This window comes from Clostridium magnum DSM 2767 (genome assembly GCF_001623875.1).
Taxonomy (GTDB): domain Bacteria; phylum Bacillota; class Clostridia; order Clostridiales; family Clostridiaceae; genus Clostridium_AM; species Clostridium_AM magnum.
The window spans coordinates 1-57,671 of sequence record NZ_LWAE01000014.1 but is presented as its reverse complement, the minus strand read 5'-3'; the positions used below and the strand labels follow the sequence as shown (position 1 = coordinate 57,671).

The following is a 57,671-nucleotide window of genomic DNA, read 5'->3' as shown; positions in this document are numbered from 1 at the left end:
GGAATTCTTACTAAGGAGGAAAAGGAAAGATTAGATAATGCAATATTTGAGAAGATAATAAATAGCAAAGAATATAAAGAATCAAAAAATATATTTATATTTGTAAGCTATGACACTGAACTTGACACACATAGAATTATAAAACAAGCACTGAAAGATGAAAAGGTTCTCTGTGTACCAAGAGTTATATCTAAGGATGAGGGAATGATTATAGCTCAAATTAAAAATTTTGAAGAGCTAGAACCAGGAGCATATGGTATTTTGGAACCAAGGGATAATGCATTTAAAGTAGATGAAACTCTAATAGATGTAGCTTATCTTCCAGGGCTCGCTTTTGATAAAATGGGAGGAAGAGTTGGTTATGGCGGTGGATTTTACGACAGATTTTTGAGAAAATCAAGAAAAGATTGTAAAAAAATTGGATTAGCATATAGTTTTCAAGTATTAGAAAAAGTACCTATGGAAAAAGATGATGAATATATAGATGGAATAATTACTGATTAAACCTCACACACTATGAATACTTAAATTTTTCAAAAGTTAAGTAGGAAGCCTCACTTCACAGTATTGTATTTATAGTGGTGGTGTTTTTATGAGAATATTTGATTTAACAAAGGACCTCCAGGATGTTACTGAAAATTTTAAATTTGAAAAAAGTCACTATTGGATATTGATTCATGCAAGTGAACTTGAAAAAATTAATAAGTTTATTTTGTTAGATAAAGATAGTGAAGATGAGTGTAAGAATTTTGCGCAACCATCAAAAATAAGCTTTTTCGATGGATATATATTTATTATTTTCAATACATTAGATTATTGTAATGAAATAGTTATTTCAAGAGAGTTAGGTGTGTTTTTAGGTAAAGACTATATAATAACAGTTTATAAGGATAAAATTAATATTATAGAAGAACTGATAAAGGATATTAGGGAGTCTAAAAATTGTTTTATGCTGAAAGAAAAGCCAAGAGTTTGTGTATTACTATACTATATTTTAGATAGAATAATTGTAAAGAACTATAATGTAATAGCAGCCCTTGAAGCTCAAGCGGATAAAATAGAGATAAGTATTTTGAAAAATCCTAGGCATGAGCAAATAGATAACTTGATAACTCTTAGAAGACAAGTATATAAGATAAGAAAATACTTGAACCCATTAAGGTATATAGGTGATAGTCTAGTAAGTAATGATAATTTGATAATAGAAAAAGAAAAGATAGAATATTTTATGAGTTTAAATAAAAAAATAGAAAAGTTGATGCTTGCTTTAGAAAATTTGGTTCAGGATTTAGCTTTAGTTAGAGAGGCTTTTGAATCAGAAATTGCTAATAAAACAAATGAACTTATGAAGGTATTCACAGTTATAGCTACTATATTTTTGCCTTTAAATTTAATAACTAGTATGTACGGCATGAATTTACGAGGAATACCATTAATGGGAATGAACAACGGGTGCTATTATGTGCTCTTTATAATGCTTTGTATAGTTTTTGTGCTAATATATATTTTTAAGAAGAAGAAATGGTTGTAATAATTAATATGAGGAAATAAAATATCTATAATTATTGTAATTCTATAGTATTTAAGTTTAGAATTTGCTATATGCATTATGATAACGTTATAGTAAGGTATAGATGGGAGAAAAATGAGTATGGATTTAACTAAAAAATATGAGTATGCTTGGAATAAGTATTCAAAAGATGATTTAAAAGGTTTATTTGATCTATCAGAAAGATATAAGGACTTTATGTCAAAGTGTAAAACTGAAAGAGAATGTGTGCTTGAGCTTATAACTAGAGCTGAAAAAGCAGGATATAAAAATATAGATCAGATTATAAAGGAAAAAGGTAATTTAAAATCTGGTGATAAGGTTTATGCTAATAACATGGATAAGAACTTAGCATTATTTATAATTGGCAGCAAAGATTTTGAAGAAGGATTAAGAATACTAGGAGCTCATGTAGATTCTCCTAGGCTTGATTTAAAACAAAATCCATTATACGAGGACACCGATTTAGCTTTGTTTGAAACTCATTATTATGGTGGAATAAAGAAATATCAATGGGTAACACTTCCACTAGCAATACATGGAGTTATAGTGAAAAAAGATGGAAAAAAGGTAAATGTAGTAATAGGAGAAGATGACAGTGATCCAGTAGTGGGAGTTTCAGATCTCTTGATACACTTATCTGGAGAACAGATGGATAAAAAAGCAAATAAAGTTATTGAAGGTGAAAACTTAAATGTATTAATAGGAAGTATGCCTATTGAAGACAAGGATGCAAAAGATAGAGTTAGGCAGAACATATTGAGATTACTAAATGATAAATATGGAATTATTGAAGAAGATTTCATATCTGCAGAGTTACAAGTAGTTCCAGCTGGTAAAGCTAGAGACTTTGGGTTAGATAGAAGTATGATTATGGCATATGGTCATGATGATAGAATATGCTCATATACATCCTTTGAAGCTATGATGAATATAGAAAATCCAGATAAAACCTGTGTAACTTTGCTAGTAGACAAGGAAGAGATAGGAAGTGTAGGAGCTACTGGAATGCACTCAAAATTCTTCGAAAATGTATTAGCTGAACTTATGAATTTATGTGGAAATTATAGTGAGCTAAAGCTAAGAAGAACATTAAAGAATTCAAAAATGCTATCTTCCGATGTAACAGCGGCTTTTGATCCAAATTTCCCATCGGTTATGGAAAAGAAAAATTCTGCTTATTTTGGCAAAGGTGTAGTATTTAACAAATATACTGGGGCAAGAGGAAAATCAGGCTCTAACGATGCCAATCCAGAATATATAGCTGAGTTAAGAAGAATTATGGACAAAAATAATGTTACTTGGCAAACTTCAGAACTTGGAAAAGTTGACCAGGGAGGCGGCGGAACTATAGCTTATATTCTTGCTGAATATGGAATGCAGGTTATAGACTTTGGAATAGCTCTCCATAATATGCACGCTCCATGGGAGGTTGCAAGTAAGGCTGATATATATGAGGCGGTTAAGGGGTATAATGCATTTTTGTCAGAAGCATAGATCAAGAAAAATTGATATTATGGAAAATTATTATAGGAGAAAGTTATATAGGAAAACTAGAGATTTATTTTATAAGTCTCTAGTTTTTGTTTCAAATAATAGTAACAAATAAACCCTATACTTAATAAAACAATAGTAAGGGGGGAGAATTATGGATAGATTTAAAAACTATGGATTATGGCTTTCTATAGCTGCATTTATACCCATCTTTTTGAAGGGTATTGGACTTGATATTATCCCTGATAACTATAATGAATTAGTAACTTCTTTTTTAGGCATTCTTGTGTTAGCAGGAATTATAAATAACCCACAAACTGAAAATAAGGGATATTCTGATGATAAAGTTGAAAGCAAATCAGATGAAACAAAAGAAGAGGATAAATAATTAAAGAATAGAAAAAGACTATGTTAGGATAGAATTATAATAAAGCATATTTACATTTCTTATTTAAAAACTCAATATGTTTTATGTAAAATCTATTTTAATATAGTCTTTCTGATTAAATTTCATTAAGCTTATGTAAAAATATTTCTATACCTTTTTCATCTAAAAATACTTCTCCTACTGTAGATGCATGTTTTGAATCATCTTTTGTAACACCATGGAAATCGGAGCCTGCACTAATAATTTTATTATATTTTTTAGCATAGGCTATAAATTTTTCTGTTTCCTCAGCGGTATTGGCAGGATAAATAGCTTCTATACCATGAAAAGGAAACTTCAATAATTTATCTAGGTTTATATTCCGTGCAAAAACTGGATGAGCTAATATAGTTAGAGCACCTACAGATTGCAAAAGTTGTATCCCATCTTCTGTTGCTAATTTCTTATTTGGAACATAAGCAGGACTATTGTCACCTATAAGATTTTCAAATATATAGTTCCAAGAATAATCATATCCAGCATCAACTATAGCTTTAGCTATATGAGGACGTGCTATAATTCCCTGAGCCTTTTCTAGTATTAATTTGTAATCCAACTTTATATTATAAAGGCTATCCAAGTTTTTTATAATTTTTTCTCCTCTATAAATTCTATATTCATTTAATTCCTTTAAATATTTTTTAAAATTAAAATCAATTTGTTCTATATTTTTAAAATATCCTAGAATGTGAACACTCTTATCTTCGTATAAAGTTGATAGTTCAATTCCTGGTATAACTTTAACACCAATATCCTCGCCTTCCACAATAGCTTCATCTAGGCCGCCTATGGTATCATGATCTGTAACTGCTATAATATCTGTTCCCTCTTTTTGGGCTAATTTGACAAGCTCCTTAGGAGATAACTTTCCATCAGAAACTTTTGTGTGTAAATGGAAATCGCCTTTTCTATACAATTAAATCACCTACTTGTTTAAATCTCATTTCATATTATAACCCTTCAATAATATGTTTTGCAAAGAATTCTGCTTTTTTTTCTATCTGTTCTACTTTAAATATAGACTTGGGATCATTAGCAGTTTCAGTGATTAATGCATGAGGTGGAAGTGCAAAGCCTTTATTTATATTTAAAGCACCTATAAGCTGTTTTGCCACAGAGTCACTACCAGAATTTCCAGATACAATTACGCCAAACATAGATTTATTATAGAAACTAATTTTATGATATAAAACAGTAAGTCTATTTATTGTAGCCGTTAAGTTGGCAGCTATAGCATCATTATAGTTAGGACATAACCATACAATTGAGTCAGATTTTTCAATAGATGGCAGAACATCATCTACCATAACGCCACCGTAGAAACAACTATTATGATTACCATAGTGCAAGCATAGCTTAAATGAACATCCCTTACAATCCAATACTTTTCCGTTATCAATCTGTATTTCTTTTATGCTAAAGCCCTTTAAATGTTTTGATATCATATGCCATAATTCTAAAGTATTTGAAAACTTATGTGGAGCAGAATATAATACTGTAATCTTTTTACTACCTATATTTGGAGAAGTTTTATATTCTAACAGTCTCTTGCTAAGCTTACGACATAAATCAAAGCATATGTCTTCTAAAGGTATTTGGAGAGCCTTTTGCCAAGTCAAAAAGTTTTTCATATTTGAAGTAGCTTCTACTAAAGGTTTACCCAGAAAAGCACATCCTAAATTATTCGCTAGGAAAATAATATCTTGGGCCGCTCCTTTAGTACCTAGTTCGGAATTACTATGAACAAGAAGTGCTGCTATAGAACCATAAAAAAATTCTTCATTTTTCGAGCCATGTTCTTCGAAAAAACTGAGCATTGGTAAATCAAAACCTGTAAATCCAAGCTCCATAGCAAATAATATCTTTTTATTTTTTAAATTATAAACCTCATTAGTGTTTTTTACGTATACAACGGAAGGAAAGTTGCTTATAAAGCTTTCAATCATCTTCTGAAGTTGAATTGAGATATATTTATTAGGAACTATAATGTACAAAGTATCCGTAGACTCACCCCCAATTATAATCTACTTAAATTATTTCTCTAAAAAATATAAGCTAAAGCAAGTTGTTATAAGTTTTTTGAAGATTGTTAAAAAGACTATCAGGAATAAAATTATGTGTTTCAAGTTCTATACCTGAAGAAGTTAATCTGTTTCTACATCCCATAAAAGCACCGCCTAAAAAAGTAGCACTATAATGCCAGTCACCTTTAATTGTAGATATTAAAGATAATGATCCAGAAGATAAGGCTGGAGCTACATAAGGTTTGAAACCAATAGATCTAACTTCTAAATTTGCTTTTTTAGTTTTATCTGTTAGATAATTTGAAATCTCGTCATTATAGTTCTCTATACTATCAGCAACTATTAGTCCTTCACCATGTGGACCAAATACCCGACCATTTTTTAAAAAATGAATATGTTCCTTATTTTGAGAGGCATAATAACTAGCTCTTGCATTCATAACTCCTAATCCATATCCTCTAATTTGCTCTGGTGAAAGGCCATTGAAATCATAAGTATCACTGGAATCTTTGTTACTCTCATCAAAAACAGTTTTGCAAAGTAAATCTACAGGATCGGAAACTACCGCAAATATACCTTTAAAATTATTTATTCTAGAAAGTTTAGAATAATAACTGATTATCTTTGAATTTCCTTGAAACTGAGCAAGTCTTACATCCACATCTTCTTTTCCGACTTCAGGTACACCTACAGAAACACAAAATACAAACATATCGCAGTTAAATAAATCATCTTCTTTTATAGGTACCACTACAGGATAACTCTGTTCAAAGGAAGGAGAAAGAATTTGATTACACTCATACTCCCATCTTTTCATTTTATTTTCATCCTTGTCAAAGATATTAATTCTAGATATACAATCTCCACCTAAAAGTCGAAGTCCGGTTATCAAAGTTCCACCCACATCGCCAAGACCTACTACAGTTATATGCCACTTATTGGAATTCTCATTTCCTTTCGTAACTATAGGAAAACCACTAGACAAAACCTCCTTCCAACTAGGATAAGAAGTATTTACAGAAGTTATATTTCTATTATTAATATGTTCCATAACCCAATCAGGTAAATTTATATTTTCAGTACTATTGTCTTTTAATAAATCTAGGTTTTCTTCCTTAATAAATAAGTTCTGAGGATTAGTAACACAGAAACTTCTTCTGGATTTTTTAGGATCTAAACTATTTAGAGCAAATAAACTACCTTCGTAGCTAGAGGCAAAATCTTCTGAAACATCCTCAAAAGGATATTTTTTATTAGCTATTAAAATTTTATTTTGTAATTCATAGTAAAACAACTTTTTATTCATAAAATAGTACTCCTCTCTTAACAATTATTATAACAGGTATTTTGGTGATGATATGTAATCTAGAAACTTAACTTATGTGTAGAAGTATATTTCCGATGTTGAGATTAGATTTAAATATTTTTTTATTAATCTTAGCGAGAATTCTAGAAAAATCTTAGAAGCTTAGCTATGTTTGAGGTACGAGTTTAGCTATGCTTCTTAGATTTTTCCAGAATTAGAGCTTTAGATTAATTAAAAATATTTAACGTGGCGAAACATGGAAATATATTTCGGAACATAAGTTAAGTTTCGGGTTTGCATGTCTATTCAAAAGCATGATTTAGCCTTGTCAAAAGCTCAAGGTCATTTTTTAGATAGCTAGATGCACTTAAATTTAAATTGTACTCAACGTTCTTACCTATATCTGGACATCTAGGTATAGTAAATACTTGACCTAGAGATCGTAAATTCAAATTCTTCTCATGAACAATATGATACTCATTTTCTAGAACTTCTAATATGTTAATTGAATTTTGTATACATGTTTTTGAAAACTCATATATTGCGGATTTTGAAGCATTCCTTATAAATGTTGGAAAAGTATAAGGTAAAATTAAGTTAATAGATGGAAGAAGATTTCTCTCAGGATAAGAACCACGCCAAATAGCATCTCCACCTATAAAGGGATAAAGAGCATTTTCATTAAACCATAACTTAAGTCTTGGTATGAAATGTATACTATCTACATTTCTATTTTGCATATCCATTATATCTTTTCCTTTTCCTGAAAGAACACCAACAATTATTTTTTGTACCGTTACATCTTCATTTTTCAAAATAGGATCTAAAGCCCTTATTCTGTGTCCTTTGTGTAGTAAATTATCTACTAAAATTACAGGTCTATTAAAGGAATCAATCATTTTAACTTGAGTTTTTAAGTCTAAATAGTGAGGGAATTCACCTATTCTAAAATTTTTCATATCTGGGTTAAAAAGTTTTTCTGTATGCAGAGCTTTAGTAACAGTATTGGGAATTATATATCTGTCTAATATATCTCCATAAGGTACACACATTGATGGACCCAAGGTTCTTGGCACTAAAGTTTCTGTTGGTACATTATTTTCATTACAAATCTTTCTTATCATGGATTGATGTACAAAGTTTGCATCATAAGATAAAATTAGTTCTCCAGGGTAAAGTTTAGTTATCGCTTCTTGAAGCTTTTTACGGGAAACAGATATTATGTGTTTTACCTTTGGATCACTTATAAAAGGTTCCTTAAGTATGTTTTGTATATCTAGATTTAATACGCAAGGAGCGCTCATGTTAACAGCATAAACAGGATTAGTATTATCACTAAAGGGAACTTTGACGAAACCATGCAGTCTTAATGGAGTATAAATTTCTTGGGAAACGGTATTGTTACTAAAAAAGTTTTTATATATAGCATATTCATAATCCTTTGATACACATAGAGATAGAGTTTCAGTGAGAAGTATATGTTCAAATTCCTTATATCTATATGTATTTTTCATAAAAATTCCATCAAGTAGTATTATTCTTCCTACGCTATTTTCCCGAATGTATTGAGATACTTCGGAATTCTTAAATTCATTATATAATGTAGATGAAGGAATCCAATGAAAGATAGAAAAACCTAAAATCTGATTGTTATTAGTGTTTTTTAGCATAACTATTGTTGCAGATGGTTTCAAGGCTATTTCTTTTAATTTACTTTTAAAGAAATCATTAACCTTTGAGGTGCATGAGCACAGTTTATCAAATATATCATCATTAAAATCTTCTAACACTTCTATATCAAGCCATGGCGATGTAATTAAAGACTTATCCTGAGACTCTCTTTGGTAAAAACCATTTTCATATATATATTGCTGAGACATAGGATCTACCATACTAGATATATCCCTGTCTTCATCTATATAGTTTCTAATTTGGGTAGAGCTAATATCAGAGTATTTGGAGGATAGAGTTAATATTAGGACATCTCCATCAATACTTTTCACTGAAGCATCAAAGTTTTTATCATTACCTCTCTCAAAAATTATATGAGAAAAGGTATGTATAGAATTTTTAGTTTTAGGAAGCTTATAGCTTGAGGCATTAATAACAACATCGCTTCCTACAGCTATGTAAACTTCAGAGTTTGGAAAGTTCTGTCTTAAAATACTCAAGTCTTCTTCATTTGCAATATTTACAGGTAATATACCTGGGTATATATATATGTTTAATTCATCAGATATAGATATATTAACTAAATTTGCTCTTAAAAGACCTGGAAGAGTTTTTTTGGACCAAGAGAATTCATCAATTGCTAAATATACTTCAAAGCCCAAGTTACGTATATGCTTTGCTATTTCTTTGTGGCTTAAAGAAAAAGGGTCAAAGGTTCCTGGAAAAAAAGCCACCTTATCCGGTATAGGTATATTTATCTCCCCGTAAGAAAAGGTAAAATCTGATATAAACCTATATATATGATTCAAACTAGCAGATCTTGTTAGAAATAAAAGTTCTTGACTGTCATTAGTAGTTATAAGAGTAAGGACTTTTTTAGCTATAAGCTTAAAAATGACTTCTTTTTTCTCTAAAGAAAGAGAAGTTGTACCAAAAATATCTTTACCGATAACACTAAAGGCAGATTGTTTAACTTGTGGCTCATAATTTCCAAGTCCATTTAATAGTATCCCAAGCATTTTATTTAATCTATTATAATATGATTGCTTACCTTCCTCAAAGCGAGTTTTATATAAATCATAGGTTGATATAGTTATACCAATAGTTTTTAGAGTTAATGATTTTAAGTTTATATTGGAGCTCTTAATTTTTACTATGCAATCCTCTATAAGCTCATCTAATTCTCTTGGCTTCAGCCACAAAATAGCTTGGCCGGCATATCTAGGGATATACTCTGTGAATTTATTTCCCTCGATTTCCAGTGCTCTAAGTAACTCAACGGCCACTTCGTTTCTTTCTGCAAATGTAAGCTTAGGCATAATTTTTAAAACCGCTTTCCCTGCAAGGTTCCGTATACTTTCTATGGCACTTACCTTCAATAAGTTACAAAAATGTATAGCAGTATGAAGTCCATTTGAATGAGGGTCTTCCAGGGCATGACTTAAAAGAAGTTCTATCTGGTTTCTTTTTATTATCCAATCAGTAGCCGCTTTTAGATTACTTAGAAAAATATCAGTAACAGCTCTTTTACTCAATTCACAATAGTATTTGAAAATATTTATATTTTCAGTTAAGCCTAATGCAGTATTAATTTTAAATAGCAAAAGATTTTCCGCAGAAATTTTACTCTTAGTAGTTATAGAGATAAAATGTAGTTTTAATTTTTCTGTAAAGCTATGGTAAAATGGCAGCTTATTTATTAAGACTAAAGATGCTTCTATAGCTTCAAGTCTAAGGATAGTGTTTTCTTCTTTTAATTTAGAAAAAACATATGAAAAAATCACTTCTAAGTTATCATCGTATGGATTTAAGGGTATAAACTTTGCTGTTTCAAGTAAAAAAAGGTCATATTCCGTATTTTTATATTTTTCATCTGAATAATAATTTAAAATACACTCTCTATAGTGATTTGTTAGGGAGTTTCTGCAAGTAAGGAATAGAGAGTTTATCATAATGCTAAGACTATAGCCAATATTAAATCTGTGTGAAGGTATAACGTTGTGTCCAGGAGATAGCATTGATTCAAAATATTCTTTTAGTAGATCAATGCTATTTATAGAATTAATTAAAGGAGTAACATTTTCAGGAAGTTCTTTTCTATATTCTTCATCGAAAATGGCAATCAAATTTCCTATTAATTCTGCACAATGTCTTCTTATGTCATCCTCTGGATGAATAAGATTCTCATATAAAAATTTGATGGTTTGAAGTTTTTGCTGCTGAGTAAGATAAGTAGAGTACTCCTCGAATATTCTTATATATTCCCTCAGGTTTTTCCAATCTTTTTCACTTCGAGCTAAGTCTAATATATCTTCAAGGGAATATTCGTCACGAAGTTGGTGCATTAGGTTTATATTATGGTTTATGGATAGATATTTTAAGTTCTGAACTATATCATTACCTTGTAATAGAGTGTAGTTTTCTTTTTCCTTCTTTTTAAGAGTAAATCTGTGTTTTGGTACTAGGTTTATGCCCAAGTTTATAAGAAAATCCTCGAAATCCTTTAACTTAGAATAGACCTTTTTATATCGGTTATTTTTTTTACTATCTACGTTCTCAAGTTTATCTAAAATTACATGAAAGGCATCCTCCAAAGAAAAAAGCTTCATCTGTCTTATACCATTAAGGGTTTCATCCTTTACTCTAAAATCTGAATAAATTAGAAGTAAGGATTCTAAGGAAAGATTCTCAAGTTCTAAATCCCAAGTAGAATGATTTATAGCTATATTTCTTATATAATTTATTTCATGTCTCTTAAACCATTGATCGGTATAATAATAGTGTAAATGAGGAACTCTTTTAAGTTCTGCACCTTTACAACCATATTTTCCTATATCATGACCGCCAGCAGCACCAGAAACCCTTCCTAAGTCTACTGTAATACCTATACTTTTTAATTGGCGGGATAAATAGAGAGAAAGATAATGTACTCCACATACGTGATCTAGAGTGGTAAAGCCCGTCAGTTCTCCATTTATTTTCATCATTTCATAAGTGTAATTATCATTAAATGCTTTAACAAATTTTCTATATTCTTGAGGATGTTCAAGTTCATTTTCTTCTTCTAAGGTCAAAAAATCTATAGGGTATTCACTTTGCCAGCTTCCATCTGCAGCTTTTTTTTGTGTTTCACATAATATGATAAATATTTTTAAGTATATCTCACAAGGGCCTGCTAATTTGTCAGATAAATCTATAGTAGTAGCTTCAGGAAAATTTTTGTTTAATGTATATTGATATATATAATTGAGCCAATCTGTAGGTGAATCATCCATAGCTAATTGGTCTAGCAGAGGTTTACATAGATTTACACATCCATTAGCAGTAAAATCTTTTTTTTCTACTAATTTTTTTAATTCATCGGTAAATACTTTACTCCGAATATAACTATCAATGCAAAATCTATCTATAGACCAGCTTTGTGACCACTTTACACTATTAAGACTTTTTATTATTCTATTGTAAGTTTCGCTGTAAGATACAATGTACATAATTCTTCTCCTTAATTAATACTATTTACAGAAAATTATATACTTTCCTAACATATTTTAAAAGTATCCTTTAGAAAAAATTAGTAGACTTGGTTAGCTTAAAAAGCAATAGTGAAGGATAGAAGAAAATCTTATAGCTTATGTTATTTAATTATGGTATAATATTCGAGTGGTTTCGACGGGCAATAGTTGCTTGCAAACATAGTAAGTTACCTTATTAGTGGATATTTTTTATAACTATCAGACGCTAATATTTCCTTTTAAAAGCAACGATATAAATCTCACTTTTATAAGTAAGGTTGAAAATGCAAATTATATATAACATTAATGGAGGATTTGTAAAATATGATAAGTACAAGTAATATAAGCTTAAGATATGGTGGTCGTAAATTATTTGAAGATGTTAATATAAAGTTTACACCAGGAAATTGTTATGGTGTTATAGGGGCTAATGGAGCAGGTAAGTCTACATTTTTAAAGATATTATCTGGAGAAGTGGAAGCGAATACTGGTGAAGTTATAATAACTCCAGGAGAAAGATTAGCTGTATTAAAGCAGAATCACTTTGAGTTTGATGAGCATCCAGTATTAGAAACAGTAATAATGGGACATGAAAGATTATATTCCATTATGAAAGAAAAGGATGCTTTATATGCAAAACCAGATTTTACAGATGAAGATGGAATAAAAGCATCTGAATTAGAAGGTGAATTCGCAGAGTTAAATGGTTGGGAAGCTGAGTCTGAGGCTGCTGCTCTTTTAATGGGACTTGAAATAGGGGTAGAGCTTCACGATAAATTAATGAAGGATTTAGATGGTGCAGAAAAGGTTAGAGTACTACTTGCTCAAGCTTTATTTGGAAAACCTGATATACTTTTACTAGACGAGCCTACAAACCATTTAGATCTAAAATCTATCAGATGGCTAGAAAACTTTTTAATGGATTTTGAAAACACAGTAATAGTTGTATCCCATGATAGACACTTCTTAAATAAGATTTGTACACACATGGTTGACGTTGATTTTGGAAAAGTACAGCTTTATGTTGGTAACTATGATTTCTGGTATGAATCAAGTCAGTTAGCATTACAAATGGCTAAGGATCAGAATAAGAAGAAAGAAGAAAAAATAAAAGAGTTAGAAGCCTTCGTTGCTAGATTTAGTGCTAATGCATCTAAATCAAAACAAGCTACATCACGTAAAAAGCAATTAGATAAGATAACTTTAGATGATATAAAACCTTCTTCACGTAAGTATCCTTTTGTTGGCTTTAACCCAGAAAGAGAAGCGGGAAATGACCTACTTACAGTTGATGGATTAACTAAAACAATTGATGGTGTAAAAGTTTTAGATAATGTAAGCTTTATAGTTACTAAAGGTGATAAGATAGCTTTTGCAGGAACAAATGAATTAGCTAAAACTACTTTATTCCAAATATTAATGGGAGAATTAGAAGCTGACAGTGGAAGCTACAAATGGGGAGTAACTACTTCTCAATCATACTTCCCTAAGGACAATACAGAATTCTTTGAAGGTGTTGATTTAAGCCTAGTTGATTGGCTTCGTCAATTCTCAGAAGAAAAATCAGAAAGCTTTATAAGAGGTTTCCTTGGAAGAATGCTTTTCTCAGGGGAAGAAGCATTAAAAAATGCTAATGTACTTTCTGGAGGAGAAAAGGTTCGTTGTATGCTTTCAAGAATGATGTTAAGTGGAGCTAATGTTTTACTTCTTGATGAGCCTACTAACCATCTTGACCTTGAATCTATAACATCAGTTAATAATGGATTAATTAACTTTAGCGGAACAATACTATTCGCGTCTCATGACCATCAGTTTGTTCAAACTGTTGCTAATAGAATTATAGAAATTACTCCTAAGGGATTAATGGATAGACAACAGATTACTTATGATGAATACCTAGAAAATGCAGATATTCAAAAGCAGCTTGAAGAAATGTATAAATAAACAACCTAAATACTTAATTTAATACAAATATTATTATGGTCATAACTAAGCAAAGCTATGACGTTGTGTATCTATATAATAAACCCGTATGTTGAACATACGGGTTTTTGCTTAGCTTTTTTGTGCTTCGATTTTTTCAGCCAATTCATTTAAATAAGTCCATCTCTCATACAAGTTATCTAGCTTATTTGTTAATTCCTCCTTTTCAGCTAAAAGCTTTTGCAGTAGCTCAAAATCACTGCCAGCTGAATTTACTTTACCATCTAGTTCAGAAATTTGATTTTCAACCGCTGCTATAACATCGTCTATTTCATCAAATTCCTTTTGTTCTTTATAGGAAAACTTTAAAGGTCTATTTTTCTTTCTATCCTCTTTATCAAGGGACTTTTCTTCTTTTTTAGTGCTTTCCTTTTTATCAGTACTTTTTCCGTCTTTTATAATACTGTCGTATTTTTCTATATACTCAGAATAGTTTCCTGTATGATAGGATACAGAGCCGCTGCCATCTAGTATAAGAAGTTTTTCAGCTACCTTATCAAGGAAATATCTATCATGGGATACTGCTATTACAGTTCCTGAAAAGTCTTCTAGGTAATCTTCTAATATTGTTAGAGTTTGAATATCTAGATCATTGGTTGGTTCGTCAAGTATAAGTACATTAGGTGCTTCCATTAGTATTCTGAGAAGATATAGTCTTCTTTTTTCGCCACCAGATAACTTTGAAATAGGTGTCCACTGTGCTTCTGGTGTAAATAAAAATCTTTCCAACATTTTAGAAGCACTAATAACTTCACCATCATCTGCCTTTAAAAATTCACCAGCCTCTTTTATATATTCTATAACCCGCAAACTTTCATCCATATCTTTATTTTCTTGAGAAAAGTGTCCTATTTTTACTGTTTCACCAATATCAACATTCCCACTGTCTGGAGTAACTTTACCAGTACATATACTAATAAGGGTTGATTTACCAACTCCGTTAGGTCCAATTATCCCAACTCTATCATTTTTCGAGAATATATAGCTAAAATCCTTTAATATTTTTTTATCCCCATAGTTTTTAGTGATATGATCAAGTTCTATTACTTTTTTTCCAAGTCTTGTACTTGCTGAAGACATTTGAACCTTATCTTCAACTTGCTCTATTTTGCTGTCTTTAATTTCTTCAAATCTTTGAATTCTTGCTTTTTGCTTAGTAGTTCTAGCTTTGGCACCTCTTTTTATCCATGCTAATTCTCTGCGATAAAGGTTTTGACGTTTATTTTCTGAAGCAGCTTCTAGTTCTTCTCTTTCTGATTTTTTTTCTAAAAAGATGCTGTAGTTACCACCATAACTGTAAAGATTTCCTCGGTCTAGCTCAAATATTCTATTTGTTACTCTATCTAGAAAATATCTATCATGAGTAATCATAAGTAAGGCACCTTTTCTGCTGTTTAGATACTGTTCAAGCCACACAACAGTATCATTGTCAATGTGGTTAGTTGGCTCATCTAGGATTAACAAGTCAGCAGGAGTTATTAAGGCACCTGCTAGTGCTATTCTTTTTTTCTGTCCACCAGAAAGAGTTCCTATTTTAGCGTTAAAATCAAATATACCTAGCTTGGTTAGAATAGTTTTAGCATCGCTTTCTATTTGCCAGGCATTTAGTCCATCCATTCTAGGTGTTAAATCCAAAAGTCTTTTTTGTACAAGTGTATCTTCAGGGTTTTTCTCTAAGGAACTGATTGTAACTTCATATTCTCTTAAAAGTTTCATCACTGGTGAATCACCTTTAAATACTTGTTCTAAAACTGTTGCATTATCGTCAAAGGATGTTGTTTGGGATAAAAAGTTTATAGTTAATTTATTAGCAGTTATTATGCTGCCATTATCATAGCTTTCAACTCCGGCTACAATTCTTAGAAGAGTAGATTTGCCGGTACCATTTATGCCTATGAGTCCTATTTTTTCACCTTCACTTATGGAAAGGGAAATATTATTTAAAAGAACTTTCTCACCATAACTTTTATATATATTTTCTAAAGATATTAGATTCATTTAATTCACTTATCCTTTCTAACAAAGTTCCTAAAAGTCTATATTAAGTATATTATCAAAAAGGCTTTTTTTCAACTAAATAGAATTATTCGTCGACAGAATAATGCTTTTAAAAAAGAAAAAATTATAACCATAGTGATATAAATTGAGGTATAATATATTAAATGAAATTAAACTAAAATTCAGATGGGATTTGCTCCACCTGATTTTTAGTTATCCCATTAAAATTGTTATTGGTAGTTGGAGGTGGAAGTATGCAGTTAGACGCAGCACAGAAAAAGATAATTCAGAGTAAGTTTTTAGGAGCTAGTTTGGTAAGAGGTGTAACAGAGACAGGTAAAACTACAATAGCAGTAAATAGAAGTATTTATTTAAAGAACAATTACTGTTTATATGAAACAGATAAAATATTGATTATTGCACAAAATGATGAACATTTAGATTATATAGAAAAAATTCATGATAGGGTAGAAAAGGAAAATGGACTGGAGTATATAACTCTATTTTCAAATACGGTGGACAGAATCCACTTATCAACTATAGATAGTATTATATATAATTATTTTTTAGACCATGAAAGAAGCAATGGAGTTAGCTATAAACCTATTGCAAAGGAAACTGAGCAAAGTGCTATAGTAAATGAATGTATAGTTCAAACTAAAAAGCTTTATAAAAATGTTAAACTGCTGGATATTAAATATCTTAGGTTTTTTATAGATGAAATAAATTGGATTAAAGACTGTAATTATACTAAACTTGAGACATATCAAAATGCAGACAGAGTAGGTAGAAAAATAAAAAGTGCTGAAGGACCTCAAAGGCTTTTGAAAAATTCTAAAGCTAGAGAAGCAACCTTTAAGATTTTTATGCTATATACTGAGAAGCTTAAGGAGCAAAATTTAATAGACTCCAAAGATATTACAAAGTTAGCATTAAAGCAATTAAAAAAGAGTAAAAATTCCGGATACACTCATATAATTGTAGATGATAGTCACAATCTAACTAAATTACAACTTGATTTTATAAATGAATTGAGTAGCAAGAAATCATATTCTAGTTTAATGCTTTTTGTTAACAAAGATAGTAATTTAGATTCTAATGGATGGATAATAAAAGGACGTAAATCTAATAGCTTGCATCTAGGCAATAAAATAAAAAGTTATTCTTTGAAAAAGAAGCATATAGATATTATAGATAACAAAGACTCTATAATTAATATGAAAGATCTGACTGTAAATTGTACTAGTGAAGGGATCAATGGTATGAGAAATAATTCAAAAAACCTTTCATCAATAGAAAACTTTGAGTATCGTGATATAAGACATAATAAAAAATATGAATTGATTAGAGATTTAAATAATTCATCGGAAATCATAGTAAAGAATGAAGATAATGAAGATGAGTATACTAATGAAGAGTTGAGGCAGTTGTCAGTATATAGTGATATTGCTGCAGGAGAACCAATATTAATCAATCCTGATGTAGAAGGAAATTTCCAGTTGCCTAAATACTGGTTAAAGGGAATCAAGGATTGTTTTATACTAAAGGTAAAAGGGGATAGTATGATAGGAGCAGATATTTATGATAGCGATTATGTGGTAATCCGAAAGCAGCATATAGCTCAGAATAACGATATTGTAGCAGTTGATTTAGATGGAAGTGCTACTTTAAAAAGACTAGTTATGAATAAGGATTCTGTAGTTCTTATGCCAGAGAACGAAAAATATAGTCCTATTCCAATAGTTGGTGACGAAGCAAGTATTATTGGTGTTGCAATTGGCGTTATAAATAGAATTAATTAATCTTAAAATTAAACTTAAATCAGATGGAGTTGTTAAGATGTCTCAAAAAACTTTTATAAAAGAAGAAACAAAGCTCAAAGTAAAAAAGCCGTCGATGTATAAGGTGCTTATTCATAATGATGATTATACAACTATGGAATTTGTGGTAGAAGTACTTATAAAAATTTTTAAAAGGCAAGTAGTAGAAGCTACAAAAATTATGTATGATGTACATAAAAAGGGTATTGGAGTTGCAGGAATATATTGCTATGACATAGCTGCAACGAAGATAATGCAGGCTATGAAGATGGCTGAAGGTAGTGGATTTCCACTGAAATTTAGTATGGAAGAGGAATAAAGATGAGATTAGATAGAATAGTAAATGAAATCTTTACTGCGGCTTATAATGAAGCCAAATATTCTAAACATGAGTATTTTACTCCAGAACATATTCTATATGCTTCCTTATTTTTTAATGAGGGAAGAGCTATTATAGAAAACAGTGGTGGAGACGTAGAAGGATTAAAAAAAGATTTAATTAAATATTTTAACGAAAATATAAATATCACAGATAAAGGAGAACCTTTAGAAACAATTGGTATACAAAACATAATCACATCAGCAGGAGAACATGTTTTAGCTGCTGAAAAGAATGTTATAAAACTTGGTGATATTTTTGTATCTATTTATGATGAAGAACAGGGTTATGCTAGTTACTTTCTAAAAAAACAGGGTATAGATAGAATAGATATTTTAAATTATATTACCCATGGTATTGCGGAAATTGGATTAGAAGATTTTAAAGATGAATTCTATATAGAGGATGATATATATGAGGATGTAGATGATTTTGGAGAACCACTAGGTGAAACAAAGCTTAGTAATCTACTAAAAGATTTTACTGTTGAGTTAACAGAAAAAGCAAAAAGTGAAGATGTTGATCCGTTAATTGGAAGGGAAGATATACTAGAAAGAACTATACAGGTGTTATCAAGAAGACATAAAAATAACCCTATTCATGTTGGAGAACCAGGGGTAGGTAAGACTGCTATAACAGAAGGTTTAGCTCAATTAATTGTAGAAAATAAAGTTCCTAAATTACTTCAAAATAGTAAAATTTATTCTCTTGATATGGGGGCACTGATTGCTGGAACAAAATATAGAGGAGATTTTGAAGAGAGAATAAAGAAAGTACTTAACAAAATTGAAAAGGAAGATAAGTCTATCGTTTATATAGATGAAATACATACTATAGTTGGAGCAGGATCTGTTTCTGGTGGTTCGATGGACGCATCAAATATATTAAAGCCATTTTTAACTAAGGGAAAAATCAGGTTTATAGGCTCTACAACTTACGATGAATATAAAAAAATTTTTGAAAAAGATAAAGCATTATCAAGAAGATTTCAGAAAATCGAAGTATCTGAGCCAACTATTGAAGATGCCTGTAATATATTAATGGGGCTTAAGGAACATTATGAGAAATTTCATAATGTTAAATACAAGGATGAAGCTTTAAGAGCTGCAGTAGAGTTATCTTCAAAATATATAAATGATAGATATCTCCCAGATAAAGCCATTGATGTAATGGATGAGGTAGGAGCATATGTTAGGCTTCAGGCCGAGGATGAAAGCACCGTAACAATAGAATTAAAGCATATAGAAAAGATAATTTCATCTATGGCTAAGATACCGGAACAAAGTGTTTCTACTAACGAAATGGATATACTAAAAAATTTAAATAAAAACTTGAAGCAAGGAATATTTGGTCAAGATGAGGCAGTAGAAACCGTTGCTCGTGCAATTAAAAAATCCCGTGCTGGTTTTAATGATGAGAATAAGACAGTGGCAAATTTACTATTTGTGGGACCTACAGGAGTAGGAAAAACAGAAATTTGTAAACAACTAGCAAAAACTTTAAATATTCCTCTTGTTAGATTTGATATGAGTGAATATCAAGAAAAGCATAGTGTAGCAAGGCTTATTGGAGCACCTCCTGGATATGTGGGTTATGAAGAGGGAGGACTTTTAACAGATGCAGTAAAAAAGAGTCCTTATTGTGTATTACTTCTTGATGAAATTGAAAAAGTACATCCAGATATTTTAAATGTACTACTACAATTAATGGATTATGCTACTCTTACAGACACAACAGGAAAGAAAACAGATTTTAGAAATGTAATACTTATAATGACTTCAAATGCCGGTGCAAGATCTGTAGGAAAAAATCTGATGGGCTTTGGTGAGAGAATTATGAATGAAGAAGCCATAAGCAAAGAGGTAGAAAGAGTTTTTTCGCCGGAATTTAGAAATAGACTAGATGATATTATAGTATTTAATAAGATGGATAAAAATATGGCATTGCTGGTAGCTAAAAAAGCTATTAAAGAATTTGAAGAAAAGCTTTTAACTAAAAATATAAAAATAAGTATTACAGAAGAATGCTATAGTTGGTTGGCAGAAAAAGGTTTATCGCTAGAATACGGCGCTAGAGAAATTATAAGGATAGTTCAACAGCAAATTAAGCCTTATTTTGTGGATCAAGTGCTATTTGAGCAAGAGACTTCAGGTAAAACGTATCTTATTGATGTTAAAGATGATAAGTTTATGATTGAGCCGGTTGAATAAACTTAAGGATGTAAAAGGGGCTGAAGAGATGATTAAAGTCACAGAACAAGATTTTAATCTAATACCATTGTTTAACGAAGTAAATGATCAAACTTCTCAGTTATTAAAAGCTAAAGTCTTTAAGGTAAAACTTAACAAAGGAGAACTACTGTTTTATGAAAAGCAGCAAGTTAACAAAATATATTTGGTTTTGCATGGAAAAGTAACTATGTATAGAAATTCAGAAGAAGGTCAAAAAAGAGTAGTTTACATTTTAAGCAATGGAGATTTTATTAATGAAGTGATATTTGACGATTTACCTGCATCCATAAATTGCGAGGCTTTTGAGGAGAGTTACATCTTATGTTTTTATAAGAAAGACTTATTAGAAATTATGGCAGGGGACTTTGAACTGACAAGAATTATAATAAATTCAATGGCTCGAAAAATCAGAAGGCTTTATAGACAGCTTAAAAACACTGTTCCAATAAAAATAGACAAAAAGCTTTCTGCAAAACTATGGAAGCTATGCAAGGATTATGGGGTAGAAACAAAAGAAGGAACATTGATAGATATGAACATAAGTATTACTTACTTGGCAGATATGTTAGGTAGTACAAGAGAAACTATCTCAAGGTGTATGAAAAGTTTTGAGAAAAAGGGTATGATTAAATTTATAGGGAAAAAAATATTGGTAAAAAATCCTTCGGAACTATCTTTATACTTTAGGGGTAGAGAGTAGTGGAGTTTGGAAGTTAGCTTATATACATGATTTATATGACCGTTCGATAATAAAAACTTAAAAAAGCATTGCATATCTAAGTATAAAAAATTACTTGGGATATGCAATGCTTTTTTCATTAGAAAGGTGATATAAATGAGAAAAAAATAACAATTAATAATGCATCTAAACAAAAATCATTTGAACAAGGCTTTAATGAATTTTTAAGGTATTGTGAAATAAGAAATTTGAGACCAGCATCCATTAAAACATATGAAGATGTTGTATATCATATTTGGTATAAATTCTACAATAAAGAAGGCTTAATCAAAGATATAACTAAAGATTTATTTGATAATTTCATTATGTTCCTAAAACAAAAAATGAATGAGAAAGATTCCAGTATTCAAAGTAACATCAAGAAGATGAGAACAATTTTATACTATTTTATGAAATTGGGGTATTTAGAGAAATTTAAAATAGATAACATAAAAGTTGATAAAGATTCAATTGAAACTTATACAGATGAAGAACTAAAAATCTTATTGGAGAAGCCTAATTTAGAGAGGTGTACTTTTGTGCAGTATAGAAATTGGTGTATTATAAATTTTCTACTAGCTACAGGAGCTAGAATATCTTCAATAATTAATATTAAAATAGAAGATTTAGACTTTGAAAATGATTTGGTTACATACAGACATACCAAAAATAGAAAAAAACATATAGTGCCTATATCTAAAAGTTTAAGGGAAATTCTTATCGAATATCTACAATATAGGCAGTCAGCAGAAAAAAGTGACTACTTATTTGTAACTGCTTTTGGAGATAAGTGTGGCAGGATAAATTTAGTGGCTAGTATCAATGATTACAATCGTAAGCGTGGGGTTATGCGTACAGGTGTGCATAAATTCAGGCATACGTTCGCTAAAAAATGGGTCATGTCAGGCGGTAATATATTTAAACTACAAAAGATTTTACAACATTCCACAATGGAGATGGTTAAGAATTATGTAAATATATTTAATTCGGATTAAACAAATGACTTCAACGACTACAACCCATTAGAGTTATTGCAGACTACAACTAAAAAACATATCTCCATGAAGGGAGGTAGAAGGTAGTGTTATTAAGCGAACAATTAAAAGAAAAACTTAGGAATGAATTTATGCCGATAAAATCACTAAAGATATTCTCTAATGGAGATACTTTAAATCTTAAAATAGCTTTTTTGAAAACATTACCAAAAGGAATACGTGGTACTTGTAGCATGATTCTAGATTTCTTTGAATGTAGGGTTAATACTAAAGAAGCTAAAGACAATTATATGATAGTTTATGCTTCGCAACAAGAAATTGCAGATACTCTAGGGTTTACTAGAGAGTATATATCCCATTGCATTAATCGTATGTCAGAAACTCCTAATTGTATTTTTACTAAAGTACGTCAAGGATTGAATAAAGCTAATTACTATATAATGGAGAAGAAAAAAGAACTAGTAAATTTATTAAAACAGATATATAAAGCACAGCAGAAAGAAGCACAAGTCAAAAATCAAGAAAAGCAACAAAGGCAAAAGAAAGAATATAATAAGCAAAAAGTATCTATGTTTAACTCCTTTAAACAGAGAGAGTATTCCAAAGAAGATTTAAAGAACATTGAATATGCTTTATTAGGATGGACTTAGCAAAAAAGGATAAGAACCTACCAAAGTTGCAGCTTTGATAAGTTCAATGAACGAAAAATTTATTATCATTACTATTAGTATATACCTAAATTTTAAAAAAATAAAGTTTTGGGATTATTAAATTCAGCCTTTTTTAAAAGCATGCATCAAAAGGTCTATTTGTTATGCCAAAATTTATTTCATATCTTAATACAATTCAATAAATTCAAGTAATTATTCTTAATTAAGATTTATTTTAAAGCTATAGGTGTTTTTTTATTGTGAAAGTTTGAGCTTAGACTTTTAAAACATTTTAAATTGTCCTTATTGATTTTCGAATGTGAACTGTAGTTAAGGTTAGTATTAGTGGTAGTTTACATCCTAAAGTTAATAACTGTGTAATTCAAAATGTACCGGAAAAATACACAAATATATAGACTTATTATATCTATTCTTTTTATATTTATTTTTAATATGTTTTGATAAAAGGAGTATGGTGAGTGTTAACACAAATTTAATATCTATCTATACATAAAATGTAAAATAAGTTAAAATATTTGTAGGGTGGTGTTATTATGATATGTCCAAGTTGTAGAAAAGAAAATAATGAAGAGAATTTATTCTGTGCCAATTGTGGAAATAAACTTAAAGGAGATACTGAAACTCAAACAAGTATAATTACAGTTACCTCTGAAATAGTAAATTCTCAAAATCAGATTTTTACAAAAATTAAGCAAGCATTTAATAAAAAATACATATGGGGAGCTATAATAGCTATTAGCTTAATTGTTATAGGTATATTTTCTTTTAAGCAATATAACACCACTTTACAAGAAAATTAACTAACCTCATCTAAATATATTAAGGAATTAATTGCCTCTAAAGCTTCTTGATTAATATTGCTCTTTTGTATCTTTTGCACGAAAGTGCTTAATATTAATTCTTTTGATATTTGGTAAGAGATAGCATTTTTAATTTCTTGAGGACTTTGAAATTTATATTTAGAAAAAGACTTATGAATAAAAGGCAATATTACTACAAAGCTATAGGCGATAGCCAGTAAATTAGTATAATTTTCTATTGCCTTTTTATTTCGTACCATGTAGTTACCAAAAGACCAAAAGAATTTATGTTGATAGAAAAACACTTCTATATTCCATCTGAATTTATATGCAAAAAATGGAATAAGAGTTGGTCTTTCTTTATCAGCTTTACATTCATCTACAGTATAGTTTTTAAAAATTTGTATATCTGATGGCTCTATGGAGCAAATATAAACTCTTACAGATGAGAATTTATCTACATCTGTAGTTGTTACTGTTACTATAACAGGTTCATTAAACAAATTTGTTAAAACCTTTTTAGTTGCAATATAGTAGTCATCCTCTTTAGTGTAGTCAAAATCTCTAATATTAAGTTTTAAACCTTTCTTTCTTGGGCGTCCTCTTTTTCCAGTAGGTTCTGGACATAAATCATATATGCTGGTATCAGAACGGACTGCCCCTATGATAGAAAGATTGGTATAATTTCTGAACATATTTAGAAAAGGTCTTTTAGTGTACCAACTATCGCATAACACTATAACTTGGTAATCTAATAGTAACAGCATAATGTTTTGTATCATCTTACCAGCTATTTCAAGTTTGGTTTCACTCTTATCATAGAGTTTATATCCAACTGGCAATGTAAGGTATTTGATTTTACCACAAAAGAGTATAGGGATGCTTATAACCAATGATACAAAGCAATGTCCATTTAAGAAAGAGGTGCCATCATGCTTTGTATGGTCAAAAAGCTTACCGTAACAATCAAACTTATCTCCAAATTTAGCTTGAAGTGTGTCATCTATAATTAAGAATATAGTTATAGTAGACTTAAGCTCTTCGGGAATAAGTGAGATTGCTATTTTTACTGTTGCAAACATTAAGCTCTCTATCGAGAAGTTTGTATAGGATAAAAAATAATAAAAGCTATTAAGAACTTTATTCCAATACTTTTTGATAAAATTGTCATATAAAAATTTTATAGAACGAACTTCTTGAGTTGAAAGCATAGCAGTAACAAGTAAAATAAATATATGAAAGCTCCGCTTATTGAAGATGGAGCGATATTTACTTAAATAATTTTCTATTGTTTTAATTGTTGATTTTTCGTCAATACTAATCATAGTACTAGATACCTCCTAATCAGTGCTGGTTTGCTCAATATTAGTATTGATAATTAAGAGGTATTTGGTACGTTGTATTTTTTGGTAACTTAAATTACTTGTAAAGTGGTGCAATATAATAATAATAAGAATTTTAATCTTAATGTTGCTGAAGCAGAAAAAAATTATAAATCAGATAAATTTAGCGAAGCTAAAAAATGTTATCAAACAGCCTTAAATTATAAAGAGGATAGTAATCTTCAATCAAAAATAAAATTATGTGATAACCTGCAAGATTCTTATAATGAATATAACAAAGGAACTGAATTGTTGGATAAAAAAGATTACTTAGGAGCTTATAATGCTTTTAAAAAGGTTAGTTCAGAAGATCAAAAAAGATTTTCTATAGCTAAGGATAAGCTTACCCAAAGTAGTAAGCTATATATAGATAGTGAATTAGGACAAGCTAAGGATTTTGCGAGTAAAGCAGACTATCAAAATGCTATTACTCACATAAATTCAATTTTAAGCATTGATTCAAATAACCAAATTGCCAAGGCTTTAAAAACTCAATATGAATCAGATTTACAGAAAAAACTTGATGAACAAAAACGTATAGAAGAAGAACAAGCGAAACAAAAAGAAATAGACAATGTAAAAAATACTATAAGATTAATAAATGCATGGACAAGTAGACCTAATTCAGCGGGTGGAGTTGATTTAAAAATACTTTGGACAAATACATCCAATAAGGCTGTAAAATATGCATTTTTCAATGTAGTGCCATATAATGCGGTAGGAGATCCTCAACAATGTACAATAAGGCATGACCCGAGTTTTAGAGGTAAGGTTACGGGACCGATTAATCCAGGTCAAACATATGGAGGGGATCAAGTGTGGGAATGTGCATGGTATAATAATACTATAGTAAGTGTTAAAGTTAAGAGTATTGATATAACATATATGGATGGGTCAACTGTTTCGATAAATGAAAAACAAGCTGAATATGCTTTAAATTATTAAATTTATTGGGGGAATAGTAATGATTTGTGAAAAATGTGGAAAAGAAAATCCAGAAGGAAGTTTGTTTTGTAACTCCTGTGGTTCTAAACTTCAACAAGAGGAAGCGTTAGTTCAGTCTAATACGGAAGGCAATATAAATGATGAACAAATTAATAATGAAGAAAATCAACAGTTAATAGTACCAGAGAATGTAGATGAGAATGAAGAACAGAATATAGAGAAAGAAGAGATTGATATTACAAATGAAAAGGTTAAAAAGAAATTTAGTAAGAAAAAGACTTTATCAATTATTATGATTGTTTGTCTTGTGCTTGGATTAGGTGGCTTTGGTATTTATAAGCACAATGAAATTCAACAACATAAAGAATATGTGAAATTGTTTTCGCAAACAGTAGATAGTATAAGTGTAGAAACTCTTTCAGCTAAAATGATGTGTAATATAATATCTACTGATTGGAGAAGTGCAATTTATGATACACACGAAGATTTTAATACTAAATTAGCTGATTTGCATAGTAGATGGGATAGTAATGGAAAATTAAAAGAAACAAAAGACGCTAAAGATAAAATAGAATCAAATATGACAAAATTAAAAAAATATCCTAAAGATTATGAAGAATCATACAAGATACTTGTTGAACTTTATGGAGTATATGGACAATTATATGATCAGGCAACTTATCCTTCAGGGTCATTAATAACTTATAATCAAGATGTTAATCAGAAAGAGAGTGAATTTGATAAACTAATGAATAAAATAAAAATCACTATACCTACTACAAGTTCTAAGTAGTTGAAAAATGTTATATTAAGAAATAGCAGATGTATAAGTTTATATAATATGGAGAGATAGAAATGCCTATAAAAAATAGATTACTAGAAATTAGATTAAAACTAGGGTATAAGAATGTTAAAGATTTTGCTGATTTTTTAGGACTGGGAAAAAGTAATTATTCCCTAATAGAAAATAATAAGAAGCAACGCAGACCTCCACATGGAGGAATTAAAGAGATAATCAATAAACTTAATGAAATTGGTCTAATGAAACTTTGATATTAAAGGTTATAATGCCTTAGAAAGAAGAATATCGGAAAGCTGTGTGCGGGAAAATCCCATGTACGGTTTGGCAAGGGATTAGAGGAAATTTTATTTTCCTCTAATCTACTCTACATTGTATTTAAAAATAATTTAAATAATACGAAAAGATTAATCTTAAGTATTTAAACTTTTTATAAATTTTATAGTATCAGTATCAATATATTTATTTTCTATATCAATTGATACATCTCCTTTTACCAATATTTTAATATGCATATTTTCTGTTTGATTTATTGAATCGTAATTAATTTGTATATTAGTAATATCTAATATATTATAGATACTTGTTTTAATTTTAATTTTATAATCTTCTATCTTTTCAAAACAAGTTAAAATTATTTTATTTTTAGTAAAAGAATAATTTTAACATTTATAGGATCATCATTTTTGGTGCTAGTATTTGTTGATATAATAGGATCATAATTTTTTACAAACCCAAACATAATGTCAATATCTTCAATTATTTTATTTATCGTATTAAAAGCATTGAGAATATGATTTTGATATCTCCCCTCAGGAATTTTACAATCATTTTTAATATCATTATATTTAAACATATTTTAACAAAACCTCCATATTATATATTTTCTATTATTATATTATAAATTATAACATTATTGGACAAGCTAGGGAATATTATTTATAATTAAAAAAGACTACTTAGTGAAAAGTATAATCCATGATTAAAAATAAAAAATAGCACGGGAGAAGGGTTATAATGTTAGGATATGAAGATACAGAAATATTTAATTATATGACAAAGAACAGAAAGCTAAAATTAGAAGAATATGATGATAATGGAAATTTAATAAAAATAAAAGAATTAGATAATGAAGATTTATTTACTTTATGTATGCATAATACCAATGCATATAAAGCTACTAAATTTGCTAGAAAAGAAGATTTAGATGAATTTAGTAAAGAAGAATTAGAGATAATAGAGAAAATTTTTTATACTAAAGCATATGATTGTTATTGCAAAGAAGAAAGCATTCCTTTCTATTGGTTTGATAATGAAGCAGTAAAATGGTTCAAAGAATTTTTTAATACATATAATCATGATGAAATAAAATTTGGATTGGAAATGATAAACTATTCTAATGGAAGAAAATTTAATGTATCACCTAAATCACCATATTTTGGTAAAGAACTAAACCTTTTTACAGTATTAAAATTTATAAGAGAAAGAGATGGGGTCTATTATGCTGTAAATAATAAAGGAGAAAGAACATATGATTTTGTAGACAAACCAACAAAGAAACAAGTAAAATATCAAAGAACTAAAAATGGGAATAGGTGTGTTTTTTTGAGCTTTAGAGATTGGAAAGAATACTTAATTGGAGAAGATGAATTAAAATAGTTACAGGGATATAAGTAGTAAATGCAGACTAATCACATATTATGTAGTCTGCATTTATATAATATCAACTATTTAGATTCATTAAGTTTATTAAATATATCTCTATAAGGATGATTCTTTACTATTCTATTGAACTTAACCTTTTTATCAATATCTTCATCTGTAATATATTTGCCTAATGAAGTCAAAGATAAGCCGGTAAATTTCGCTATTTCTTCAATATGAAACCCTTGATTGAAAAGTTCCTTAATTAAAGAATATTTAATAAATGAGGGATTTAAGATTTTTTTCTTTTATCTGGTATATCTAAAGTATTGAATTTTACACTAATTATTTTATTAAAATTAGAATCTTCAAAATGATAGTAATGGTTTCCGTAATAACGACAAATCAAATACTCAGATTTAATCTTTTTACTATTTCTATCTTCAATGTAACGTTTTAGTAAATTAAAGATAGAAGGATGAAGGGGAATAGTCCTATTAGCTAAATGTATAGCTTGCTTATTTAAGTCAATATCATTTACCTTTAACAGCTTAATTTCCTGAATATCTAAGCCTAAGTACAGAAATAACAAAAATATTAATTTATTTCTAATTGATTCACGAGTATTATTATATGAATTCAATATTGATTCTATTTCAGATTCTTTTAAAAGTTCTTTAGGTTCATTATCAGTCTCTATATTTATGTCTTCAGATATAAATTCTTTTTTAAATCCTTTACTTTTAAATTTTCTGAATGGATTTACAGAAATATCACGTTTATTTTCCAACATATCGCAGAAGGAACTAATATGTGCAAATTTATTTTTTATAGTTGTTTCTGTATCGGGTATTTTTTTAGACTTATTAGTGATTTTGGAACTAATATCATCTAATAGATATTGCTTAAATTTATTAGGATCAATATAACCTAAACTGAAAGATTTTTCTTTATCAGCTGTATAGTCTAAAAAATTGTATATAGTACTTTCATATTGTTTTAAAGAATTTTCAGTTTTATTTTCGTTTTTAAAATAAGCTTTAAATTCAGATAAATACTTGAAATAATTAGTTGTTTGAAATCTAAATAAACATTTTAAATCAAAATACTTGAGATTACTCTCATTTCTGTATTTTGCGCTTTTATTCAGTGGATTAAATAGGTAAAACCTTAAAACTTCTTTTTGTTCAAGAGAGCCTTTAATACTATCATTAAATAGCATATAGCAATTTCCATCAGTTAGTATTCCCCATTCAAGGTTTGCAGAATGAATATATCTTACTAATTGCTTACACGCCTTTGAAGTTAAAAAGTTGCTTGATAAATCTTTGCTACCTTTTTTTACTTCAATATATAAAGTTTTTTCCAAAGAATCTATTCCGTTGAACTTTACAGCAATATCAACCCGATCTTTTATCTCTTTGGATTTGTCTGGAAACGGTTCGTAATCAAACCAACTTTCTTCAGCACCCTGCATTAAAAAAAAGTTTCTAACTATAGATATTTTTATAGTTTCTTCATTAATAATGCCTTCACTATTTGTAGGTAGTTTAGTATACAATTCCCTGAGATTTTCTAAATTTTGTTCTATCATAATTATTCCTCCATTAAAAAATTTAATTACGTAGATATATTATGAATATTTACATTATTTATTCGTTTTATGTAAAGTTAATTTATGGTAATAAATATAGAGAGTTAACGGATAATCAAATTTTTAGTATTTGATAGAGGATTTTCCTTTATTTTGTAGAATATTTACAAAAGAAGGGAGATGCGAAGTATGATAAGTAGAACAGAAGATTGGTATAGAAGAGATGTTTATATTTTTATAAAAGATAATTCTAAAGTATCAAAAGAAGATATTTTAAGAAAGTTTCAAAATGATCTAACATTAGAAGAGGAGCTAAAAACATTAATTGATATTGGAAAGATAAAGTATATAGATGGTTATTACAGTGTTAAATAGTTTTTGGGAGATGAAGTGAATGTCAGAAATAAGTTCAGATATTTTAAAGCTAATAGATAAAAAAGTTATTGATATTATAGATAATGAAGCTTTAGGTACTCATTTTAGAATATTATTTGAAGATGGATATATTTTAAGAATACCAAAAGTTTTAGGAGTTGAATTATTAAAGAAAAATGAATAGTAAATGGAAAGGTGGATTAAAATATGGTTTTAATAACAACAGAATATACTAAATTAGATAAAGAAAATCAAATTGTTGAGTTGACTTATTTTGTTGATAATCAAGTGGTAGTTAAATTAATTTTCGATTACAATAAAGATACAACTGAAATTAATGGCAATTTATATGACTTGATTGGATGGAAGCATACTGAGGAAGATAAAAATAAATATGAAAATTATATTCAAATTCAAAAATGGTTTGCAAAGGAAATACTCAATAAAATTTGACATTTTCGTTTAAATATACACTTTTAGCAGGAAACTTTAACCTCTTAATCGAATAATTTGACTAGGAGGTGTTTTTATGTCTAAAAAAGTAATAGAGAGTGATGAGAAAAAGAGTATTAGAGAATTTGATGACTACTTTAAATTATATCAAGAAAAGGAATCGAAAGAAGTTGAGGAATTATATACTCATATAAAAGAATCTTATAAACTCAGATTCAAAGACAATCAAATAAAGATTAAAATTGAAAAAATAAATTTGGAAAGAAACATTGGTAAATATCAAGGGGCTTTACGTAAGCATGGACTTACTTTTCTTATTGGAATATTAGGGGTAATGATTCAGTTATTATTACCAGAGTTTTTGAAGATGTTTGGTATAAATAATTCATCATTAAACTTTGCTGTCATGTTTATTTGTTTAATATTTTTTATGAGTGCTGTAGGGAAAGATTTTGATAAAGAACGTCCTAAAGATTTAATGAAATTTATAGCATTAAAAGTTCTTGAAGATATTGAAAAGGAAACTAATGAAAATAAAGCTAGACAGGAAAAAGAAGCTAATAGGGAAAGATCAATTGAACAGATTAAACAGCATATAGATAGTAACAATGTTATAAAGAATACTGTACTACCAGTTATAGCAGAAATTGCAGCTACTACAGTAGTTAAAAAAGGTATTTTAAAAACTGTACTAAATAAGATAAAAAGAAAGTAGTTGGAATGAGAATAAATAGTAAAAAGGGAGGAGAAACTATTAATTATATTTATTATAAAATGTCTTTGGACTTGCTTTTAAAAGATTGTGAAATTAATTATTGTATCTTTGAACATATGAAAAACAAAGAGTATTCAAGTATATTTTATTTATCATTTTTGCCATATCAATCTATGCTATGTAAGGGCATTTTGGATTATTTTGATATTAAGAAGTTAAGAGATATACTTATTCAGGAAAAAGATTGTATTAAAATAATAGAAAAAGTTAGAGTGAAAATTAAGCTCTATGAGGAAAAAAGAATAGGTAAAAATGTAGAAATCTTAAAAAAAATGCATCAAGAATGGTTAGAATTAATGAATACAGCTTATAATAAAGGAAATTATATTTTGAAACAAATAGGAGTTATTAAACTTTATGATTTTGGTACTTATAATATCCAAAATGAATTTATTGGGAATACCATTTTGAATTCTTGGTATATGAGTGAGTTTTTAGATATAAAATCAATTGGTTCAGAAGAAACAAATAGAGATGTAATGATGCTTAGTAGAAGTATGGGGATAATATTAGGAACTATATGTAATGAGTATTTATTAGAAAAAAGGGTTTATGTAATGAATTCACAGATAAATGTAAAAGATAAAGATTTCCTATTAAGCAGTAACGATACAAAGATTTTTAATAATAAATATGATAAATATATTTCTCTTTTGCTTTTTAACATTATTTGTTCAATCAATTTTGTATTATATTTTTTAGGTAAAATAGTGCCTCAAAATAATCAATTTTATTTTAGAGTTAAATATAATTGTTGCTATTATGCTGTTTCATCATTACAAAAATTGGTTGAATATTCTAAGCAAAATGTTAGTGTTAATACTGGAGTTGAAGATTATATAATTGAAGTAGAAGAATTAGAAAAAATAAAAGCCAGTATAGGTGGAAGTAACTTAAGAAACTGTATAGCTCACTATAAAATTTCAGAGAAAGATATAAGTGAAAAAGAGATACTAAAAGATGTCCCTTTTTATGGATTAATAGAAAAGTATTGCAAAAAGGATTATTACTCACTTGATAAAGAATTACAGGTACATCTTGAAAACATTTCTTATCTATTAGAAAAATGGATATTAGGTTAATAGAGCCTGTAAAAAATTGACTTTATATTTGCTTGGCAATCTACAGTTATATTATAATTTTTTTGTTCTTGAGTTTTGTTCGTTACCAGTGGTAATAGAAATTTCATTACTTAAGTGTTTAAAGTTATTTTTTAGTTTTAAAGCAGCAGTATCTTTTAGATACGCTAGTATTGAAAATATGCCAACTATACTAACAAGACTAACACATACAATTGAAGTAATAACGATAGTATCATTCACATTATTCAACTCCTTTCAAGTTTCTTTTAATACATTATAAAGCCGAAAAAGCTTATTCTCTATTTACACTTTTTTTATGATTTTTATATAATTAAATTTAAGAATGTGTAAAATGATTGTATAAACTAGTTCAATGTAACATAAAATTAATAACTTTCTACAAATTTTTTTGTTGATTAGTGGTGTTTAATAGGACTGCATATTATTTAAGCCAGTAAAAATCAGATACTAGCTGAATTAGTACACTTTGTACACATTTTGTATATGCTTCAGCACTCTTTGTACTACATTTAGTAAAAAATTTTGATGACTACTACTCTTTGTGAAAGATTTAGTTCTTATATTTATTATAACTGAAAAAAATCGAAGACCGATTTAAGTGAGGGTTTTTATATAGTTAAGTTAACTGAAACTACTATAAAAAATTTTTTAATACTCATCCCATGAGAATTTATCGGTAGTAAATATTTTTTAGAACCCCATTTTGGAGTATTTATTGATGTTAGTTTTAAGTGAAAAAATACTTTATTGTTAAGTGTAATTGATATACAATTAAGTAGAATTATTCTATTAGTGTAATATTAATTAGATAAATGTAAAAATAGGGGAGATATATAATATGAATAATACTGTTAAGGAATTAGAAAAAAGACGTAAAAAATATGCTAAAGAATGGATCATAGATGCAAATAATTTTTATAACAATAACTATTATAAGTGGATGGAAAATTTGATTAAAGATTATAAAAGAGTTATAGAAATTGGTTGTGGGAATGGAAATAGTACTTTAGAGTTATGTAATGCTGGACATACTGTAATATCTATAGATGAAAATATAGAATGCCTAAAATTAGCTAAAGAAAAATTAGAGAGTTCAGGTTATAAAGTTTTATTCATAAAAAGAGAATCATTACTTGTAAAAAGTGAAAAAAATACATAATTAATTATTCTAAGATTGATCGTATTATAGATGATGGGGTTGTTGTACTTGTTCAAGGAGATATTATAGGAGACAATAACTTGGTAAAGTGGTTAGAGGATAATAAACCTTACGATGCAATTGTATGCTGGCTAATAGGTACACATGGATTTAGAAGATTTAATGAAGCAATATCTGAAAAAAATTTAGTAACTCCGGGTGATTATAGATTTGCTGTACAGAATAGAGTATATGAAAAAGCTGACGAACTTTTAAGAAGGGATGGAGTTTTGCAAATAGTTGATAGGTGTGAAACTCCAAATAAAGATGAAATAAGAGATTCATTTTTAGAATCCCATAGGGATCAAGCGAGTGTAACGTCTTTATTAGTAACATCGTTAGAATATCTTGAGTATGATACAAATATAGAAAATGGCGCAAAAATGAATGTTTCAACAGGAAATCAAATTACGATAACTGATAAGATACCTAACATGTCATTTATATCTGTAATTTCGGTGAAACCATAAGAAGTTTATAGTTTATTAAATCAATACATTAGGTGATAAAGAATAGGAATGATGAATAGATGTAGGGGTAACGTACTCATCCTCGTTTTTTATTTGTATATAATTAATAACTAATTTAATAGTGTTTGTAAATAAGATTTAATCATGAAGCAGGTCAAATAATGGCTTGCTTCTTTTATTTTTTGAATTTTAAGGAGGGTGGATATAGTTCAATAGAATTGTAACAAAATTAAAAACCACCAATCAGCTAAATGACACTAATTGGTGGTTAAGTAAACCCTAACTCATCACTTGATTCTATTTGAATACAATTCACCCTCTCTATCTAAATTTACCCTTTGTACTTAATTTAAGGGTATTACAATATTTTCTGATTATAGATGTCTGTAAATTATTCTTTATAGAAATAGCTTGTATATGTTTTGTTTTAGTTTAGATGTTAGGATTTACTTCTTGTACTTATTATAGCATGGGCTTTATTAAAATACAATACAATTATTCTGAATATTTTAAATGTTATATTAATTATATCACCACTTTACAAGAAAATTAACTAACCTCATCTAAATATATTAAGGAATTAATTGCCTCTAAAGCTTCTTGATTAATATTGCTCTTTTGTATCTTTTGCACGAAAGTGCTTAATATTAATTCTTTTGATATTTGGTAAGAGATAGCATTTTTAATTTCTTGAGGACTTTGAAATTTATATTTAGAAAAAGACTTATGAATAAAAGGCAATATTACTACAAAGCTATAGGCGATAGCCAGTAAATTAGTATAATTTTCTATTGCCTTTTTATTTCGTACCATGTAGTTACCAAAAGACCAAAAGAATTTATGTTGATAGAAAAACACTTCTATATTCCATCTGAATTTATATGCAAAAAATGGAATAAGAGTTGGTCTTTCTTTATCAGCTTTACATTCATCTACAGTATAGTTTTTAAAAATTTGTATATCTGATGGCTCTATGGAGCAAATATAAACTCTTACAGATGAGAATTTATCTACATCTGTAGTTGTTACTGTTACTATAACAGGTTCATTAAACAAATTTGTTAAAACCTTTTTAGTTGCAATATAGTAGTCATCCTCTTTAGTGTAGTCAAAATCTCTAATATTAAGTTTTAAACCTTTCTTTCTTGGGCGTCCTCTTTTTCCAGTAGGTTCTGGACATAAATCATATATGCTGGTATCAGAACGGACTGCCCCTATGATAGAAAGATTGGTATAATTTCTGAACATATTTAGAAAAGGTCTTTTAGTGTACCAACTATCGCATAACACTATAACTTGGTAATCTAATAGTAACAGCATAATGTTTTGTATCATCTTACCAGCTATTTCAAGTTTGGTTTCACTCTTATCATAGAGTTTATATCCAACTGGCAATGTAAGGTATTTGATTTTACCACAAAAGAGTATAGGGATGCTTATAACCAATGATACAAAGCAATGTCCATTTAAGAAAGAGGTGCCATCATGCTTTGTATGGTCAAAAAGCTTACCGTAACAATCAAACTTATCTCCAAATTTAGCTTGAAGTGTGTCATCTATAATTAAGAATATAGTTATAGTAGACTTAAGCTCTTCGGGAATAAGTGAGATTGCTATTTTTACTGTTGCAAACATTAAGCTCTCTATCGAGAAGTTTGTATAGGATAAAAAATAATAAAAGCTATTAAGAACTTTATTCCAATACTTTTTGATAAAATTGTCATATAAAAATTTTATAGAACGAACTTCTTGAGTTGAAAGCATAGCAGTAACAAGTAAAATAAATATATGAAAGCTCCGCTTATTGAAGATGGAGCGATATTTACTTAAATAATTTTCTATTGTTTTAATTGTTGATTTTTCGTCAATACTAATCATAGTACTAGATACCTCCTAATCAGTGCTGGTTTGCTCAATATTAGTATTGATAATTAAGAGGTATTTGGTACGTTGTATTTTTTGGTAACTTAAATTACTTGTAAAGTGGTGTTAATTATATTTTAGATGTCGAAAAATAACACTTGAAATAAAATAGAAAAGATATATAATAATAAGTATAAAGTAATAATTATTATTGATTAGTAAATATTATATAAAAAAGCTATTTTACTTTTTATATAGATATCCCTTACAATACCCTCAATAATATCCCCGTTGAAGGTACAATTAATTTTGTACCTTTTTGGTCATATATAATATATGTAAGAATTTTTAATTGAATATAATATAGAATTAGTAGTATAATATTAGTAAAAAGAATAAGATATGCATAACTTATAAGTAAAAATAATATTAGAACGGCTTAAAATCAGATGTTAACATAGCTTTTGTCATCTACTTACTTGGCAGATATGTTAGGTAGCACAAGAGAAACTATCTCAAGGTGTATGAAGAGTTTTGAGAAAAAGGGTATGATTAAATTTGTAGGGAAAAAAATATTGGTAAAAAATCCTTCGGAGCTATCTATATATTTTAGGGGAAGAGAGTAGTGGAGCAAGTAGTGAGCGGGTAAAGATTAATTTTAAAACTATAATAGTACAACATATGCTTTAATCTTTTAGGATTGGATATGTTGTGCTATTTTTTTATATTTGTTTACAAGTAAAGGAATTGGTGATACTATAAGAATAAGAGTTTAAATTAATCTTGTTAAGAGTTAATTTAAACTGTGTTGAAATTATAATTTTGAGAAAGGACTTTGCTATGAAAATAGATTTTAATTCTATTTTGTATTTATCTATAGTTTTTATATATGTATTAGCAGCGTTTTCTTTTATAGTTTATTCTTATAAAAAATATGTTACTAAATATAACTTAAAGATAAGCTATTCAGTAATTAATGGTTTGAAGTACATACTGAAGATTTCTTGTAAGGACTACTTGGTTTTTCAGAAATATGGTATTTGGCGGTATTTTATTCATTTAGGAGCTATTAATGTTTAAAAAAACATTAATAGGAGGATTTAAAAATGAGTATTATATCAGAAGTTTTAAAGTTATTATTTAATTATGTATTAAGTTTTACAGGTGATTATGGATTAGCAATAATTCTAATTACTATAATTGTTAAATTAGGTTTATTACCCTTATCTCTTAAACAAAGGAAAGCTATGATAAAACAACAAAAGTTTTCCGTGGAACTTGCCAAGGTTGAAGAAAAATACAAGAATAATTCAGATAAGCTAAAAATTGAAAGAGAGAAATTATATAAGGAAAGTTTTAAAAGTTTTAAGGGTTGTTTAGGAATATTTATTCAAATGCCAGTAATAGCAGCATTATACACACTGGTATTAAGAATGCCTGAAGTTAGTACCATTGTTGTACCTTGGGTTTATAGTATAAAACTAAGTGATAGTTATTTTATTATACCCATAATTTATGCACTATCTTCTGTCAGTCCGATGCTATTAAACTACTTTAAGTTTTTTAAAGTAGATAACTCAAGTAACTTGAGCAAAGCAACCTTTATACCTATGATAGTTTTTAGTTTAATATTAACTATCAAAACACCTATAGCCATAGGAATATATTTTATAACATCTTCAATATTTAGCTTTTTAGAGGAATTAACTTTTAAATTCTACTATAGAATAAGATATTCAAATTAAAAGTAAGGGGAGTATTTCTAGGTTTTAGGAATGGTCCTTTTTAATGAAGAAAGTTCTTACATTCACAAATTAGAGAGTTAATAAATATAATGCAAGTGAGATATAAATACAGTTAATATTTTTCTATGAAACACTCAACTTTAAAGGAATGTAGAGGAGGATGTAAGATAACATGAAGGCTATAGTAAATTTTTATTTATTATCAGATAATCAAGAAGGTGACTATGAGGAGCTAACTACTGGGATAAGGACTGACAATATTATGTACCTAACATTACAATCAGGAGATGTAATTATATTACCTAGAGATGATAGTACTCAATTTACTGTAGATAAAATCGTTAAAAATTTTTATAATGGAGAAATTGACATATATGTTTCTAAGACGAAGGAGGTTAACGAACTATTTGAAGAAATAGAGTCTTTTGCAAATAATACTTTAAAAACAATGATTGATTCCCTTAAAACAAATTTCTCAAATATAGATACAATTGAAGCATCAGATGAAGAAGATAATAAAGAAGTGTATTTAAAAAATGTTAAGTATGTAGAAGTAGACAAAGATAAATAAAGTAGAAACTTGAATCAGATGGGGTTTCGTCTACGACCCGGGGCTTTGCCCGTTAAATGCCATTTAGGCATTTAACCCCCACCTGATTTTTAGTTGAACGAATCCAGGGACGTAGCCGCTCGCAACGTACGCTTTGAAGAAAAGCGACTCACACAGTGCGTATGGGAGTATTAGAGCGGGTAGTCATCGGATAAAGTTAAAAGCCAATAAATAGGTGTCGTTATTATGATGACATCTATTTTTTTTAACAAACGTGATGAATATCACATTATTTTTTTAAAAATTATGTTATGTTAAATATATAACAATGGTGCTTTGAAAAAATTAGAAAGGGTGGTAAAATTGTTTAGTGAGGAAATAAACAAACTTAGTGAAGCCGCAGTAAAAAAGGCCAATTTATTAACGGAAAGTAAAAGTAAGTATTTAGTTGCATCAGCATTAGCTGGTATGTTTGTAGGTTTCGGAATTATACTTATATTTACTATAGGGGGATTATTGGGGGCTGTAAATTCACCAGCTACCAAAATTGCTATGGGAGTTTCTTTTGGAATTGCCTTAAGTCTAGTATTGGCTGCAGGTTCTGAATTATTTACAGGTAATAATATGATTATGCCAATAGGTGCATTAGAGAAAAAGGTTAAATGGAGTTCAGTTTGGAACATATGGGTTTTTAGTTATATTGGAAACGTTTTAGGTTCCGTAGTAGTCGCAGCTCTATTTGTAGCATCTGGACTTTGGAGAGGCACTACGGCAGAATTTGTTTTAAAAACAGCTACTGCAAAAATGACAGCACCATATATGGAGCTTTTTGTAAGAGGAATTTTATGTAATATTTTAGTATGTTTAGCAGTATGGTGCTTTTTTAAGTTAAAGGATGAAGCTGCAAAGCTTATTATGGTATTCTGGTGTTTGTTTGCATTTATAACTTCAGGTTTTGAACATAGTGTAGCTAATATGACATTACTTTCAATAGCTTTGATGATTCCACATAAGGCAGCAGTATCCCTTGGTGGATTCGTATATAACCTAACGGCGGTAACATTAGGCAATATAGTAGGTGGAATGTTTTTTGTAGGTATAGCATATTGGTATGTTTCTAAAAGAAAGCCTGAGGAATTAGATAATAAGAATAAAGTAGCATAAGGAGGGTTAAAATGGGTTATAAGTTAAGCACAGAAAAGTTTAATAATTTTTTAAGCACGATAGGAAATGAGTACAAGGTTTATGCTCCCATACTTTTAAAAGGTAAGGGTACTTTTTCAGACACAGATACAGTTAGGTATGGACAAATTAATAGGGTTGAGGAAATAGTTTTTGACAAAAAATCTAATTTCTCACCAAAAGAAGTTATACTTCCAATCACTCAAACTCTATTTTACTTCACAGAAGACAGTGTAACAGAGCCTAAAGTAGACGATAAGAAGATTTTAGTATTCTTAAGAAGTTGTGATATACATGCTGTTAAGAGACTAGATCAAATCTATTTAAAAAATGGTGCTGAAGATCCATATTACAAGAGATTAAGGGAAAAAGTTAAATTTGCACTAATGGAGTGTGAAAATAGTTTTGAAAATTGTTTCTGTGTAAGTATGGAAACTAATAAAACAGAGGAATATGATTTGTTTGTAAAAGTAAAAGAAGGACAAGTTTCTGTTCAGTGCAGAAATGAGAGTTTTAAAGCATACTTTGAACAGTGTGAACATTCTGAAGTAGATCCGAAATTTATAGAATCTAATGATATAGAAGTAAAAGTTCCTGAAAATTTAGATGGAAGAGTATTCAATTGGACTGGATGGAAAGAATATTCACAAAGATGTATAGCTTGTGGTAGATGTAATACAGTCTGTGGCACCTGTGCTTGCTTTACAATGCAAGATATATTCTACAAGGACAACAAAAATATTGGAGAAAGAAGAAGAGTTTGGGCTTCTTGTCAAGTAGATGGTTTTACAGATATGGCTGGTGGTCATAGTTTTAGAAAAGATAAGGGTGACAGAATGAGATTTAAAGTTATGCATAAAGTTTATGACTTTAAAAAGAGATTTGGTTATCACATGTGTGTAGGATGTGGAAGATGTGACGATGCATGTCCTGAATATATTTCCTTTTCAAATTGTGTAAATAAATTAAATAAAGCTATGGAAGAGGTGAAGTAAATGGAGAATATTTATTTACCAAAGGCTAGTAAGATAATTAGTATTACTCCACATACAGATATTGATTATACCTTTAGAATGGAATTTACAGGTGACGTAAAGCCTGGCCAATTCTTCGAGGTTTCTATACCTAAATATGGAGAAGCTCCAATATCCGTTTGCGAAATAGGGGATGGGTATATAGATTTAACAATTAGACGTGTAGGGGTAGTTACAGACGTAATCCATACTTTTTTTCCAGGAGATAGACTTTTCATGAGAGGACCTTATGGAAATGGCTTTGATGTAGATATATATAAGGGAAAAGAAGTTATTGTAGCTGCAGGTGGAACAGGACTCGCTCCTGTTAAGGGAATTGTGGATTATTTTTCTGCTAACAGAAATGAAGTTAAAAATTTCAATCTTTTAGTTGGATTTAAGTCACCAGATGATATATTGTTTAAAGAGTCTATTAAAAAATGGAGTGACAGCCTAGACGTTACAGTAACTGTAGATAAAGCCGAAGAAGGATATAATGGTAATGTAGGATTGATTACTAATTATGTTAAAAATTTAAGAATTGACAATGTAGAGGAAGCACAAGTGGTGGTAGTTGGTCCTCCAATAATGATGAAGTTTACATTAGCTGAGTTTATTAAAAGAGGAATTAAAGAAGAGAATATTTGGGTTTCCTATGAGCGAAAAATGTGCTGTGGTGTTGGTAAGTGTGGACACTGTAAAATGGATGATACTTATATCTGTTTAGAGGGACCAGTGTTTAACTATACTAAGGCTAAAAATTTAGTGGACTAAAGGGGGGAGAAGTATGTCTATAGATATTAATACAAAGGTTTTAAAAAAGAATGCATTTAGAGTAACAAAGGAAAGAGGCAAAACTGCAATAAGAATAAGAGTTCCAGGTGGTCATATGGAAGCGAAGCACTTTGAAATACTACAAAAAGTGGCTGAAGAATATGGTAATGGAACTGTTCATATAACTACTAGACAAGGATTTGAAATACCTGGAATAGATATGAGGAATATTCCTAAGATAAATGAATTAATTCAACCTGTAATAGAAGGTTTAGAAATAAATCAAGTAGATCCAAACACAGGATATCCTGCATCTGGTACTAGAAATGTATCTGCCTGTGTAGGGAATAATGTCTGCCCTTTTGCTAATTATAATACTTCTGCATTTGCTCAGAAAATAGAAAAGGCTATTTTTCCTAATGATCGCCATGTTAAGATTGCACTAACTGGTTGTCCAAATGATTGCATAAAATCCAGAATGCATGACTTTGGAATTATAGGAATGACTGAGCCGCAATATGATAGTTATAGATGTATAAGCTGCCAAGCCTGTGTTAAGAACTGTAAAAAAAGAGCCACAGGAGCATTAACTTTTGAAAACTTTAAGGTTGTAAGAGATCATGCGAGGTGTATTGGTTGTGGAGAATGTGTTGGCAAGTGTCCAACAGGTGCATGGACAAGAAGTGATGAGAAGTATTTTAAGTTAGTGATAATGGGAAGAACAGGCAAGAAGAATCCAAGACTTGCTCAGGACTTTATTAAGTGGATAGATGAAGAGAGTATAGTAAAAATTATATTAAACACTTATGATTATATAGAAGAGTATATTGATAAGGATGCACCACTAGGTAAAGAACATATTGGATACATTGTAGATAGAACTGGATACCAAGAATTTAAGAAATGGGCATTAAAAGATGTAAACTTAGGAAGTAAGGCAGAGGTACAAGATAATATTAATTGGTAATGAATATTAAAACTAAATATTTAATGCGTTGGTAGATAGGATAGAAATCTTTTCGCCAACGCATTTTGTTTTTTTATTAAAATTAAATTAATAGCCATTAAATAGATGTCACCGGTATGACGATATCTATTCTTATATTTTTATATTGATATTTTTGAATTTATATTTTTATGTTTAATAGGCAGTATTTAGGTAAACTTATAAAGTAACTAAAATTGGTAATATAATTTTAGGGTTAATATACAAATTTACTTGTAGAATATTGAAAAATAACCTAATTGCATTATCAGAATAATTAAAGAAAAGCACATGTTGTCTAAATTAGTGGAAAAATTTAGTCATTATGAAAGCTGATTTATTAAAATATATATGATATGATACTTATAAGTAAATGATTTCATATTTTTAATTTTATAGCAGAATTAATTGATATAGAGCGTTCGGTTAAGCTAATTACGAAACATTTTTGTAACAATTTTGCATAAATTCAGATTAATTGTACAATTTCGATTGATTGTATGCTATAATTAGTAACAAATATATAAAATGTATATTATAACAAAAGATGCTTATTTAGGAAGGGGTAATTAAAATGTACAAAATTCTAAACAAAAAAGAATTAGTTCCTAATGTCTTTTTGATTGAAGTACAAGCACCAAGGATTGCTAAGTCTTGCTTACCAGGACAATTTGCAATAGTTAAAGTGGATGAAAAAGCTGAAAGAATACCTCTAGCCATCTCTGATTATGATGCTAAAAAAGGAACTGTAACTATAGTTTTCCAAGTACTTGGAGCATCAACACAAAAGATAGCTAATTACAATGTAGGACAATCTTTTAAGGATTTTGTAGGTCCATTAGGACAATCATCTATTTTGATGTCTGAAGATTTAGAAAAATTAAAAAATAAAAAAATGTTATTTATAGGTGGAGGACCAGGAACTGCTGCTATATATCCACAAGTTAAATGGCTTAATGAAAATAGAGTTAATGTGGATGTAATAATTGGAGGTAAATCAAAGCAATATTTAGTACTTGAAGAAGAACTAAAAGAAATTTCCGCTAATCTATATATAGCAACTGATGATGGAAGTTATGGATATAAGGGATTTACTACAGATTTATTAATAGAACTTATAGAGAAAGAAAGAAAAAAATATGATCAAGTGGTAGCAATAGGATCAATGAATATGATGAGGTCTATCAGTGAAGTTACCAAAAGTTTTGGAATTAAAACTACAGTAAGTTTAAAGTCCATAATGGTAGACGGAGTTGGTCTCTGTGGAGGTTGTAGAGTTACTGTAGGTGGAGAAACCAAATTTGCATGTTTAGATGGTCCTGAATTTGATGGACATTTAGTTGACTTTGAAGAAGCTATTAGGAGACAAAGCATGTATAAAACAGAGGAAGGAAAGAATTTTATAGAAAAGCAGGAAAAAGAAGAAGGTCATATATGTCATGTGGGGTTATAAAAATAAATAGGGTTAACAATTAGAATTTTAGAAATTAGCTAAAATATAGTGGTTTCTAAATTCATTTAATATATTAAAGGAGTGATTAATTGATGTCTTGCAATTGTGAAAAAGAGCTAGAGTCAAAGTTTAGTGCTGATCAAGTTGATCTGTCACTAATGGAGAAAGTATTTGAAAGGTATTTTAATGAGAATGGAAACTTGATTAGTATTTTACAGGATGCCCAAGGAGTTTATGGATATCTACCTCTTGATGTTTTAAAGTTGATTTCAGATAAGACTGGAAAGAAAAAAGCTCAAATTTATGGAGTTGCTACATTTTATTCACAATTTAGATTAAATAAGTTAGGTAAATATATTATAATGCAATGTCAAGGAACTGCTTGCCATGTAAACGGTTCGGAGGCAGTTGGCCAAGCTATTTGTGACGAATTAGGTATTAAGCCAGGAGAAACAAGTAGTGATGGAATGTTCTCACTTGAAGATGTTGCATGTCTTGGCTGCTGCAGTCTTGCACCAGTAATTATGATTAATGGGGAGACCTATGCAAACTTAACTCCTGATAAAGCAAGAAAAGTAATTCAGGATATATATGCTAAAGAAAAGGAGGAAGCTGTTTAAATGAAGATTAGAATAGGATACGGCAGCTGTGGTATTGCCGCAGGAGCTAAAAAAGTTAAAGATAGATTTAACCAGTTAATAAGTGAAAAAAGCTTAGATGCTGGTGTTTCAATTACAGGCTGTATAGGTATGTGTTTTTATGAACCAATAGTTGACGTTATAGATGACAATGGAGTATTTACTTATGCAAATGTTACACCAAGTTTAGTTGATGAAATAATTGAAAGTCATGTTGTTAATGGTAAACCGATTTTAGAACATATTGTATCTACTGATAAAGAACCATATCCTCAGTTAAAGAATCAAGTTAGAATTGTTCTTAGAAATTGTGGAATAATCAATCCTGAAGAAATAGATGAGTATGTAGCAAGAGATGGATATAAAGCACTTAAAAAAGTAGTTACAGAAATGACTCAAGATGAAGTTATTGAGGAAGTAAAGGTGTCTGGTTTAAGAGGTAGAGGTGGAGCTGGTTTCCCAACTTGGTTCAAGTGGGATGCTGCTAAAAAATCTAAGGGAACTGATAAATATGTAGTATGTAATGCTGATGAAGGTGACCCGGGTGCATTCATGGATAGAGGAGTTCTAGAAGGTGACCCTCATTCAGTTCTTGAAGGTATGGCAATTGCAGGTTATGCAATGGGAGCTAATAATGGTTTTATATACTGCCGTGCAGAATACCCATTAGCAATTGAAAGACTTAAAATCGCAATTAAGCAAGCAAGAGAAAAAAATTATCTAGGTAAAAATATACTTGGATCAGGTTTTGATTTTGATATAGACATAAAAACTGGAGCTGGAGCATTTGTATGTGGTGAAGAGACAGCATTAATTGCATCCCTAGAAGGTGAAAGAGGTATGCCAAGATTAAAACCTCCATTCCCAGCTCAATCTGGATATTTTGCAAAACCAACAAATATAAACAACGTAGAAACTTATGCTAATGTTCCATGGATATATGCAAATGGTGCAAAAGCATATGCTGCATATGGTACAGAGAAGAGTAAAGGTACTAAAGTATTTGCACTTACAGGTAAGATTAAAAAAGGTGGACTAGTTGAAGTTCCTATGGGAATGATTTTAAGAGATGTTATATATGAGATAGGTGGAGGAATAAAAGGAGACAACGAATTCAAGGCAGTTCAAATGGGGGGGCCTTCCGGTGGATGTATACCACGTTCTTTACTTGATACTCCTGTAACATATGAAGATATTAATAAAACCGGTGCTATTATGGGATCCGGTGGTATGGTTGTAATGGATGAAGGTACATGTATGGTAGATATGGCAAGGTTCTTCCTTGACTTTACTTGTAAAGAGTCCTGTGGAAAATGTACTTACTGCAGAATAGGTACAAAGAGAATGCTTGAGATGATTGAGAAAATATGTTCAGGTGAAGGAAATCCTGAGGATATTGATACTCTTGAGCAATTATGCTTAAGTATTAAGGATGGATCACTTTGCGGACTTGGACAAACAGCACCAAATCCTGTTCTTACAACAATAAAATATTTCAGAGATGAATATTTAGCACATATAGAAGATAAAAAATGTCCAGCTAAACAATGTAAGAGTCTTTTAACATATACAATTTCAGCTGATAACTGTAAGGGATGTACTTTATGTTCAAAGAAATGTCCTGCAGAAGCTATAACTGGTGAGGTTAAGAAGCCTCATGAAATAAATCAGGAAAAATGCTTAAAATGCGGTAATTGTATAACAGTATGTAGATTTAGCGCTATTGCTGTAGAGTAGAAAGGGAAGTGATAAAGATGGGGATTATAAGAGTAAATATAAATAACAGAGAGTTAACTGCTCAAGAAGGAACAACTATATTAAAAATAGCCCTTGATAACGGGATAGATATTCCAAATCTTTGCTATGATAGTAGATTGAAGCCTTACGGAGCTTGTGGTGTATGCGTTGTTGAAATAGATGGAATTCCAAAGCTTCAAAGAGCATGTTCAACAATAGCAGCAGATGGAATGATAATAAAGACTGATACTGCAAGAACATTAGCGGCTAGAAAAGTAGCTTTTGAATTATTGGCATCAGATCACAGAGGAGACTGTAGACCTCCATGTGTAAATGCATGTCCTGCACACACAGATTGCCAAGGATATGTTGGATTAATTGCTAATGGACAATATGAAGAGGCAATAAAGCTTGTTAAAGATGTTATAGCTTTACCAGCAAGTTTAGGAAGAGTATGTCCACATCCATGTGAAACAGCTTGTAGACGTCAAAATGTTGATGACCCAATTGCAATTGCTGAATTAAAAAGATTCTTAGGTGATGTTGATATAAATAACGGTGTTTTTGTACCAGCAGTTAAAAAGTCAACAGGCAAAAAAGTTGCTGTTGTAGGAGCTGGTCCAGCAGGTGTATCCTGTGCATACTTCCTTGCAATGGAAGGACATCAGGTTGTAATTTATGAAGCTATGCCTCACCCAGGTGGAATGCTCAGATATGGTATTCCTGAGTATCGTCTACCAAAGGATATATTAGATACAGAAATAGATGTTTTAACAAAGATGGGTGTTGAACTCAAATATAATGTTAAACTTGGAGAAGATGTTAGCGTTGCATATCTTAATAAGGCTTACGATGCTGTGTTTGTAGCAATTGGTGCTTGGGCAAGCTCAAGTATTGGCTGCACTGGTCAGGATATGGAAGGTGTGCTTGGAGGTATAGATTTCTTAAGAAAGGCTACACAATCAGAACCAATATACATGGGTAATAAGGTTATCGTTATAGGTGGTGGAAACACTGCTATGGACGTTGCTAGAACAGCTGTAAGACTTGGAGCTGAAAGCGTTCAACTTCTATATAGAAGAACAAGAGATGAAATGCCAGCAGAAGAAATCGAAATAGAAGAAGCTGAAGAAGAAGGCGTACAATTTAACTTCCTTGTAGCACCTATAGAGATTACAGGGGATGGAACAAGAGCAAATGCTATAAGATGTCAGAAGATGAAACTTGGAGAACCAGATGCATCAGGCAGAAGAAAACCAGAACCTATTGAAGGAGAAGAAATTACTTTTGATGCGGACTTAATTGTATCAGCAATTGGACAAAAAGTAGATGCTAGTGCTATACAAGAACTTACACAAACAAAGAAAGGAACTATTGTAGTTAACGATGGTACCTTTGAAACAAATATTGAAGGTGTATTTGCTGGAGGAGAAGCTGCAACTGGACCTAAGATAGCTGTTGAAGCTGTAGCTCAAGGCAAAAATGCTGCAAAAGTAATTAATGGATACTTAAATGGAGTTATAATTCCAGTAGCAAATCCATGCTTCATTATTCAAGAGGATTTATGCAAAAAGGATTTTGACCATGTGGAAAAGCAAAACAGAGAGCATCCAGTAGTGGTTGTTCCAGATAAAAGAAAACTTAGCTTTAGCCCAATTGCTGAAACTTTTAGTGAAGAAAAAGCCCTTAAAGAAGCTTCAAGATGCCTTGAGTGTGGATGCCATGATTATTTCGAATGTAAACTTGTTAACTATATAGATAAGTATAAGATAGATACTAAGAAGATAAGTGGAGAAAAGCATAAGAGAAGAGAAGAGCAAACTCATCCATTCATAGTAAGAAATGCTGATAAATGTATATTATGCGGACAATGTATAAGAGCTTGTGAAGAGTTTATAGGAGTAGGTGCTATTGGCCTCGAAAAGAGAGGATTTGATTCAAAGGTAATTCCTGAGTTTAATTTACCTCTTAATGAAAGTTCATGTATATCCTGTGGACAATGTGTAGATGTATGTCCAACTGGAGCATGTATGGAGAATGAAGCTGTTAAGAAACAAGTTCCTGTTGATTTCGAAAATGTAAACTCTGTATGTAATTACTGTGGTGTAGGATGTAATCTAGTACTTCAAACAAAGGGAGACCTTGTATTCAAATCTGTTCCAGACAGAAGCAAAGAAGAAGGTTTACTATGTGTTAAAGGTAGATTCGGAATAAACTACATTAATGATGAAAGTAGAATAAAAACTCCTGTTGTAACAAGAAATGGCAGCAGTCTTGAAGTTACATTAAAGGAGGCATTAACTCTTACTGCAAAAAATCTTCAATTAATTAAGGGTCAATATGGTAAAGATAGCGTTGCAATTTTAGCATCACCAAGATTCACTAATGAAGAAGCCTTCATTATGAAAAAAGTTGCAAATAGCTTAGATACAAGTTTTGTAGGTTCAATGGCTTACAATGATGTTTCAGGAATGGAAGCTGTTCTTGGATGTAATGCGTCAACAAACAGCTATGAAGAATTAAATAGCACTGATTTAATTGTTTCTGTAGGAAATATAGACGAAAATCATCCTGTTATGGCAGTAAAGATTAAGTATGCAGCTCAAAATAAAGGTAAATTAGTATCTATAGCTGAGAGCAAAACAAGAATGGAAGAGTATGCTGATCTTTCAATAAAACCTTATAATAGCACAGAATTCTTAAAATCCTTTATTAAGGCATTATTTGATGGTGGATACGTAAATGAAGCAGAAGTTTCAAATAAAGCTAAAAATCTTGAAAATCTAAAGAACTATGTAAAAGATGCTAAGGATTGCGGAGAGGCAGCTAAGCTTGCTAAAATGTATGGAGAAGCTAAGAAGGCAATAATAGTTGCTGATGACGACATGGTAACTTCAGATGCTTATAAATTACTTGCAGATGCTGCAGTAATAACAGGCAAGATAGGAAAAGCACACAGTGGAATTATTGTTGTACGTTCAAGCAGCAATGCTCAAGGATTTATAGATATGGGTATTAAAGTACCAGGAAAAGAAATACTTGAACAAATCAAAGCTGGAAAGATTAAAGCAGCAGTTATTATTGGTGAAGATCCTATAGGAGCTGACTATATTAATGCAGAAATCTTAAAGAAGCTTGAATTTGTAGCAACTTTTGATATGTTTATGACTAATACAGCTTTAGCTTCAAATGTTGTTGTTCCAATGGGAAGCTTTGCAGAATCAGAAGGTACAATAACTAGATCAGATAGAAAGATACAAAAAATTACTACAGCAATAGCTCCTGTAAATGGAAGTACAGTATTCGATAACTTATCACAGTTTGGTAAATACTTAGATGTAAATATTGCAAGCTTAAGTGAAGCAGCAGAAAAGCTATCAGCTGAAATACCAGAATACGCTGGACTAGCTGTTGCAGAAGTTGAAGATAAAGATATCTATGTGCCAAATAGTACAGCAAACACTTATGGTGTTCAGGTTCTTTATACAGATGGCTTCAACAAAGAAGATAAGAAGGCAGTACTAAGCTTACCTGAAAATGATAAGATATTTGTAGATAAAAAGATTTATGATTCTGTTCAAATGAAATTCAATGCTTATTTAAAAGCAAATGGATTAAAATAATAATAATTAGAATATAGAAACAGTTCGGTACCGGAATGTTTTGATGATTCAGTCTCTAAGCTCAAGGCCCTCTAGTTTAAAGCTAGAGGGTCAAATTTTATTTGTTGTAGGGGAGAGATCGGAAGTTTTACCTGACTAACTTGGCGTAAGTCTCCCACTTCATATGAAACTCCTCTTCCTAGCGTCAGAGGAGTAAGCGATTCACACAAAATCGTAGATTTTGGTTCTCTGCTTAAGTGGGAGTTCAACGCCAAGTAAGCCATGCATTCGCAGATCTAAAATTAAGATGGGGTAAAAGAATCCACATCTGAATTAAGATCTTGCTTCAACTTATATAATCTAGAGTATAATAAATTTTATATGGAAATCTGTGATAAAACTAAAATTAAGCTATTTTCGATGTTGGTAATAAAATAAACGAAGTCTGGTGTGTCATTATAAGAAATATAGAAGAATTAGAAGAAATAATGAGGTTATTTTAAATAATTTTAAATAATAGTACATATGAAGAAGTTTCAGCGATTTTAAAGATGGTAGAATAACATTCGTTGCTTGATGAGCGACAAACAGATGAACAAAGAGTAACAGCTAAAAAGTTGTTGACATTAATAAATGTTCATGATATCATATAAAAGCTGTTAAGAACGTCAGAAAATAAAAAATGTTTTAAATGTTCTTGACAAGATAAAATAAACATGATAAACTAAATAAGCTGTCGAGATGAGTCGACATGATCCTTGAAAATTAAACAGAGGTTGAAAGTCAAAATGACTTTTATTAAATAAACTAAACCAGCAATTCTTTAACTACTATATATTAGTAGTGAGTAAAACAGTAATGAGCATTCAAACTTTTAAATTGAGAGTTTGATCCTGGCTCAGGACGAACGCTGGCGGCGTGCCTAACACATGCAAGTCGAGCGATGAAGCCCTTCGGGGTGGATTAGCGGCGGACGGGTGAGTAACACGTGGGTAACCTGCCTCAAAGAGGGGGATAGCCTCCCGAAAGGGAGATTAATACCGCATAACATTAGTTTTTCGCATGAAGAACTAATTAAAGGAGTAATCCGCTTTGAGATGGACCCGCGGCGCATTAGCTAGTTGGTGAGGTAAAGGCTCACCAAGGCGACGATGCGTAGCCGACCTGAGAGGGTGATCGGCCACATTGGAACTGAGACACGGTCCAGACTCCTACGGGAGGCAGCAGTGGGGAATATTGCACAATGGGCGAAAGCCTGATGCAGCAACGCCGCGTGAGTGATGAAGGCCTTCGGGTTGTAAAGCTCTGTCTTTTGGGACGATAATGACGGTACCAAAGGAGGAAGCCACGGCTAACTACGTGCCAGCAGCCGCGGTAATACGTAGGTGGCGAGCGTTGTCCGGATTTACTGGGCGTAAAGGATGCGTAGGCGGATATTTAAGTGAGATGTGAAATACCCGAGCTTAACTTGGGTGCTGCATTTCAAACTGGATATCTAGAGTGCGGGAGAGGAGAATGGAATTCCTAGTGTAGCGGTGAAATGCGTAGAGATTAGGAAGAACACCAGTGGCGAAGGCGATTCTCTGGACCGTAACTGACGCTGAGGCATGAAAGCGTGGGTAGCAAACAGGATTAGATACCCTGGTAGTCCACGCCGTAAACGATGAGTACTAGGTGTAGGAGGGTCGAACCTTCTGTGCCGCAGTTAACACAATAAGTACTCCGCCTGGGAAGTACGATCGCAAGATTAAAACTCAAAGGAATTGACGGGGGCCCGCACAAGCAGCGGAGCATGTGGTTTAATTCGAAGCAACGCGAAGAACCTTACCTGGACTTGACATCCCCTGAATAGTGCAGAGATGCATGAAGCCCTTCGGGGCAGGGAGACAGGTGGTGCATGGTTGTCGTCAGCTCGTGTCGTGAGATGTTAGGTTAAGTCCTGCAACGAGCGCAACCCCTATCATTAGTTGCTACCATTAAGTTGAGCACTCTAGTGAGACTGCCCGGGTTAACCGGGAGGAAGGTGGGGATGACGTCAAATCATCATGCCCCTTATGTCCAGGGCTACACACGTGCTACAATGGTAGGTACAGAGAGATGCAAGACCGCGAGGTGGAGCAAAACTCAAAAACCTATCCCAGTTCGGATTGTAGGCTGCAACTCGCCTACATGAAGCCGGAGTTGCTAGTAATCGCGAATCAGAATGTCGCGGTGAATACGTTCCCGGGCCTTGTACACACCGCCCGTCACACCATGAGAGCTGGCAACACCCGAAGTCCGTGAGGTAACCTGTAAAGGGGCCAGCGGCCGAAGGTGGGGTTAGTGATTGGGGTGAAGTCGTAACAAGGTAGCCGTAGGAGAACCTGCGGCTGGATCACCTCCTTTCTAAGGATAATACAGACAGGTAATGCTGTCTGAAAGACTGGTTTAGCCTCTGTTTAATTTTGAAGGATTAAAACCTTCAAATTGTTCTTTGAAAATTGCACAGTGAATTAGTTAAACAACGCAATTGTTTAACATAAAAAAGTAAAGCTAAAGGTAAAACTACTTATGTAATAATAAGTAATAAACTTTTGTAACTTTAATCAAACTCATAGAAATATGAGCAATAAATTGGTCAAGCTACAAAGGGCGCATGGTGAATGCCTTGGCACCAGAAGCCGAAGAAGGACGCGATAAGCTGCGATAAGCTTTGGGTAGGCGCAAATAGCCAGTGATCCAGAGATTTCCGAATGGGGCAACCCACATTACTAACGTAATGTACTATAAACTGAATTCATAGGTTTATAGAGGTATACCCGGGGAACTGAAACATCTAAGTACCCGGAGGAAGAGAAAGAAAAATCGATTTTCTAAGTAGCGGCGAGCGAAAGGGAAAGAGCCCAAACCAGGAACTTGTTCCTGGGGTTGCGGATAGACCATAAATACTGCGATTTTTTAACTGAAGAGAGCTGGAAGGCTCCGCCGTAGAAGGTAAAAGCCCTGTAAGTGAAAGAAAAGAGCAGTCAGGTCTAATCCAGAGTACCACGAGACACGTGAAACCTTGTGGGAAGCAGGGAGGACCACCTCCCAAGGCTAAATACTAACTGGTGACCGATAGTGAAGCAGTACCGTGAGGGAAAGGTGAAAAGAACCCCGGAAGGGGAGTGAAATAGAACCTGAAACCGTGTGTCCACAATCAGTCGAAGCACTTTTATGTGCGACGGCGTGCTTTTTGTAGAACGAGCCAGCGAGTTACGATGTGTAGCAAGGTTAAATACTTAAGGTATGGAGCCGAAGGGAAACCGAGTCTGAATAGGGCAAAGAGTTGCATGTCGTAAACCCGAAACCGGGTGACCTATCCATGGACAGGTTGAAGCGGAAGTAAAATTCCGTGGAGGACCGAACCACGTTGGTGTTGAAAAACCATGGGATGAGCTGTGGATAGCGGAGAAATTCCAATCGAACTCGGAGATAGCTGGTTCTCCTCGAAATAGCTTTAGGGCTAGCGTTTTGAATGAGTAATGGAGGTAGAGCACTGAATGGGCTAGGGGCTGACAACAGTTACTGAACCCTATCAAACTCCGAATGCCATATACTTGAATCAAAGCAGTCAGACTACGAATGATAAGATCCGTGGTCAAAAGGGAAACAGCCCAGACCATCAGCTAAGGTCCCAAAGTGTAAGTTAAGTGGAAAAGGATGTGGGATTTCTAAGACAACTAGGATGTTGGCTTAGAAGCAGCCACTCATTTAAAGAGTGCGTAATAGCTCACTAGTCGAGAGATCCTGCGCCGAAGATGTCCGGGCTAAAACTTACCACCGAAGCTATGGATTGATACGTAAGTATCAGTGGTAGAGGAGCTTCCTGTATGGGTTGAAGTCGTACCGTAAGGAGCGGTGGACTGTACAGGAGTGAGTATGCTGGCATAAGTAGCGAGAAATAAGTGAGAATCTTATTGGTCGAAAACCTAAGGTTTCCTGAGGAAGGCTCGTCCGCTCAGGGTTAGTCGGGGCCTAAGCCGAGGCCGAAAGGCGTAGGTGATGGACAATCGGTTGATATTCCGATACCGCCAACTGACGTTATTACAAATGGGATGACGCAGGAGGATAAGATGTGCGCACTATTGGATGTGCGTCTAAGCATCTAGACAGACTAGGCAGGCAAATCCGTTTAGTCAATGTTGAGGTGTGATGAGGAGCCCTTATGGGCGAAGTATCTGATTCCACGCTGCCAAGAAAAGTCTCTATGGAGGATGTTGGCGCCCGTACCGCAAACCGACACAGGTAGGTGAGGAGAGAATCCTAAGACCAGCGGAAGAATTGTTGTCAAGGAACTCGGCAAATTGACCCCGTAACTTCGGGAGAAGGGGTGCCTACGCAAGTAGGTCGCAGAGAATAGGCCCAAGCAACTGTTTAGCAAAAACACAGGTCTCTGCTAAAGCGAAAGCTGAAGTATAGGGGCTGACGCCTGCCCGGTGCTGGAAGGTTAAGGGGAATACTTAGCGCAAGCGAAGGTATGAACTTAAGCCCCAGTAAACGGCGGCCGTAACTATAACGGTCCTAAGGTAGCGAAATTCCTTGTCGGGTAAGTTCCGACCCGCACGAATGGCGTAATGATTTGGGCACTGTCTCGACAACAAATCCGGCGAAATTGTATTGCGAGTGAAGATGCTCGCTACCCGCGATTGGACGGAAAGACCCCGTAGAGCTTTACTGTAGCTTAGCATTGAATTTCGGTATTGTCTGTACAGGATAGGTGGGAGACTGAGAAACAAGGGCGTCAGCCTTTGTGGAGTCAACCTTGGGATACCACCCTGACAGTACTGGGATTCTAACCGGCGGCCATGAAACTGGTCACGGGACATTGTTAGGTGGGCAGTTTGACTGGGGCGGTCGCCTCCAAAAAAGTAACGGAGGCGCCCAAAGGTTCCCTCAGAACGGTTGGAAATCGTTCGAAGAGTGCAAAGGCAGAAGGGAGCCTGACTGCGACACAAACAAGTGGAGCAGGGACGAAAGTCGGGCTTAGTGATCCGGTGGTTCCTCGTGGGAGGGCCATCGCTCAACGGATAAAAGCTACCTCGGGGATAACAGGCTGATCTCCCCCAAGAGTCCACATCGACGGGGAGGTTTGGCACCTCGATGTCGGCTCGTCGCATCCTGGGGCTGAAGTAGGTCCCAAGGGTTGGGCTGTTCGCCCATTAAAGCGGCACGCGAGCTGGGTTCAGAACGTCGTGAGACAGTTCGGTCCCTATCCGTCGCGGGCGTAGGAAATTTGAGAGGAGCTGTCCTTAGTACGAGAGGACCGGGATGGACTGACTCTGGTGCACCAGTTGTTCCGCCAGGAGCACAGCTGGGTAGCTATGTCAGGACGGGATAAACGCTGAAAGCATCTAAGCGTGAAGCCCACCTCAAGATAAGATTTCCCATAGCATAAGCTAGTAAGACCCCTTGAAGAACACAAGGTTGATAGGTTAGAGGTGTAAGCATGGTAACATGTTCAGCTGACTAATACTAATAGGTCGAGGGCTTGACCAAAAATAGTTAACAGTGTAGAGTTGAGAATTAAGAGTTAATGATGATTTTCACTAATGTGAAAATCTAAAATTTAAATTAATTAAGCTCTATATAAAAAAGCTATACTTATCACTGTGCAATTTTCAGAGAATAATATTCTCATAAGAGTTAATAATTTATTGTGTTATAAAGTTATTAGTTAGTATAATTATCGTTTTTTCGACGCTAGGAGAAAAAAACAACCATAACTCTTAACTATTAATTCTTAACTCTCAACTAAATAAATCTGGTGATTATGACGTAAAGGTAACACCCGTTCCCATTCCGAACACGAAGGTTAAGCTTTACAGTGCTGATGGTACTGCACGGGAGACTGTGTGGAAGAGTAAGTCGTCGCCAGGTAAATATGGATCTTTAGCTCAGTTGGTTAGAGCAACCGGCTCATAACCGGTAGGTCCGGGGTTCGAGTCCCTGAAGGTCCACCATAGAGATAAGAAGTAATGATAAGTTACTTCTTATCTTTTTTTATACTTAAATTATTACATATTTCTGTTTGGAACTGATTAGTTTTACCCATCATATAGGCCAGCTTGATTATTGACTGTTCTTCAGTAGACATTTCTCTATTAAACATTTTTTCAAACTGCTTTATTAATCTATAGGTATCGATTTTTTTTCTTTCACTATTATCTGTATTTCTCCTTATATATTTATTTGGATTATAAATGCAAGGTTAATATCTTTATTATATATTTTTTTGAAAACTTCAACAGTATAGCAAGCATCATTAAAAGCATTATGAAATTGCTTTTTTACAGGAATATGTAATAGCTCTATTGCATTATGCAGTCCAATATTAACTCCTTTTTGAGCAATTGAAATATTTAGATGCATAAAGTTGAAGATTAATATATTCTTTTGGAATCGGAGACATGTCTAGACCATGGTATTCTATATTTCTAAATAATTCTCTCATATCTGTCATTCCCATACACATAAGATACTTGTAGTACCTGTAGTAAATTCAATAAATTCTTCATAAATTTCTTTAAAGGGTTTTGCAGTATCCAATAGATCCATTGTGATACCTGTCATTTCTTTTACAAATGGATTAATAGTAGTGTATATTTGAGGTTTTACTAGTCGATCTAGGAAAGAGATTGTTTGCAGATTTTCATCTAATTTTACAGCACCAATTTGAATTATTTTCAAAAGGACATTTTGGAGTAATTATATTTCTATCTTTTTTTGCAGGATTGTAGTCTTGGTTAAATTCTAAATCAAATACCAAATAATCTATTTTATTCACCTCCAAATCTAATTTATGATATGAAACTTGAATCATATGGGGTTCAAACCTAATCGGATAAACTTATTAATTTATATGCTTTCAATATAGATTATTTACTATTTTTTGTTTAAAGTTTATTTACTATTCTCTCAGCAATTTTTAAGCAAAACCTTAAAGTTTATATTAAGATTCGCTTTTTATAAATATTAGAAAAAAGATTTTAATCACGGTTTTTTTGGTGATTTTATTATACAATTATAGTTAAAATATTTAAATACATATATAATTAAGAGTATCTTATTTATTATATAGAACAGCAGATCTTGAAAAAGTTTTTGTATTTATATAAAACAAGGAGGTTTTGATATGATTTTGTAAGAAAAAATAAAAATAATGAAAAAGGTGAAAAGATAAACTATATAACAAGACTGATAAAAGAATATTAAATCACCTAGTCCTAAAAATGGTATTCATTGCAATGATTACTCCTCAATAATTTGTTTTAAGATGTGATAGATGTTGGGCAAACAGTTCAAAGTCTGATGATATAAGAAAAAAATAGAATAATTGTCGTATACAATAGTATATAGATTAATTACATACTTATTTTATAATGAAAACTGCCAAAAATATTTAATCATTGGCAGTTTTATCATTATTTATTCACTTAGCAAAAATTTATGTGGTATAATTAGTTAGTATATGACAAATTTAACATAATAAAAACGAGGTAAATTATGCTGAAATTATTGCCAATAGAAATCTTTTTAAGACTTATACCAGAAGCATTTATACTTATTTTAGCGGGATATGCTTTTTAAGTAAAGAAGTTGAAAAGAAACTTTTTTGTGTAGCTTCTATTTTGTTAGCGATGGCAACATATTTTGTAAGAATGCTCCCAATTCACTTGGAGTACATACAATAATACTACTTGTGATTTATGTTTTGTTATCGGTAAAAATCAACAAAATCGATATAGTTAAAGCAATGTCTGCGGGTTTAATATCATCAATTATATTATTTCTT

Annotated in this window: 47 protein-coding genes, 1 tRNA gene, 3 rRNA genes and 1 pseudogene (1 of these 52 running past the window's edge); 39 read left to right on the top strand and 13 right to left on the bottom strand. The window is 31.3% G+C overall.

From position 1 onward, the window contains the following. The 4 genes from CLMAG_RS28115 to CLMAG_RS28100 all read left to right on the top strand — a co-directional run. Nucleotides 1-504: the 3' portion of a 5-formyltetrahydrofolate cyclo-ligase gene (locus CLMAG_RS28115; protein ID WP_066630576.1), read on the top strand. It extends 45 nt beyond the left edge of the window; 504 of the gene's 549 nt are visible here — the last part of the coding sequence; its start codon lies beyond the left edge, outside the window; the stop codon is at nt 502-504. Nucleotides 505-592: 88 nt separating this feature from the next. Further along, nucleotides 593-1,531, top strand: a complete 939-nt coding sequence (locus CLMAG_RS28110) for a magnesium transporter CorA family protein (RefSeq protein WP_066630574.1) — start codon at nt 593-595, stop codon at nt 1,529-1,531. A gap of 114 nt (nt 1,532-1,645) precedes the next feature. Beyond that, nucleotides 1,646-3,046 (top strand): aminopeptidase, encoded by a 1,401-nt coding sequence (locus CLMAG_RS28105; RefSeq protein ID WP_066630572.1) that lies wholly within the window; start codon nt 1,646-1,648, stop codon nt 3,044-3,046. Nucleotides 3,047-3,197: 151 nt separating this feature from the next. Next, nucleotides 3,198-3,431, top strand: coding sequence for a holin (locus CLMAG_RS28100; RefSeq protein WP_175562214.1), 234 nt, complete (start codon nt 3,198-3,200; stop codon nt 3,429-3,431). 115 nt (nt 3,432-3,546) lie between these two features. Here CLMAG_RS28100 and CLMAG_RS28095 read toward each other — a convergent pair whose 3' ends face one another. The 4 genes from CLMAG_RS28095 to CLMAG_RS28080 all read right to left on the bottom strand — a co-directional run bounded on the left by CLMAG_RS28095 (nt 3,547) and on the right by CLMAG_RS28080 (nt 11,962). After that, nucleotides 3,547-4,386, bottom strand: a complete 840-nt coding sequence (locus CLMAG_RS28095) for a PHP domain-containing protein (RefSeq protein WP_066630568.1) — start codon at nt 4,384-4,386, stop codon at nt 3,547-3,549. 34 nt (nt 4,387-4,420) lie between these two features. Further along, complete coding sequence (locus CLMAG_RS28090) at nt 4,421-5,416, bottom strand: flavodoxin family protein (protein ID WP_066630640.1); 996 nt, start codon at nt 5,414-5,416, stop codon at nt 4,421-4,423. Between the two features lie 109 nt (nt 5,417-5,525). Further along, nucleotides 5,526-6,800, bottom strand: coding sequence for a Rossmann-fold NAD(P)-binding domain-containing protein (locus CLMAG_RS28085; RefSeq protein ID WP_066630567.1), 1,275 nt, complete (start codon nt 6,798-6,800; stop codon nt 5,526-5,528). Between the two features lie 302 nt (nt 6,801-7,102). After that, nucleotides 7,103-11,962, bottom strand: coding sequence for a nucleotidyl transferase family protein (locus CLMAG_RS28080; protein ID WP_066630566.1), 4,860 nt, complete (start codon nt 11,960-11,962; stop codon nt 7,103-7,105). A gap of 345 nt (nt 11,963-12,307) precedes the next feature. On the opposite strand from CLMAG_RS28080, the gene CLMAG_RS28075 reads away from it, so the two are divergent. Further along, complete coding sequence (locus CLMAG_RS28075) at nt 12,308-13,927, top strand: ABC-F family ATP-binding cassette domain-containing protein (protein WP_066630565.1); 1,620 nt, start codon at nt 12,308-12,310, stop codon at nt 13,925-13,927. 111 nt (nt 13,928-14,038) lie between these two features. Here CLMAG_RS28075 and CLMAG_RS28070 read toward each other — a convergent pair whose 3' ends face one another. Continuing rightward, complete coding sequence (locus tag CLMAG_RS28070) at nt 14,039-15,964, bottom strand: ABC-F family ATP-binding cassette domain-containing protein (RefSeq protein WP_066630563.1); 1,926 nt, start codon at nt 15,962-15,964, stop codon at nt 14,039-14,041. A gap of 254 nt (nt 15,965-16,218) precedes the next feature. Here CLMAG_RS28070 and CLMAG_RS28065 point away from each other — a divergent pair, with 254 nt between their 5' ends. The 7 genes from CLMAG_RS28065 (at nt 16,219) to CLMAG_RS28035 (ending at nt 23,578) form a co-directional block, all read left to right on the top strand. Beyond that, nucleotides 16,219-17,766 carry a LexA family protein gene (locus CLMAG_RS28065; protein WP_066630562.1) on the top strand — a complete coding sequence of 516 codons (1,548 nt, stop codon included), beginning with the start codon at nt 16,219-16,221 and terminating at the stop codon, nt 17,764-17,766. A 37-nt stretch (nt 17,767-17,803) separates the two neighbouring features. Next, nucleotides 17,804-18,103, top strand: a complete 300-nt coding sequence (locus tag CLMAG_RS28060; protein WP_066630561.1) for an ATP-dependent Clp protease adaptor ClpS — start codon at nt 17,804-17,806, stop codon at nt 18,101-18,103. 2 nt (nt 18,104-18,105) lie between these two features. Then, nucleotides 18,106-20,373 (top strand): ATP-dependent Clp protease ATP-binding subunit ClpA, encoded by a 2,268-nt coding sequence (clpA, locus tag CLMAG_RS28055; protein ID WP_066630560.1) that lies wholly within the window; start codon nt 18,106-18,108, stop codon nt 20,371-20,373. A 28-nt stretch (nt 20,374-20,401) separates the two neighbouring features. Continuing rightward, nucleotides 20,402-21,094, top strand: coding sequence for a Crp/Fnr family transcriptional regulator (locus tag CLMAG_RS28050; RefSeq protein WP_066630559.1), 693 nt, complete (start codon nt 20,402-20,404; stop codon nt 21,092-21,094). Between the two features lie 362 nt (nt 21,095-21,456). After that, complete coding sequence (locus CLMAG_RS28045) at nt 21,457-22,107, top strand: tyrosine-type recombinase/integrase (RefSeq protein ID WP_207647061.1); 651 nt, start codon at nt 21,457-21,459, stop codon at nt 22,105-22,107. 86 nt (nt 22,108-22,193) lie between these two features. Next, nucleotides 22,194-22,757: a hypothetical protein gene (locus CLMAG_RS28040; protein ID WP_066630558.1), complete on the top strand. Its 564-nt coding sequence runs from the start codon at nt 22,194-22,196 to the stop codon at nt 22,755-22,757. Nucleotides 22,758-23,311: 554 nt separating this feature from the next. Beyond that, nucleotides 23,312-23,578, top strand: a complete 267-nt coding sequence (locus CLMAG_RS28035) for a zinc-ribbon domain-containing protein (protein WP_066630556.1) — start codon at nt 23,312-23,314, stop codon at nt 23,576-23,578. Here the strand turns inward: CLMAG_RS28035 and CLMAG_RS28030 are convergent. Further along, entirely contained in the window at nt 23,575-24,903 is a 1,329-nt protein-coding gene (locus CLMAG_RS28030) for an IS701 family transposase (protein ID WP_082831782.1), read from the bottom strand. The genes CLMAG_RS28035 and CLMAG_RS28030 overlap by 4 nt on opposite strands. Before the next feature lie 105 nt (nt 24,904-25,008). Between CLMAG_RS28030 and CLMAG_RS28025 the strand changes: the two genes are divergently transcribed. The 3 genes from CLMAG_RS28025 to CLMAG_RS33320 all read left to right on the top strand — a co-directional run bounded on the left by CLMAG_RS28025 (nt 25,009) and on the right by CLMAG_RS33320 (nt 26,958). Next, the gene (locus CLMAG_RS28025) at nt 25,009-25,905 is read left to right on the top strand and encodes a hypothetical protein (protein ID WP_066630554.1); all 897 of its coding nucleotides are present in this window, start codon (nt 25,009-25,011) and stop codon (nt 25,903-25,905) included. Nucleotides 25,906-25,924: 19 nt separating this feature from the next. Continuing rightward, nucleotides 25,925-26,698: a zinc ribbon domain-containing protein gene (locus CLMAG_RS28020; protein WP_066630552.1), complete on the top strand. Its 774-nt coding sequence runs from the start codon at nt 25,925-25,927 to the stop codon at nt 26,696-26,698. Nucleotides 26,699-26,760: 62 nt separating this feature from the next. After that, nucleotides 26,761-26,958 (top strand): hypothetical protein, encoded by a 198-nt coding sequence (locus CLMAG_RS33320; RefSeq protein WP_066630550.1) that lies wholly within the window; start codon nt 26,761-26,763, stop codon nt 26,956-26,958. Between the two features lie 380 nt (nt 26,959-27,338). On the opposite strand, the gene CLMAG_RS28010 is transcribed toward CLMAG_RS33320, so the two are convergent. After that, nucleotides 27,339-27,560 (bottom strand): hypothetical protein, encoded by a 222-nt coding sequence (locus CLMAG_RS28010; protein WP_066630549.1) that lies wholly within the window; start codon nt 27,558-27,560, stop codon nt 27,339-27,341. Between the two features lie 161 nt (nt 27,561-27,721). Between CLMAG_RS28010 and CLMAG_RS28005 the strand changes: the two genes are divergently transcribed. After that, nucleotides 27,722-28,363, top strand: coding sequence for a hypothetical protein (locus tag CLMAG_RS28005; RefSeq protein ID WP_066630548.1), 642 nt, complete (start codon nt 27,722-27,724; stop codon nt 28,361-28,363). 277 nt (nt 28,364-28,640) lie between these two features. On the opposite strand, the gene CLMAG_RS28000 is transcribed toward CLMAG_RS28005, so the two are convergent. Next, on the bottom strand, nt 28,641-29,942 hold the full coding sequence (locus CLMAG_RS28000; RefSeq protein WP_066630546.1) for a tyrosine-type recombinase/integrase: 1,302 nt from the start codon (nt 29,940-29,942) through the stop codon (nt 28,641-28,643). 189 nt (nt 29,943-30,131) lie between these two features. On the opposite strand from CLMAG_RS28000, the gene CLMAG_RS27995 reads away from it, so the two are divergent. The 5 genes from CLMAG_RS27995 to CLMAG_RS27980 all read left to right on the top strand — a co-directional run bounded on the left by CLMAG_RS27995 (nt 30,132) and on the right by CLMAG_RS27980 (nt 32,627). Beyond that, nucleotides 30,132-30,317 (top strand): hypothetical protein, encoded by a 186-nt coding sequence (locus CLMAG_RS27995; RefSeq protein ID WP_066630544.1) that lies wholly within the window; start codon nt 30,132-30,134, stop codon nt 30,315-30,317. Between the two features lie 19 nt (nt 30,318-30,336). Next, nucleotides 30,337-30,501, top strand: a complete 165-nt coding sequence (locus CLMAG_RS32750) for a hypothetical protein (RefSeq protein ID WP_161487049.1) — start codon at nt 30,337-30,339, stop codon at nt 30,499-30,501. Nucleotides 30,502-30,524: 23 nt separating this feature from the next. Further along, the gene (locus tag CLMAG_RS27990; protein ID WP_066630542.1) at nt 30,525-30,770 is read left to right on the top strand and encodes a hypothetical protein; all 246 of its coding nucleotides are present in this window, start codon (nt 30,525-30,527) and stop codon (nt 30,768-30,770) included. Nucleotides 30,771-30,846: 76 nt separating this feature from the next. After that, nucleotides 30,847-31,485 (top strand): hypothetical protein, encoded by a 639-nt coding sequence (locus CLMAG_RS27985; protein ID WP_066630540.1) that lies wholly within the window; start codon nt 30,847-30,849, stop codon nt 31,483-31,485. Between the two features lie 59 nt (nt 31,486-31,544). Continuing rightward, nucleotides 31,545-32,627: a hypothetical protein gene (locus tag CLMAG_RS27980; RefSeq protein WP_139264328.1), complete on the top strand. Its 1,083-nt coding sequence runs from the start codon at nt 31,545-31,547 to the stop codon at nt 32,625-32,627. 51 nt (nt 32,628-32,678) lie between these two features. On the opposite strand, the gene CLMAG_RS27975 is transcribed toward CLMAG_RS27980, so the two are convergent. Continuing rightward, nucleotides 32,679-32,867, bottom strand: a complete 189-nt coding sequence (locus CLMAG_RS27975; protein WP_066630536.1) for a hypothetical protein — start codon at nt 32,865-32,867, stop codon at nt 32,679-32,681. A 619-nt stretch (nt 32,868-33,486) separates the two neighbouring features. Here CLMAG_RS27975 and CLMAG_RS27970 point away from each other — a divergent pair. Both CLMAG_RS27970 and CLMAG_RS27965 read left to right on the top strand, forming a co-directional pair. After that, on the top strand, nt 33,487-33,807 hold the full coding sequence (locus CLMAG_RS27970; RefSeq protein WP_066630534.1) for a class I SAM-dependent methyltransferase: 321 nt from the start codon (nt 33,487-33,489) through the stop codon (nt 33,805-33,807). An 80-nt stretch (nt 33,808-33,887) separates the two neighbouring features. Beyond that, nucleotides 33,888-34,316, top strand: coding sequence for a hypothetical protein (locus CLMAG_RS27965; protein WP_066630532.1), 429 nt, complete (start codon nt 33,888-33,890; stop codon nt 34,314-34,316). 549 nt (nt 34,317-34,865) lie between these two features. Here the strand turns inward: CLMAG_RS27965 and CLMAG_RS27960 are convergent. Further along, nucleotides 34,866-36,194, bottom strand: coding sequence for an IS701 family transposase (locus CLMAG_RS27960; RefSeq protein ID WP_082831782.1), 1,329 nt, complete (start codon nt 36,192-36,194; stop codon nt 34,866-34,868). A 449-nt stretch (nt 36,195-36,643) separates the two neighbouring features. Between CLMAG_RS27960 and CLMAG_RS34010 the strand changes: the two genes are divergently transcribed. From CLMAG_RS34010 to CLMAG_RS27885, 15 genes are all read left to right on the top strand, one after another. Further along, the gene (locus CLMAG_RS34010; protein WP_082832130.1) at nt 36,644-36,805 is read left to right on the top strand and encodes a helix-turn-helix domain-containing protein; all 162 of its coding nucleotides are present in this window, start codon (nt 36,644-36,646) and stop codon (nt 36,803-36,805) included. Nucleotides 36,806-37,285: 480 nt separating this feature from the next. Next, complete coding sequence (locus CLMAG_RS27950) at nt 37,286-37,924, top strand: YidC/Oxa1 family membrane protein insertase (RefSeq protein WP_066630524.1); 639 nt, start codon at nt 37,286-37,288, stop codon at nt 37,922-37,924. Nucleotides 37,925-38,096: 172 nt separating this feature from the next. Next, nucleotides 38,097-38,495: a hypothetical protein gene (locus CLMAG_RS27945; RefSeq protein WP_066630523.1), complete on the top strand. Its 399-nt coding sequence runs from the start codon at nt 38,097-38,099 to the stop codon at nt 38,493-38,495. 342 nt (nt 38,496-38,837) lie between these two features. Continuing rightward, nucleotides 38,838-39,638 (top strand): formate/nitrite transporter family protein, encoded by an 801-nt coding sequence (locus CLMAG_RS27940; protein WP_066630521.1) that lies wholly within the window; start codon nt 38,838-38,840, stop codon nt 39,636-39,638. Nucleotides 39,639-39,649: 11 nt separating this feature from the next. Then, complete coding sequence (gene asrA / locus CLMAG_RS27935; RefSeq protein ID WP_066630519.1) at nt 39,650-40,651, top strand: anaerobic sulfite reductase subunit AsrA; 1,002 nt, start codon at nt 39,650-39,652, stop codon at nt 40,649-40,651. Further along, a complete protein-coding gene (gene asrB / locus CLMAG_RS27930; protein ID WP_066630517.1) occupies nt 40,652-41,443 on the top strand; it encodes an anaerobic sulfite reductase subunit AsrB in 792 nt (263 codons plus the stop codon). It abuts the gene before it with no gap. 19 nt (nt 41,444-41,462) lie between these two features. After that, nucleotides 41,463-42,410 (top strand): sulfite reductase subunit C, encoded by a 948-nt coding sequence (gene asrC / locus CLMAG_RS27925; RefSeq protein ID WP_139264322.1) that lies wholly within the window; start codon nt 41,463-41,465, stop codon nt 42,408-42,410. A gap of 592 nt (nt 42,411-43,002) precedes the next feature. Further along, nucleotides 43,003-43,881, top strand: coding sequence for a sulfide/dihydroorotate dehydrogenase-like FAD/NAD-binding protein (locus CLMAG_RS27920; protein ID WP_066630513.1), 879 nt, complete (start codon nt 43,003-43,005; stop codon nt 43,879-43,881). Between the two features lie 92 nt (nt 43,882-43,973). Next, nucleotides 43,974-44,501: an NADH-quinone oxidoreductase subunit NuoE family protein gene (locus CLMAG_RS27915; protein ID WP_066630511.1), complete on the top strand. Its 528-nt coding sequence runs from the start codon at nt 43,974-43,976 to the stop codon at nt 44,499-44,501. Next, nucleotides 44,502-46,256 carry an NADH-quinone oxidoreductase subunit NuoF gene (locus tag CLMAG_RS27910; RefSeq protein WP_066630509.1) on the top strand — a complete coding sequence of 585 codons (1,755 nt, stop codon included), beginning with the start codon at nt 44,502-44,504 and terminating at the stop codon, nt 46,254-46,256. It abuts the gene before it with no gap. A gap of 17 nt (nt 46,257-46,273) precedes the next feature. Next, nucleotides 46,274-49,879 (top strand): FAD-dependent oxidoreductase, encoded by a 3,606-nt coding sequence (locus tag CLMAG_RS27905; RefSeq protein WP_242873157.1) that lies wholly within the window; start codon nt 46,274-46,276, stop codon nt 49,877-49,879. An 854-nt stretch (nt 49,880-50,733) separates the two neighbouring features. Next, nucleotides 50,734-52,243: ribosomal RNA gene (locus CLMAG_RS27900) — 16S ribosomal RNA — on the top strand. Nucleotides 52,244-52,473: 230 nt separating this feature from the next. Beyond that, nucleotides 52,474-55,375 (top strand): 23S ribosomal RNA (locus tag CLMAG_RS27895). Between the two features lie 264 nt (nt 55,376-55,639). Next, nucleotides 55,640-55,756: ribosomal RNA gene (gene rrf / locus CLMAG_RS27890) — 5S ribosomal RNA — on the top strand. Together the 16S, 23S and 5S rRNA genes with 1 tRNA gene alongside form the textbook arrangement of a ribosomal RNA operon. 6 nt (nt 55,757-55,762) lie before the next feature. Then, nucleotides 55,763-55,839: transfer RNA gene (locus CLMAG_RS27885), tRNA-Ile, on the top strand. Between the two features lie 23 nt (nt 55,840-55,862). Here CLMAG_RS27885 and CLMAG_RS34825 read toward each other — a convergent pair. The 3 genes from CLMAG_RS34825 to CLMAG_RS34815 all read right to left on the bottom strand — a co-directional run bounded on the left by CLMAG_RS34825 (nt 55,863) and on the right by CLMAG_RS34815 (nt 56,566). Next, nucleotides 55,863-55,988 carry a hypothetical protein gene (locus tag CLMAG_RS34825; protein WP_341421132.1) on the bottom strand — a complete coding sequence of 42 codons (126 nt, stop codon included), beginning with the start codon at nt 55,986-55,988 and terminating at the stop codon, nt 55,863-55,865. Between the two features lie 68 nt (nt 55,989-56,056). Beyond that, nucleotides 56,057-56,248, bottom strand: a complete 192-nt coding sequence (locus CLMAG_RS34820) for a hypothetical protein (RefSeq protein ID WP_341421131.1) — start codon at nt 56,246-56,248, stop codon at nt 56,057-56,059. An 87-nt stretch (nt 56,249-56,335) separates the two neighbouring features. Then, nucleotides 56,336-56,566 carry an exonuclease domain-containing protein gene (locus tag CLMAG_RS34815; RefSeq protein WP_341421130.1) on the bottom strand — a complete coding sequence of 77 codons (231 nt, stop codon included), beginning with the start codon at nt 56,564-56,566 and terminating at the stop codon, nt 56,336-56,338. A gap of 925 nt (nt 56,567-57,491) precedes the next feature. On the opposite strand from CLMAG_RS34815, the pseudogene CLMAG_RS33390 reads away from it, so the two are divergent. After that, nucleotides 57,492-57,671 (top strand): annotated as a pseudogene (locus tag CLMAG_RS33390) (hypothetical protein); the annotation flags it as partial.

What these genes read in the sequence shown, in the direction of transcription:
- CLMAG_RS28110 (WP_066630574.1), top strand. Translation starts at nt 593, where the DNA reads ATGAGAATATTTGATTTAACAAAGGACCTCCAGGATGTTACTGAAAAT.
- CLMAG_RS28105 (WP_066630572.1), top strand. Translation starts at nt 1,646, where the DNA reads ATGAGTATGGATTTAACTAAAAAATATGAGTATGCTTGGAATAAGTAT.
- CLMAG_RS28100 (WP_175562214.1), top strand. Translation starts at nt 3,198, where the DNA reads ATGGATAGATTTAAAAACTATGGATTATGGCTTTCTATAGCTGCATTT.
- CLMAG_RS28090 (WP_066630640.1), bottom strand. Translation starts at nt 5,416, where the DNA reads ATGATTGAAAGCTTTATAAGCAACTTTCCTTCCGTTGTATACGTAAAA.
- CLMAG_RS28085 (WP_066630567.1), bottom strand. Translation starts at nt 6,800, where the DNA reads ATGAATAAAAAGTTGTTTTACTATGAATTACAAAATAAAATTTTAATA.
- CLMAG_RS28080 (WP_066630566.1), bottom strand. Translation starts at nt 11,962, where the DNA reads ATGTACATTGTATCTTACAGCGAAACTTACAATAGAATAATAAAAAGT.
- CLMAG_RS28075 (WP_066630565.1), top strand. Translation starts at nt 12,308, where the DNA reads ATGATAAGTACAAGTAATATAAGCTTAAGATATGGTGGTCGTAAATTA.
- CLMAG_RS28070 (WP_066630563.1), bottom strand. Translation starts at nt 15,964, where the DNA reads ATGAATCTAATATCTTTAGAAAATATATATAAAAGTTATGGTGAGAAA.
- CLMAG_RS28065 (WP_066630562.1), top strand. Translation starts at nt 16,219, where the DNA reads ATGCAGTTAGACGCAGCACAGAAAAAGATAATTCAGAGTAAGTTTTTA.
- CLMAG_RS28060 (WP_066630561.1), top strand. Translation starts at nt 17,804, where the DNA reads ATGTCTCAAAAAACTTTTATAAAAGAAGAAACAAAGCTCAAAGTAAAA.
- clpA (WP_066630560.1), top strand. Translation starts at nt 18,106, where the DNA reads ATGAGATTAGATAGAATAGTAAATGAAATCTTTACTGCGGCTTATAAT.
- CLMAG_RS28050 (WP_066630559.1), top strand. Translation starts at nt 20,402, where the DNA reads ATGATTAAAGTCACAGAACAAGATTTTAATCTAATACCATTGTTTAAC.
- CLMAG_RS28045 (WP_207647061.1), top strand. Translation starts at nt 21,457, where the DNA reads ATGAATGAGAAAGATTCCAGTATTCAAAGTAACATCAAGAAGATGAGA.
- CLMAG_RS28035 (WP_066630556.1), top strand. Translation starts at nt 23,312, where the DNA reads ATGATATGTCCAAGTTGTAGAAAAGAAAATAATGAAGAGAATTTATTC.
- CLMAG_RS28030 (WP_082831782.1), bottom strand. Translation starts at nt 24,903, where the DNA reads ATGATTAGTATTGACGAAAAATCAACAATTAAAACAATAGAAAATTAT.
- CLMAG_RS28020 (WP_066630552.1), top strand. Translation starts at nt 25,925, where the DNA reads ATGATTTGTGAAAAATGTGGAAAAGAAAATCCAGAAGGAAGTTTGTTT.
- CLMAG_RS33320 (WP_066630550.1), top strand. Translation starts at nt 26,761, where the DNA reads ATGCCTATAAAAAATAGATTACTAGAAATTAGATTAAAACTAGGGTAT.
- CLMAG_RS28010 (WP_066630549.1), bottom strand. Translation starts at nt 27,560, where the DNA reads ATGTTTAAATATAATGATATTAAAAATGATTGTAAAATTCCTGAGGGG.
- CLMAG_RS28005 (WP_066630548.1), top strand. Translation starts at nt 27,722, where the DNA reads ATGTTAGGATATGAAGATACAGAAATATTTAATTATATGACAAAGAAC.
- CLMAG_RS28000 (WP_066630546.1), bottom strand. Translation starts at nt 29,942, where the DNA reads ATGATAGAACAAAATTTAGAAAATCTCAGGGAATTGTATACTAAACTA.
- CLMAG_RS27995 (WP_066630544.1), top strand. Translation starts at nt 30,132, where the DNA reads ATGATAAGTAGAACAGAAGATTGGTATAGAAGAGATGTTTATATTTTT.
- CLMAG_RS32750 (WP_161487049.1), top strand. Translation starts at nt 30,337, where the DNA reads ATGTCAGAAATAAGTTCAGATATTTTAAAGCTAATAGATAAAAAAGTT.
- CLMAG_RS27990 (WP_066630542.1), top strand. Translation starts at nt 30,525, where the DNA reads ATGGTTTTAATAACAACAGAATATACTAAATTAGATAAAGAAAATCAA.
- CLMAG_RS27985 (WP_066630540.1), top strand. Translation starts at nt 30,847, where the DNA reads ATGTCTAAAAAAGTAATAGAGAGTGATGAGAAAAAGAGTATTAGAGAA.
- CLMAG_RS27980 (WP_139264328.1), top strand. Translation starts at nt 31,545, where the DNA reads ATGTCTTTGGACTTGCTTTTAAAAGATTGTGAAATTAATTATTGTATC.
- CLMAG_RS27970 (WP_066630534.1), top strand. Translation starts at nt 33,487, where the DNA reads ATGAATAATACTGTTAAGGAATTAGAAAAAAGACGTAAAAAATATGCT.
- CLMAG_RS27960 (WP_082831782.1), bottom strand. Translation starts at nt 36,194, where the DNA reads ATGATTAGTATTGACGAAAAATCAACAATTAAAACAATAGAAAATTAT.
- CLMAG_RS27950 (WP_066630524.1), top strand. Translation starts at nt 37,286, where the DNA reads ATGAGTATTATATCAGAAGTTTTAAAGTTATTATTTAATTATGTATTA.
- CLMAG_RS27945 (WP_066630523.1), top strand. Translation starts at nt 38,097, where the DNA reads ATGAAGGCTATAGTAAATTTTTATTTATTATCAGATAATCAAGAAGGT.
- asrA (WP_066630519.1), top strand. Translation starts at nt 39,650, where the DNA reads ATGGGTTATAAGTTAAGCACAGAAAAGTTTAATAATTTTTTAAGCACG.
- asrB (WP_066630517.1), top strand. Translation starts at nt 40,652, where the DNA reads ATGGAGAATATTTATTTACCAAAGGCTAGTAAGATAATTAGTATTACT.
- CLMAG_RS27920 (WP_066630513.1), top strand. Translation starts at nt 43,003, where the DNA reads ATGTACAAAATTCTAAACAAAAAAGAATTAGTTCCTAATGTCTTTTTG.
- CLMAG_RS27915 (WP_066630511.1), top strand. Translation starts at nt 43,974, where the DNA reads ATGTCTTGCAATTGTGAAAAAGAGCTAGAGTCAAAGTTTAGTGCTGAT.
- CLMAG_RS27910 (WP_066630509.1), top strand. Translation starts at nt 44,502, where the DNA reads ATGAAGATTAGAATAGGATACGGCAGCTGTGGTATTGCCGCAGGAGCT.
- CLMAG_RS27905 (WP_242873157.1), top strand. Translation starts at nt 46,274, where the DNA reads ATGGGGATTATAAGAGTAAATATAAATAACAGAGAGTTAACTGCTCAA.
- CLMAG_RS34825 (WP_341421132.1), bottom strand. Translation starts at nt 55,988, where the DNA reads ATGTTTAATAGAGAAATGTCTACTGAAGAACAGTCAATAATCAAGCTG.
- CLMAG_RS34820 (WP_341421131.1), bottom strand. Translation starts at nt 56,248, where the DNA reads ATGCATCTAAATATTTCAATTGCTCAAAAAGGAGTTAATATTGGACTG.